Annotated in this window: 41 protein-coding genes and 1 pseudogene (1 of these 42 running past the window's edge); 22 read left to right on the top strand and 20 right to left on the bottom strand. The window is 46.6% G+C overall.

Annotation, left to right across the window (positions count from 1 at the left end; all coding sequences use genetic code 11):
• Positions 1-19 precede the first annotated feature (19 nt).
• Positions 20-6,556, top strand: coding sequence for an LPD38 domain-containing protein (locus tag ACO6V1_RS03460; protein WP_422465819.1), 6,537 nt, complete (start codon positions 20-22; stop codon positions 6,554-6,556).
• Positions 6,557-7,039: 483 nt separating this feature from the next.
• Here ACO6V1_RS03460 and ACO6V1_RS03465 read toward each other — a convergent pair whose 3' ends face one another.
• The 3 genes from ACO6V1_RS03465 to ACO6V1_RS03475 all read right to left on the bottom strand — a co-directional run bounded on the left by ACO6V1_RS03465 (position 7,040) and on the right by ACO6V1_RS03475 (position 9,621).
• Positions 7,040-7,207, bottom strand: coding sequence for a hypothetical protein (locus ACO6V1_RS03465; RefSeq protein ID WP_422449549.1), 168 nt, complete (start codon positions 7,205-7,207; stop codon positions 7,040-7,042).
• A gap of 90 nt (positions 7,208-7,297) precedes the next feature.
• Positions 7,298-7,984, bottom strand: a complete 687-nt coding sequence (locus ACO6V1_RS03470; protein ID WP_422449548.1) for a helix-turn-helix domain-containing protein — start codon at positions 7,982-7,984, stop codon at positions 7,298-7,300.
• Positions 7,985-8,778: 794 nt separating this feature from the next.
• The gene (locus ACO6V1_RS03475) at positions 8,779-9,621 is read right to left on the bottom strand and encodes an endonuclease/exonuclease/phosphatase family protein (RefSeq protein ID WP_422449547.1); all 843 of its coding nucleotides are present in this window, start codon (positions 9,619-9,621) and stop codon (positions 8,779-8,781) included.
• 234 nt (positions 9,622-9,855) lie between these two features.
• Here ACO6V1_RS03475 and ACO6V1_RS03480 point away from each other — a divergent pair, with 234 nt between their 5' ends.
• The 4 genes from ACO6V1_RS03480 (at position 9,856) to ACO6V1_RS03495 (ending at position 13,594) form a co-directional block, all read left to right on the top strand.
• A complete protein-coding gene (locus tag ACO6V1_RS03480) occupies positions 9,856-11,046 on the top strand; it encodes an ISAs1 family transposase (RefSeq protein ID WP_422465821.1) in 1,191 nt (396 codons plus the stop codon).
• A 466-nt stretch (positions 11,047-11,512) separates the two neighbouring features.
• Positions 11,513-12,103 carry a hypothetical protein gene (locus tag ACO6V1_RS03485; RefSeq protein WP_422449545.1) on the top strand — a complete coding sequence of 197 codons (591 nt, stop codon included), beginning with the start codon at positions 11,513-11,515 and terminating at the stop codon, positions 12,101-12,103.
• Positions 12,104-12,126: 23 nt separating this feature from the next.
• Positions 12,127-12,903 carry a DarT ssDNA thymidine ADP-ribosyltransferase family protein gene (locus ACO6V1_RS03490; protein ID WP_422449544.1) on the top strand — a complete coding sequence of 259 codons (777 nt, stop codon included), beginning with the start codon at positions 12,127-12,129 and terminating at the stop codon, positions 12,901-12,903.
• Positions 12,896-13,594 carry a DarT1-associated NADAR antitoxin family protein gene (locus ACO6V1_RS03495; RefSeq protein WP_422449543.1) on the top strand — a complete coding sequence of 233 codons (699 nt, stop codon included), beginning with the start codon at positions 12,896-12,898 and terminating at the stop codon, positions 13,592-13,594. The genes ACO6V1_RS03490 and ACO6V1_RS03495 overlap by 8 nt, the downstream gene beginning before the upstream one ends.
• 220 nt (positions 13,595-13,814) lie before the next feature.
• Here ACO6V1_RS03495 and ACO6V1_RS03500 read toward each other — a convergent pair.
• The 3 genes and pseudogenes from ACO6V1_RS03500 to ACO6V1_RS03510 all read right to left on the bottom strand — a co-directional run.
• A pseudogene (locus tag ACO6V1_RS03500) lies at positions 13,815-14,135 on the bottom strand (DUF4277 domain-containing protein); the annotation flags it as partial.
• Positions 14,136-14,364: 229 nt separating this feature from the next.
• Positions 14,365-14,943: a hypothetical protein gene (locus tag ACO6V1_RS03505; protein WP_422449542.1), complete on the bottom strand. Its 579-nt coding sequence runs from the start codon at positions 14,941-14,943 to the stop codon at positions 14,365-14,367.
• A 13-nt stretch (positions 14,944-14,956) separates the two neighbouring features.
• Positions 14,957-18,322 (bottom strand): RecQ family ATP-dependent DNA helicase, encoded by a 3,366-nt coding sequence (locus ACO6V1_RS03510; protein ID WP_422449541.1) that lies wholly within the window; start codon positions 18,320-18,322, stop codon positions 14,957-14,959.
• 819 nt (positions 18,323-19,141) lie between these two features.
• Here ACO6V1_RS03510 and ACO6V1_RS03515 point away from each other — a divergent pair.
• The 6 genes from ACO6V1_RS03515 to ACO6V1_RS03540 all read left to right on the top strand — a co-directional run bounded on the left by ACO6V1_RS03515 (position 19,142) and on the right by ACO6V1_RS03540 (position 24,867).
• Entirely contained in the window at positions 19,142-20,497 is a 1,356-nt protein-coding gene (locus ACO6V1_RS03515) for a hypothetical protein (RefSeq protein WP_422465823.1), read from the top strand.
• A gap of 4 nt (positions 20,498-20,501) precedes the next feature.
• A complete protein-coding gene (locus ACO6V1_RS03520) occupies positions 20,502-21,284 on the top strand; it encodes a hypothetical protein (protein WP_422465825.1) in 783 nt (260 codons plus the stop codon).
• Between the two features lie 2 nt (positions 21,285-21,286).
• On the top strand, positions 21,287-22,687 hold the full coding sequence (locus tag ACO6V1_RS03525; RefSeq protein WP_422449538.1) for a hypothetical protein: 1,401 nt from the start codon (positions 21,287-21,289) through the stop codon (positions 22,685-22,687).
• Positions 22,668-23,666, top strand: a complete 999-nt coding sequence (locus ACO6V1_RS03530; RefSeq protein ID WP_422449537.1) for a hypothetical protein — start codon at positions 22,668-22,670, stop codon at positions 23,664-23,666. The genes ACO6V1_RS03525 and ACO6V1_RS03530 overlap by 20 nt, the downstream gene beginning before the upstream one ends.
• The gene (locus ACO6V1_RS03535) at positions 23,663-23,914 is read left to right on the top strand and encodes a hypothetical protein (RefSeq protein WP_422449536.1); all 252 of its coding nucleotides are present in this window, start codon (positions 23,663-23,665) and stop codon (positions 23,912-23,914) included. The genes ACO6V1_RS03530 and ACO6V1_RS03535 overlap by 4 nt, the downstream gene beginning before the upstream one ends.
• A gap of 167 nt (positions 23,915-24,081) precedes the next feature.
• The gene (locus ACO6V1_RS03540; protein WP_422449535.1) at positions 24,082-24,867 is read left to right on the top strand and encodes an NUMOD4 domain-containing protein; all 786 of its coding nucleotides are present in this window, start codon (positions 24,082-24,084) and stop codon (positions 24,865-24,867) included.
• Between the two features lie 36 nt (positions 24,868-24,903).
• Here the strand turns inward: ACO6V1_RS03540 and ACO6V1_RS03545 are convergent, their stop codons facing one another.
• The 9 genes from ACO6V1_RS03545 to ACO6V1_RS03585 form a co-directional block, all read right to left on the bottom strand.
• A complete protein-coding gene (locus ACO6V1_RS03545; protein ID WP_422449534.1) occupies positions 24,904-25,992 on the bottom strand; it encodes a tetratricopeptide repeat protein in 1,089 nt (362 codons plus the stop codon).
• Positions 25,983-26,735, bottom strand: a complete 753-nt coding sequence (locus ACO6V1_RS03550) for a hypothetical protein (RefSeq protein ID WP_422449533.1) — start codon at positions 26,733-26,735, stop codon at positions 25,983-25,985. Before ACO6V1_RS03550 ends, ACO6V1_RS03545 begins: the two co-directional genes overlap by 10 nt.
• A gap of 178 nt (positions 26,736-26,913) precedes the next feature.
• The gene (gene drmC, locus ACO6V1_RS03555) at positions 26,914-27,693 is read right to left on the bottom strand and encodes a DISARM system phospholipase D-like protein DrmC (protein WP_422449532.1); all 780 of its coding nucleotides are present in this window, start codon (positions 27,691-27,693) and stop codon (positions 26,914-26,916) included.
• A gap of 12 nt (positions 27,694-27,705) precedes the next feature.
• Positions 27,706-29,580: a DrmB family protein gene (gene drmB, locus ACO6V1_RS03560; RefSeq protein WP_422465827.1), complete on the bottom strand. Its 1,875-nt coding sequence runs from the start codon at positions 29,578-29,580 to the stop codon at positions 27,706-27,708.
• A complete protein-coding gene (gene drmA / locus ACO6V1_RS03565; RefSeq protein ID WP_422449530.1) occupies positions 29,549-33,532 on the bottom strand; it encodes a DISARM system helicase DrmA in 3,984 nt (1,327 codons plus the stop codon). Before drmA ends, drmB begins: the two co-directional genes overlap by 32 nt.
• Positions 33,529-33,927 carry a hypothetical protein gene (locus tag ACO6V1_RS03570; protein WP_422449529.1) on the bottom strand — a complete coding sequence of 133 codons (399 nt, stop codon included), beginning with the start codon at positions 33,925-33,927 and terminating at the stop codon, positions 33,529-33,531. Before ACO6V1_RS03570 ends, drmA begins: the two co-directional genes overlap by 4 nt.
• An 11-nt stretch (positions 33,928-33,938) precedes the next feature.
• Complete coding sequence (locus tag ACO6V1_RS03575; RefSeq protein WP_422449528.1) at positions 33,939-38,270, bottom strand: Eco57I restriction-modification methylase domain-containing protein; 4,332 nt, start codon at positions 38,268-38,270, stop codon at positions 33,939-33,941.
• A 19-nt stretch (positions 38,271-38,289) separates the two neighbouring features.
• Complete coding sequence (gene drmD / locus ACO6V1_RS03580; RefSeq protein WP_422449527.1) at positions 38,290-41,433, bottom strand: DISARM system SNF2-like helicase DrmD; 3,144 nt, start codon at positions 41,431-41,433, stop codon at positions 38,290-38,292.
• Positions 41,434-41,670: 237 nt separating this feature from the next.
• The gene (locus ACO6V1_RS03585; protein ID WP_422449525.1) at positions 41,671-42,723 is read right to left on the bottom strand and encodes a DNA cytosine methyltransferase; all 1,053 of its coding nucleotides are present in this window, start codon (positions 42,721-42,723) and stop codon (positions 41,671-41,673) included.
• Positions 42,724-42,925: 202 nt separating this feature from the next.
• On the opposite strand from ACO6V1_RS03585, the gene ACO6V1_RS03590 reads away from it, so the two are divergent.
• A complete protein-coding gene (locus ACO6V1_RS03590) occupies positions 42,926-43,396 on the top strand; it encodes a hypothetical protein (protein WP_422449523.1) in 471 nt (156 codons plus the stop codon).
• A 577-nt stretch (positions 43,397-43,973) separates the two neighbouring features.
• Here ACO6V1_RS03590 and ACO6V1_RS03595 read toward each other — a convergent pair.
• The gene (locus ACO6V1_RS03595) at positions 43,974-45,059 is read right to left on the bottom strand and encodes a transposase (RefSeq protein WP_422465829.1); all 1,086 of its coding nucleotides are present in this window, start codon (positions 45,057-45,059) and stop codon (positions 43,974-43,976) included.
• 1,272 nt (positions 45,060-46,331) lie between these two features.
• Here ACO6V1_RS03595 and sctJ point away from each other — a divergent pair.
• The 8 genes from sctJ (at position 46,332) to frdD (ending at position 53,527) form a co-directional block, all read left to right on the top strand.
• Complete coding sequence (gene sctJ / locus ACO6V1_RS03600) at positions 46,332-47,123, top strand: type III secretion system inner membrane ring lipoprotein SctJ (RefSeq protein ID WP_101745963.1); 792 nt, start codon at positions 46,332-46,334, stop codon at positions 47,121-47,123.
• Between the two features lie 97 nt (positions 47,124-47,220).
• The gene (locus ACO6V1_RS03605) at positions 47,221-47,913 is read left to right on the top strand and encodes a SctK family type III secretion system sorting platform protein (protein ID WP_422449519.1); all 693 of its coding nucleotides are present in this window, start codon (positions 47,221-47,223) and stop codon (positions 47,911-47,913) included.
• Complete coding sequence (locus ACO6V1_RS03610; protein WP_209199951.1) at positions 47,892-48,551, top strand: HrpE/YscL family type III secretion apparatus protein; 660 nt, start codon at positions 47,892-47,894, stop codon at positions 48,549-48,551. The genes ACO6V1_RS03605 and ACO6V1_RS03610 overlap by 22 nt, the downstream gene beginning before the upstream one ends.
• A gap of 181 nt (positions 48,552-48,732) precedes the next feature.
• Positions 48,733-49,929: an amino acid permease gene (locus ACO6V1_RS03615; protein ID WP_422465832.1), complete on the top strand. Its 1,197-nt coding sequence runs from the start codon at positions 48,733-48,735 to the stop codon at positions 49,927-49,929.
• A gap of 277 nt (positions 49,930-50,206) precedes the next feature.
• A complete protein-coding gene (gene frdA, locus ACO6V1_RS03620) occupies positions 50,207-52,006 on the top strand; it encodes a fumarate reductase (quinol) flavoprotein subunit (protein ID WP_422465834.1) in 1,800 nt (599 codons plus the stop codon).
• 9 nt (positions 52,007-52,015) lie between these two features.
• Positions 52,016-52,765 (top strand): succinate dehydrogenase/fumarate reductase iron-sulfur subunit, encoded by a 750-nt coding sequence (locus tag ACO6V1_RS03625; protein WP_422449513.1) that lies wholly within the window; start codon positions 52,016-52,018, stop codon positions 52,763-52,765.
• Complete coding sequence (locus ACO6V1_RS03630) at positions 52,765-53,154, top strand: fumarate reductase subunit C (RefSeq protein WP_101745957.1); 390 nt, start codon at positions 52,765-52,767, stop codon at positions 53,152-53,154. Before ACO6V1_RS03625 ends, ACO6V1_RS03630 begins: the two co-directional genes overlap by 1 nt.
• Before the next feature lie 19 nt (positions 53,155-53,173).
• The gene (gene frdD / locus ACO6V1_RS03635; RefSeq protein WP_422449511.1) at positions 53,174-53,527 is read left to right on the top strand and encodes a fumarate reductase subunit FrdD; all 354 of its coding nucleotides are present in this window, start codon (positions 53,174-53,176) and stop codon (positions 53,525-53,527) included.
• 61 nt (positions 53,528-53,588) lie between these two features.
• On the opposite strand, the gene ACO6V1_RS03640 is transcribed toward frdD, so the two are convergent.
• Together ACO6V1_RS03640 and ACO6V1_RS03645 are read right to left on the bottom strand one after the other, a co-directional pair.
• On the bottom strand, positions 53,589-53,897 hold the full coding sequence (locus tag ACO6V1_RS03640; RefSeq protein ID WP_422449509.1) for a hypothetical protein: 309 nt from the start codon (positions 53,895-53,897) through the stop codon (positions 53,589-53,591).
• Positions 53,894-54,313 carry a hypothetical protein gene (locus tag ACO6V1_RS03645; protein WP_422465836.1) on the bottom strand — a complete coding sequence of 140 codons (420 nt, stop codon included), beginning with the start codon at positions 54,311-54,313 and terminating at the stop codon, positions 53,894-53,896. The genes ACO6V1_RS03640 and ACO6V1_RS03645 overlap by 4 nt, the downstream gene beginning before the upstream one ends.
• Positions 54,314-54,443: 130 nt before the next feature.
• Here ACO6V1_RS03645 and ACO6V1_RS03650 point away from each other — a divergent pair, with 130 nt between their 5' ends.
• Both ACO6V1_RS03650 and ACO6V1_RS03655 read left to right on the top strand, forming a co-directional pair.
• On the top strand, positions 54,444-55,139 hold the full coding sequence (locus ACO6V1_RS03650) for an SDR family oxidoreductase (RefSeq protein ID WP_422465838.1): 696 nt from the start codon (positions 54,444-54,446) through the stop codon (positions 55,137-55,139).
• Between the two features lie 23 nt (positions 55,140-55,162).
• A complete protein-coding gene (locus tag ACO6V1_RS03655) occupies positions 55,163-55,822 on the top strand; it encodes a hypothetical protein (RefSeq protein ID WP_422465840.1) in 660 nt (219 codons plus the stop codon).
• Here ACO6V1_RS03655 and ACO6V1_RS03660 read toward each other — a convergent pair.
• Both ACO6V1_RS03660 and ACO6V1_RS03665 read right to left on the bottom strand, forming a co-directional pair.
• The gene (locus tag ACO6V1_RS03660) at positions 55,817-56,140 is read right to left on the bottom strand and encodes an Hpt domain-containing protein (RefSeq protein WP_269673297.1); all 324 of its coding nucleotides are present in this window, start codon (positions 56,138-56,140) and stop codon (positions 55,817-55,819) included. The two genes, ACO6V1_RS03655 and ACO6V1_RS03660, sit on opposite strands and share 6 nt — an antisense overlap.
• 168 nt (positions 56,141-56,308) lie before the next feature.
• Positions 56,309-57,671: the 3' portion of a DUF1631 family protein gene (locus ACO6V1_RS03665; protein ID WP_422465842.1), read on the bottom strand. It continues 554 nt past the right edge of the window; the window shows 1,363 of its 1,917 coding nt (coding positions 555-1,917); its start codon lies beyond the right edge, outside the window; the stop codon is at positions 56,309-56,311.

Here is a 57,671-nt window from a genome sequence, read left to right on the forward strand (position 1 = left end):
AACCCCCAGTACCTCCGATGTGCATATTACCCACAGCCTGAACGATGTGCTGGACGGCAGTGGCGTAGTGAATATGGGTCATGCTGTGGTGGGTATCACCGGCCACGCCAGGATTATGGATGCCGATGGTTCGGAGCAGACAGGAGCGGTGGCACCTAAGCGCATGGCTCGCAATAAAGCATTCCCCATTACCGAACGGCGACTGCGCTTTAACCGGCCTCACATCAACTTCAGCTCACCGCAAACGGTGCGCCCCTTTCTGGATACGATCAGTGGCAATGCGGTGGTGTTGCTGGACAGCAAATATAATGTCACCGGCGTCCTGCCATTGTCTGACAGCGACCTGAAGACCCTGCGACACCCCACAGATAACCCGGCGGCTGCCCGGATTATGACGGCACTGGACAGCACCAACAGTTCGTCGGTCATCCTGAAAAGCAGTGGTTCGCCACTGGCCATGAAAGGCACCCGGAACCTGATCAACTTTTTCAACCGGGGCGACCGGATTAATGTGCTGGATCACTTTACCGGCAAGGATGGTGATTACCAGTCAGCCGCTGAACAAGGCTTCCCCAACCTGAGCGAGGGAGGCTCTTTTTATGCCCTGCGCAAAGACACCAATGCCAAAGGCATTCAGTCCGGTCCCCTGCGGCTGAAGCTGAAGCCGCTGGAGCAGAAACTCAATCAGGCCATTCATGTATTGCAGTCTGAAACCGAACTGCCCTCACACCTTTACCGGAAAGTCATCAGCGACAAGGCACAAGGCCGGGTGCGGGGCCTGTTTGACCCGGACACGGGCGACACTTACCTGATCGCTGCCAACCTGGACAATGTGGGCGAGGCGACCCGTACCGTCCTCCATGAACTGGTGGGCCATAAAGGCGTCCGTGGGTTGCTGGGCAAGCGGCTGGATACCGTGCTCGATGAAATCCACCGGGATATGAGCGACCGGCTGAAGCAGGCGCTGGCCAAACGCTACGCCCGGCAGATGGAAGGCAAGAGCGAGGCAGAAGCCAACCGGATCGTTGCCGAGGAATACCTGGCACACCTGGCGGAGAAAGACCCGAAGAGCGGCCTGTTGACCAAAGTGGTCAGCATGATCCGCAATGCCCTGCGCCGGTTGTTCCCCAATATCAAGTGGACCGATGCCGATGCGGTGGAGTTGCTCAGTGCTGCCCGTGGGCATCTGAAGCGCAATGGCAGCTTTAACCCCAACGGTCCGAAAGGCAATCGCTATAACGACGCTGGCCGTGCGCCCACCTTTTACTCTGCCGTGGAGCGCAGTGCCGCCGCCGTGAAGTCGGACAAGCTGCCTGCCCAGAGTTGGCTGAATGCCATCAAGAAAGGCAACAACGTGCAGGACGAGGAAATCCAGTGGATGGGGCTGGACTTGTGGCTGGCCCAGAAAAATAAAGAGCAAAAAGGCCAAAAGCTGAGCAAATCAGAGGTGTTGGATTTTATCCGGCAGAATGAGGTGCGGATCACCGAAGACCTGAACGTGGATGGCTTCGATGAACAGGAGCTGGACGACCGGGTTTATGAAAAGCAGCAGATGTTTATCCGTGAACGCATTGGTGATTATGAGCATGGTTATTCACTGGATGAACTGGCTGATGCCCTGGAAGAGGCGCGGGAAGATTTGCGGGAATCCGAGTATGACTTTCACTATGACGAGCTGAAACAGCGGTATGAAGATGAAGAGTTGGATGACCATGAAGTTGAAGCCCTGCTGGACGACGATGGCGATCTGAATGAGTCAGCTCTGCATGAAGAAGCCCAATGGCGAGCTAATAACAGCGTCGATAATATGGGCGACAAAGAACTGGTACGTGATCATGTCAGCTATTCCGATAAGGAAGACGCCGCACTGGAAGCCTGGGAGAACGACTACGAGTCTGATTATCGCAGTGATATGGAAGCAGAATTGCGGGATGAGTCCAATGTCCAGTACCGGCAATACGCCATGCAGGGTGGCGAAGATTATTCCGAGCTGATCCTGTTCCTTGATAACAACAAGACTGTATTTCCTGCTGATCATCCGAACCATAAGAACCGGAGCCCCATCACCGAAGAAGAAGCGGGCGATCTGAGCCAGGGCGTGTTGCCCCACGATTTGAAGGTGAATGATTCGGAGTGGGGAACGGAGTTCAGACATTACACCCTTTACCGTGTCGATGCTGATGGTAACAGAACCATTATCACCACTGGCCATGCCTCGGCAGCCTCGGCCATTGCTGCTGCGGTCAGCCAACACCATTCATTCGCTCGATGGGAACAGGAGGCTTACACCGATAGCCATTGGGGAGATGCTGAAAATGCACTGGCTCATGTTCGCTTCCAGACCTTTAATGAAAACGTCCATGGTCGTAATGAACGGATTCTGTTTATTGATGAAGTCCAGAGTGACTGGCATCAGCAGGGACGGGAAAGAGGCTACCAGACACCAGAAGCCATAAAAGCCAATGAGGAATGGATAAGAAAAACTGATGCCCTGAGAAAAGAAAAACGGGAAAAGACCAATGAAGAACAGACTGTAGACACTGAAATCTATATGACCAAAGACCAGTTAAACCTGCTGAATGAGCAAATGGCCAACGAAGAAGGCTGGAACGACTGGGGCGACGAAGAACGCAAGGAAAAGTTGCAACCACAGATTGACCAGATAAGGGGTGAACTCAAGGAACTTACCAGGCGCAAGGAGGCGTTGCTGGATCGACTAAGGCAGATAGAAACCGAACTGGAATCACTCTACAGCCATAACTCTGCCATGAATACCTATCGCATGAAGCCCGACGCTCCCCTGAAGGAAAACTGGCCCAACCTGGTGATGAAAAGGATGATTCGCCATGCCGCTGAAGAAGGCTTTGACCGGATTGCCTGGAGCAGCGCGGCACAACAGGTGGAACGGTATCCAAGCCTTGGTCAGGTGGTGGATTCACTGAAGGTAACGCCGGTATTCACCAGCTCAGGCCGCTTGACCGATTTCACCATGGTGATCAAGCAGAGAAACGGTAACCAGCGGCATGAGCGCATCGCCGAAGAAAGGCTGGAAGACTATGTGGGCAACCGGGTGGGCACAAAAGTCAGGGAGGAGTCCGAGAATATCAGACAATCGTTGTACCGCAAGGCAGGCAGCTATGAAGCGCAGCCTCACGAAGGGATGAGCTTATATAACCTGATTGATGAGAACGGAGAAGTGTACCGGGATAGTGGCGGTAGCATCAGGGTCTTTAAAAACCCGGAAGAAGCCCTGAAGGGTATTAAAGAGCTGACCTTTCAGGATCACGAAGAGTCATTCACTCTGGATAATCTGGACGAGGTAATCGGCGACAGCGGTGCCAGGGGTATGAAGGAGTTCTACGACAAGCGCCTTGCCAACTACATGAAAAAGTACACCAAGAAGTGGGGGGCGATACTGGAACCTGTGGAAATTATCTTCAGTGGGTCGCAGTCCCCTTACGATACCAAGCCTGATAAGGTTTGGTCCGTGACCGTCACCGACAAGATGAAAGACTCGGTGCTGAAGGACGGCCAGTCACTGTTTGCGCTGAAGGATAGGCAACAGAACAAGAAGCCCAAGACTAACAGCAGAACCGACAACCCCCGGGGATGGGGGAAATCCCACCAAGCGCCGGGAGCGCGACTGGGAGCCCGGAAAGAGAAGCCCAAGCCGGACAGAAAAATTGGCGCTCCCCGCTACGCCCTGCAAGACCTGCCGGACGATGTGCAGTCCGTCATCAAAGACATCCACGGAGGCATTAATCCCAAAGGCAAGCTGGATCGGCTGAAGGAAAAGTGGGATTCCCGCACCCTTGTAGAACATATCAAGCGATGGCAGATAGAAGCCAATCAGGGAATGTGGAACCGTTTTGCCATTGTTGAGCACAATGAAAAACAGCTTAATGACGGCAAGTTACTGGATGCGGCCTTGTCCGCCAGCAAGGCTGCGCACCTGAGTCGGAACTCACAAAGCGTAACGGAGGCGGTGCTGTATAAAGGCACACCAATGCTGAAAGACGGCAGTGTGGTAATAAAGCCCGACAGTCAGGGGATTGTGGAAGTATTTACTCCGGTTGCCGAACGGGGTGAACTGGAAACCCAGGAGGTTTGGGCAGGCAGTATCCGGGCGCAGCGGATCATCGACGAAGACAAGGCAGCCAGGGCAAAAGGCAATCAGCTGCTGGCTCAGGGGCAGGCCCTGAAAGAGACTCTGGATGCCATCGCACCGGATGAGTATCAGGGGGGGCGGACTGCCTGGAACCGTGATCGCAAGCAGATGCAAAAAGACCTGAAGTTGGGCAAGGAGCTGAGCCAGCAGAATCGGGAGAACCTGTACGACGAGCAGAAAATCAAAACCATGCAGAACTGGGTAGACACCCAGCCGCAACTGAAAACCCGGTTCAATAAAGTAAAAGACAGCTATCAGGCCCACAACAAAGACCTGTTGAACTTTATGGAAGATGCAGGTCTCCTGAATAAGGACGTTCGCAAGCTGTTTGAAACCGATGACTACCTGCCTTTCCACCGGGTACATGACCTGGAAGCGAAGGAGCAGAGTGGGGGCCGACTCAAAAAAGGATTATCCGGTCAGAAATCCGGCATTCAGAAACTGACCGGCGGAGTGGAAAAGATTGCTCCCCTTGAAGCGATGGTGCGCAATACCCGGTCGATGATAGATGCCGCTTTCAAGAACATTGCCCAGCAACGAATTGTAGAGGACGGGGTACGCCTGGGCGCACTGGAGAAGGTGGACGCCGTGTTCACCATGACCGATGAGGAAGTGCTTGGGCGTCTGCGGGAAATGGAGTTGGATACCAACCTGACACCGAACCAGATGCGTCGCTGGAAAGCCCTGTTGAGTACCTATGTGGAACCGGGCAATGGCGTGGTCAGCGTATCGGTTAACGGCAAGCTGGAATATTATCAGACTAAAGACCCACTGTTGTATGCCTCCATTCAGGATTTGGGCGCACCGGCCCATACCGCCTTTGAGAAGCTGATCGGGTTGCCCCGCAAGGTACTGACTGCAGGGGTGACATCACTGCCGGACTTCTGGTTGCGCAACCTGATTAAGGATACCTTGTCCACTGCTGTGCATATTGCCCCGGAAGTGAACGGCAAGACGCTGCAACTGAATCCGCTGGCGGGTGCAGTCAGGGGCTTCCGTAAGTCATTGAAGAATGATGAAACCCGCTGGGTGTCGGTGATGGGTGGCGGCACCAGCGGCAGCGGCTATTACAGCGTCGACTCCGATAATATCCGCAAAAAAATGTCGCCGGAGGAACGTAACCGGATCCTTAATGGTCCGGGACAGTTGTGGGAGTTCTGGAAAAGGCTCGGTTCCCGCTTTGAAAACACCAACCGGTTTCACGTTTATGAGAAGACCATTGAGGCAGGCGGCTCCCCGGCCGAGGCTGCTTATCAATCCCTGGACGTATTGAACTTTACCCGTAGTGGGCAGTGGCCGTTGATCCGGTTTATGGTGAATTCCGTTCCGTTTTTTAACTCTTTGATCCAGGGGGTGAACCGATTGTGGCGGGGCATCAAGCCCGGGGATGATTGGTCGTTATCGGCTTTTTCCGGTCCGGTGATCTTCCGTGGGATGCTGTACGGGCTGGCGTCCTGGGCATTGTTGAGTCTTTATAAAGACGACGAGCGCTATAAGAAACTGACCAACGATCAAAAATTAGGCTATCACCACTTCTGGATAGGCGAGGGTGATGAAGGTCACTTCCAGATACCCAAGCCCTTTGAAGTAGGGGCTATCTTTGCCACCCTGCCAGAGATCATTACCCAGAGCCTTGATGGCAGCGAGGATAGGAAGTGGACCAAGGATATGCTGCATAGGCTGGTGATGAATATCTTTAACCTGGATCCTATTCCGCAGATCATCAAACCGATATGGGAAGTCTCCGAAAACCGGGACCGTTTCCGTGACCGGCCCATTATCCCCATGCACTTGCAGAACCTGAAGCCGGAAGCCCAGTATGACCCATACACCAGTGACACCCTGAAAGAACTGGTGCAGTTACTACCGGAAGGCGCACCGGACTGGATGCGTTCCCCCAAGAAACTGGAGCACCTGCTCAAAGGCTATTTCGGCTCATTGGGGGGGTATGTTTTGATGGCAACCGATGCCCTGACCCATGCAGTCACCGATGCTGCAGAGAAGCCGACTCGCAACAAACATGAGTACCCGGTGCTGGGTTCGTTTATCCGTGATGGTGTGAGCAGCAATAACCGTTACACCATTGAACTGCACGATATGACGGTGGATGTGATGGAGATTGCCAACACTATCAAGCGGTACAAGGAGTCCGGTGAGGACAAACAGGCCAAAGACCTGGAGCAGACAGCCGCTGGCAAACTGAAGAACAAGGCCGGCCTGAACAAGGCTAGCCGGGAGATCAGTAAGCTGCGCAAGGAAATACGGCGGGTGATGGAAGATCGGCTAATGGACCGTCAAACCAAACGAGAACGGATAGACAGCCTGAACTGGAAGATCAACCAGCTCAGTGCCAGTACTGTAAAGAAATATCAGCAGCCGTTCCGATAATCAAGGATGAGGCGATACGGTGTCACAGAGATGTGAACCGAAGGAAGCTTTGAAAAACCAAGCAGGGCGCACAGGAATTCCTAACGACTTTGGTCGTTCTCTACGTCCCTCGCTGTAAGCGGGTTTTTTGTTTTGATGAGTTACTCACTACTGATTAAAAAATGATCAGGCTGCTTTTGTCCCGCTTTTTCCCTTGTTTTATTGACTCTCCCACGGGTTGTGCACCGAGTTATCCACGGAATTAGTGGATGATTAAAGTTATTGATTAAATGGTCGACGGCTCAGCCACTGAAATATGCTTTCATGCTTTGAAATTTACTTTGCTGAGTGCAGCACACAGGGGGGCCTTCTACCTCTGGTCGTCTGTTAAATTGGGAAATGGCTGGCCTTTCTCCAGCTATTTCCGGTTTTCGAATCAGGCGATGGTGGATACGGCAGCAGTAGCCTGACAGCCCCTCTTTCGAGAAACGCCACCCTGAACCTTCAGGGTTTCGGCAGAACTTTCTCATCAAAATGATGAATCAGGTAGTTAAGCACATAATCCCGGTTCTTTGGTTTTAACCGGTCCAGCCTGTGAAGTGTATCGTTAATAATACTCTGCATTTGTTGTTGTTCTTTTTGTTCTTCTTCTACTGATATGTCTACGTCCATCTTGTATTAATCCTTGTGGTTTAAAACTCACTTCAATACAGATTAATCAGACGCTACCTCTAAAAACGCTCTGAACAGCATTTTCTGACTTCAGTTAATCCTGCCTGATGGCAGTTCCTCTACAACCTCCCTGTCTGGTTGGATAATGGTTTGGTCGTTCTGCTTCCATAACTTGTGGTCTTCAATGACGTTGACCAGTACGGCGACCCCACAACAGTGCAACATCGTGATCAGATCTGCTTTGGAGGTGGCACCGAATTTTTTCTTTACATCCTCTATATAGCCTTTGATCGTTCTTTCCGATTTACTCAGTTGTGTGGCAATGTCCCTGATAGGCTGCCCCCGTAATACACACCTCAATGCCATTAGCCAATTCCAGTTCAGCCGGTCATTTATCTCAGGGACATAAACTGATTGCTGTTTACTGAACTCGTTGAGCATGGGTGATTCCAGTGACTCTGTGAGGATCATTGAGCCGGACACCCCCCCAAGGGCACTCTGGTTTTTTACCGCAATAACCTCCTTCCAGTTGAACGCGGTTTTTATCCACTCTCTGCTCTTGGAAAATGGATTGCCACTGATCACTTTCCAGTCTGAACGGTTACAGGTATTGCCTGAAAACTTCCAGACTAACTGATCGTCTGTTTTGCCAATGCAATTTTCAGGAGAATCCTCTCCCGCAGCTTCAGCAAATACCTCATCTACAGACGTATATTTTCCATGCCGATTCTTGTCGAATTGTGCCCTTCCTGGTTGTGGAATAATAAGGTCGCTCATGATGACTACTCATAGGACTGTGAATTTTTATCCTTCCAGAGTGAAATTTAAAAATCTACAAAAGTTTAAATGTTTTCAATATGTTGAACCTAAATGCAATTATATTTGCACATAAGTGCAGTACTCTTTACACCTAAGTGAAAATTTTTGAAACAGGCAAAAATAACAAGTGATGAACTTGGGGCTTTAGGTGACCCTTGACCGTGATATCGAGAATTTGTCGATGGAATTCAGGGGCAGGATTCCCAGTATTCCCGAACACCTTCGTGGAGTATTGCCGACTGTATCGTGACTGGTGCCTGCAGCAGGATCCTGATTTGTATCTATCTGCTCATCGCTCCGCTAGTGTAATACTTCGCGTGGATCGACAATCAGTGTTTGGTATTATTGTCACCAGGATGTTCAGCTATCGACGTGAGCGAACGGAAGAAGATGCGTGGAATTTGGCACGCACAGTGCGGGATAGATTGCCGGATTAGTTTTTTGTCTCTTTAAGGCCGGTGAATTTTCGATTCCTGGTGTCTTTTTTAATAGTGGCAAATACCCGCGATATTGGGTAAAGCTTGGGTCGCTGAAGGGAGCCTATTTAACGTGAGTTCAATGCTCAGAAAGCCTCATATTGATGTAACAGCACTGACAGAAGGTTTGCCTATGGCTTTCTGAGCATCGAACTCACGTTGATTACCAAGCATCTTGGAGACCACAGCAGCGGGTCAGCGATCAGGAAAAAACTGGGGCCTTTCTGACTACAAGAATCATGACCTAATGATCCCAGTTTGAAAGTTCCAGTTTGTTTATTGCAAGCTGTAAATAACCGCCTTGTGGTCAGAATATTTCTCAGGCATGTCCAAGTTGGTGAGTTCACCCCCGGACAGCGATTTACTGACCAGAATATGGTCGATCAGATTGCATTTTCCACGATATATATAGCTGCAATCATTCTGGTCTGCCGGGTTGATAAGGTCGTCGCCTTTGAGATTAAGCAGGGTCTGTGAACCGGGGTAGTCGTTCATATCACCCATCAGTACAGTATGGCTGACTGGATAATTGTTACTTATGCTTTCCATACCGGACTTGACTGCCAGGGCCTGGGCATGACGTTTAGCTTCGTTGGAGGAGCGTGTTTTGCTGATCAGATGGACAGTGGTGAACAGGTAGAGTTCTTTTGTCACCTGATGGCGAGCTACTGCTGAAAGTACCTTACTTGGCCTGACTTTTTTTGAGCCGATCATGGCGTAATGTTCCGGATGGGTGGTTTCAGTATTCGGAACGGGTTTAAAGACTGATGTGTTCAGGAGCAGGGCTACATCCTGACCTGTGAATGTGTCGCGGCTCTTAAGGCAGACGCTCTGCCATACGGGGCCAATGGTTGTGGCCATTTCTTTGGCTACATTGCAGTTTTCAATTTCTGCCAGGGCTACGGCTTCTGCATTGTTGGTTTTGATAAGGCTGGCGTAGAACTCCAGCTCCTCCCGGTATTCCTGGCAGGTGGGGGCCGGGCGGGTTTCTCCGATGATTCTGCCTTCGTGAGGGGCTTTGCAGTCCCAGAGCCATTCAGTGTTTATTTCCATGAGGGTCAGGGCGGGCGTACTGAATGAAAAGAACAGTAACGTGATGGGGGAGAGCTTTTTGAGCATGGTGTTCCTGATTAGGGTGTTGACCGGTTTTTCATATACAAACATTTACCGATGAAGACAGCAACGGTTAAAGCTGAATTAAAAGTGGTATGAAAGGGGAAAGAAAACTTGTTATTTTGACGGAGAGAGGGAGTGCTGGTGGCTGTTATTAACAGGGCGAAAGCTTCAGATGTACTAACGTACATAAATAATTCTGCCATGATACATTCTGCTTAATGCAGAGGTATGGTCCAAATGAACAGTTACGCCCCGATAATTGACAGGCTCCACCAACTGGCTGAACCGCGTGATAAGGTACATGTCGTCTATCCCCTCCAGGAGGTCTTATTTATCGTCTATGCCAGTATTCTGAGCGGGTATACTGAGTGGCAGAGCATGGCATCTTTTGCTCATTACAACAAAGCTTGGTTTCGACAATTCTTTCCTTACAAATACGGGTTCCCATCGCACCATACCATAGAGAAAGTATGCATGATGGTTGACTCAGTGGCGTTTATGCAGCTATTTATTGACTGGATGTGCGATACAGTAACCGCGATCAATGCTCGTAAAGTCGGCCCTCCACCTGAAAAAAACGACAATGTTGTTGCCATTGACGGTAAGGCACTTCGTGGGTCACGCCCTGCCAAGGGTAAGAAAATGGTTCACATAGTCAGTGCCTACTGCTCCGAGCTAAATCTCATACTGGGTATAACATCGGTTGATAAAAAATCTAATGAGATTACCGCCATTCCGGAGATTCTGGATATGCTGGTACTGGAAGGCGCTCTGATCACCATGGACGCCATGGGCTGCCAAGTCGCCATATGCAAAAAGATTGTTGAAAAAAAAGCAGATTACCTGATCTGTGTAAAGAACAACCAGCCAACTCTGCACAATCGTATTGATACAGTTTTTGAACAGTATATTGAGGAAAATCCTACAGACCCGGATCCAGATGATGAGGAAAATCCGTTTTTCGCAGAAACAATAGAGAAGAGTCGCAATCGTCAAGAGCACAGGCGCAGCTGGGTATTTAACAATATCAAAAGTCTCGTTGATCCCGGAAATGAATGGCCTGGCCTGGAACACTGCGCGATTATTCAGCGTGATAGACTCATTGACTCCAGGCAATCAACAGAGCTGAATTTCTATATTACCTCCCGGGAAATGACAGCCAAAAGCGTACTGGCAGCGGCTCGGAACCATTGGAGTACAGAGAATAAGCAACATTGGGAATTGGATGTCAGTTTCAGCGAAGACGCCTCTAAAATTCACGAACGAACAGCCACAAAAAATATTGCTACGTTAAGACGATGCTGCTACAACGCCCATAAACAGAGCACCCATTTTGAAAAAGAGAGCATGCGCCGTCGTGCTGAGCTGGCAGGGCTTGATGAAGATTACCGAACAGAGTTAATACTTGAACAGTTTTCCCCTGGATAACAGAAAATAAATCCACCATTTCAATTGGTGACTTAGAGGACAAACTCATAGTCCAGGTTTGTAACACCTCTGGAGAAGTTTGGCGTGCCTGATTCTTTACTTTTTTATCACCAGATATTGAAAATACTGAAAGGCATAGTAATAAATTGAATATAAGAAATTTCTGCCCAAAGGAACAAGTTTAATTAGCGTTAAATAATAGTACTTTAGTACGCCTGAAGCTTTCGCCCTGCTGTTATTAAGGACTTACGGTGGTGTGGACGAAGATCTTGATGATGAGAGTGGCTAAGTTTGATGTACCTCCTCTTCTATTTGAAGGATAGGCTGTAGGCCTGAGGCTTTGGAAGAAAATCGGTTTTCTAAGCTGGCTGTGTCGCAGTAAGGCAGTATATTTTCCGACAGCCTTCTAAATGTGGTGCTATGATGTGAGATTGACTTAAAAAACAAAAATTATAAACCAAAGAAAATGCACAGATCACGATTAATTATTGGCACATTCTTCATTATTGGTAGCTTTCTGCTCGCGCTGGGGGCAACGTATTTATTCGGGTACTTTTTTAACCATGATCGCTATTGGCAGGGGACAGTTCACCGGGTAAATGTCAACCAGGCCGCTCTTGTTCATTCTATTGCATCGAACACGGATGTTAAGGATCAGTTGTTACCTGTAGACCAGGGCCAGCTAGATCAAATGTTTCATCCTATCAACGGGTTGCTTTTGGTTGAGGTGTCTCTGGATGGCAAAGTGCTCTGGTCGAATGCCAGCTCAAGGTATATTCGTGGAGAGGTGCTGAGGTCTCTTGATCTGGGAGAGGAACATACATTGTCATTATCTTCCTATGTCCCACCAACGTGGAATTATTTATTTTTCCGTTGGATTACTCAGCCAGTTCGTTGGTTTGAAGTGTCGTTCAACCCCATAACGATGCCTTTTTTATGGTTTTGGTCATTATTGTTTCTTTGTTTTTGTACGGGAGGGTTATTGATAAAAAGCAGTTACCTTGAAAATGACGCGCTTAGGATTCTTAAGCGGATTGAGGGAAAAACAACTATATGAAACGTCTCCCATTTCATAGGATTATGAAAAAGGTTTTGCTCGAGGCTTTTTCAAACAAATCCCTGCATCCTGACCAATTAGCTCAGAAGATTCTGCAATCAAGCCGTCGTCCCTGTGAAAAAAAAGAAAAGCCTCACTTGGAGCATTTCTTACAACAGAGAGGAATCTCAAGTTTGCTGCATTTCACGGCTTTGGAGAATGTCCCATCGATTTGTCGTTTTGGTTTGATTCCCCGAGAACTCCTCCAAGAAGAGTCAATCATGATGTATCTGAATGCCCAGTTTTCTGATGACTTTCGCTATGAAAATAAGGAAGAATATAACTGTTTGTCGGTTTCTTTTCCAAATTACAAAATGTTTTATAGAAAACAGCAAGATAACCGTAATCAGCATTGGGCTGTTATCGAGTTTGATGCTGATGTTATTACTCGATTATGGGCTGAGTTTTGCCCTACCAATGCTGCGGGTCGGATACCGGTACATTCAGGGGTTAGAGGGCTTAAATGGCAGTTTCTCTCAGACGATGTTCGGGCCGAGTTGGGGCTGAGAGATGAATTGACGACAGACCCACAGGCAGAAGTACTCTGTGATAGTGTCATTGATCCTCGGTATATCCGAACGGTCAACGTACGGTATGATCAGGATGTTGCCTGGCTTGCAAGCCATCAGGTTCATGCCACAGTCAATGAGAATTTTTTTGGGCCGCGTTATGATCACAGATTCTGGACACGCAAGAGTATCAACGACTTTATAGACTTTAAGTATCTGGACTCGACATACAGTGGTGAACACTATGGCTGAACGGCCTGTATTTATACCTCAGTTCGAGGGGGATTTGTTGGTCCGGACCTGCATGGTTTCCTTTGTGTGGTCTCCTGGACTTGCCGTGGTGCAAAAACAGAAATCCATCCAGTCACTACATGAAGAGGCTGGTAAACAGTTCAACATCAATACTGTTTTGGAAATTTCTACAAAATCAGAAGATAACTTGGGTGTAGATCTCAGTGCCTTTAGTTTGAAATATACCCCTGCGGGAAAAGAGGATGGTTTTTTTCTGGAGTCGATTTTTCAGGCATCAAAGGTGTTTGAGAATGGTGGACCCTACACTGATATTCGATTAATGGCTCCATCTCAAGCTAAGCGAGATAACCGGTTAACAGAATCAGGTCAGTTGGTTGCTTTCAGGTCTGCTGGAGTGGACTGGCCATTAATTCCCAAAACGGCATTTTATGATTGGCTTTACCTTAATGTTATCCATACGAAACCAGGATATGGTGAGCGGTTAAAAGATTATGGAGGGTTTACTGATATTGAGTTCAATCCCAAAAAATCGGTTAACTGTCAAGCGCATTCAGCGGCATTGTATGTGTCCCTTGAAAGTCGAGGTTTGCTCAATGAAGCATTGTCCTCTCGTGATGACTTTATTAAGGTACTTCAGCGATTTTCACAGGGTGAAACGCAGAAAAGCTCAGGTAATAGGGCATTGTTTTGATTTCATTCTATTGATACCCTCAATATCGAAGCTGGAAGCTGGGGCAGTTCATTCTTTTTGAACATAGGCAAGACTCATGACGCAAGACAGGTCTTGATCTTTGGCGTTGATTTCAAGGTTCAAGACATAACGTAAGAATTCCTGATTGCCTAGCTGAAAATTCAAACGTCTAATGACTTTCAAAAGGAAAGACCTGACCCCACCAGTGTGACCCCACCAGTGTGACCCCACCAGTGCAACGACTGTCGAGCGCGCGGCCAAGTATTTTGTTGTTTAAGTGCTCTGCCTGGATGCCTTCCCCAATGAGGCGATCAATCGGCTTGTCCTCAAAGAACTCAGGGATCAGGTAGAGGGTCTGCCCTGTAAAGTCCAGCCCATTGATGATCATTGCGACCACCGCCTGTCCAATGGTGACATTGCGTGCATCAGAGTCATTGGTTATGCGTGTATCGAAATATTCGGCTATCTTTAGCTCCCGGCACATGGCGGCAACCAAGCTTGGATGATTAAGGATCTTAAACTGGTATTGAACTGGCGGCATATCGGTGTCCCTGAAGATCTGATCAGTCCTTTGACATCAGATTTCAGGAAAATATCAATCGGGGTGGTGAAAGGCAGATATAAGCTTCACTTCATGTGAAGCTCATAGTATCAGTGGAATTGATTTCTCCACCCGATGTTATTTCGAGTGGGATTTGTACTCATGTGTTTTATTAGGTCTTACTTAAATCAGGTCTATATATTTGCTATTGGGCATTGGTCTTAGAACTTCAAAATATGCCTTTTGCTGAAATGATGCAGTTCACCACCAGTAATACTACTGAAATGATTAACCAGCGTTTACTATTGGCTGATTGATTTTGTAGGTTTTTATGGCTGTCTGCAAGTTGACTTAAGGCTGACAGAGTTTGTGTTAATGACTGATTTTGTGTTGCTAATGCGTTTTGGGTAGCACCTGCATCGCGGTGAATTTGTGCAGTAATCTCTTTATTCTGCTTTTGAATTTCATTTATCAATGGTTGTTGTGCTCGCCCTACAGTACTGTCTAGCTCACTGTTTAGTGCATTAATCTTGTCAGTCAGCTGTGTACCTAGTATTTGGAATGTTTTTTGATTGTCGCTCAATACCGTAACAGCTGGCTCGATATGGCTTAACACTTCTACCTGAGTCGCTTCTGTCGCCTTCTGACTATCTGATAAATGCTGTCTCGCTTTTTTGAATTCATCTGATAACTCTTTCAGCTGGTTGGCCACGGTGTCGAGGTAATCGACTGCCGCGCTGATTTTCGTAATCTTTTGACTACCAGCTTCGAGTTCAGCAAGTATCTGTTCAGCACGAGAAAGGTCCATGGTTAGCTAATCCTTACACACTTAAATCAATGCGGTTCAGTCGGTGGGTAAAGTTTTTTAAGTAAGTTAAGGCCGAGTGCTCATCCTTCAACGCCTCGTGGATGGCAATAAATTCTTTAGGATCATTGACCTGACCACATACAACTTCACTTAATTGGTTGCGCTGAACCGAGGTCAGTTGATCGGTTATCAGGGCAAATCGGCTCAGACTTGTTTCCCATAGGGATTCATGATGTTTGGTTTGTTCCAAGAAACGCTTTAAACGAGGAGCGCCGTCGGCATCGTCAAACTGGTTCAACAATAGGCGCAGTAGACCACTCAATAAATCCAGACCTGGACTGTTATGGTAACTTTCCAAAAAGCGTGACAGCGATCCTTGTAGTGTTTGTGCTTCTTTGGCACTGATGAGCTTGGTTTGATGATGGTTGATTTTTTTGATCAACTCAATCGCTTGTAGACTTTGTTCTAAGCTGCTTTCTGCGAGAGCCTGAAGTTTATGAGTTCGGCCATCGACTCGGAAGTAGGCCTCGAGCTTAATTTTAAACGCCTCTGCTCCCTCGAGTTCGAAGTCATTGCAGGCATCGTATAACGATTTCAATGACTGGCGTCGATTAAAGACAAAATGCTGGTGGTTCCAATGAAGTAAGAAGCGAATCAGCGGCAGTGTCGCATCCTCGTGTTGATCCAACAGGGCTTTGAGCTCGGCATTAACACTGCGAGTATCTTCATATCGACGTATATAGGCTTCAATGACCTCTGCAACCTGGTGGTCGGGAACCGGTGTGAAATCAACCAAGAAGTGACCCCGGAAATAATCTTCAATAACCCAGTCTTCGACTAAACCTGCTTGGTGTAAACGATACAACGCTTTTTCGGTGGCGGGTTTGGTGGCACCGACCTCCTTGGCTTGGATAAGAGTGTTAAGGTGGCCTCGCTGTCTCAGGGCCATTAACACTCGACCGCAGAGTGCCAGTTCCTTCTCAACCTGTTCCGTTCCATTGGTGATGAACCACATTTGAGAGGCGAAATCGCCTTTCCGGTTGAATCCAAGGTCATCCACCCACTTTTTCACGTCTTCGATGGGGGTGTTTTGCTCAAGAATGTAGCTGGGAATGTCTCCAGTGGGCTCTTCCGAAAGAAGCACATAACATTCAGCGGCTTGTTTATCGCGGCCAGCACGTCCCGCTTCTTGGTAGAGGGATTCCATGGAGCTGGGAATTCCATAGTGAACAGTGAAGCGCACATTGGGCTTGTTCACGCCCATACCAAAGGCTTTGGTAGCTATCAATAACGGCGTTTCGTTACGTTTAAAGTGATCTTGCACTTTACGCTTTTGTTTCTCGTATTCTGCTACGGTACCTGACCAGTTCTTAGGCATGGAGCCGGTAAAGTATTGAGTACCCGGCACCAGGCGTTGTAGCTCATTGGCCAAGCTTAAACAGCCATTTTTCCCACTCGCATAGGGCGCAAAAATAATGCCGGCAGCTTCATTGCTGGCCCAGCCTTTTTCCCGCATTTGCGTTATCAGGTCCTGTAAGGCTTTCTTTTTTTGATTGTGATCGGCAATCACGTGGAAGCTAAGTTCTTTTCGAGTGAACTCCATTAAATAGCAGACGTTGTCATCATCAATATCAAACTCCAGCTGGATATCCTTCAAAACCCGCAGCGATGCAGTAGCCGTTAGGCATAGTGGAGGAACATTGGGCACGCACCGTTCAATAGTTTTCGCCAAGGTCAGATAGGACGTGCGGAAATCATGACCCCACTCTGACAAACAGTGCACTTCGTCCACCACAATGGCAGAAATCAATTGATTCGTAGCCAGTGCATGTAAGGTTTCCCGGAACGGCGTTTGTTGAAAACGTTCCGGGGATACGAATAGGAACTGCAAATGACCTTGGCGCAAAGCTTCTAGCGTCAATTGTCGCTCCTCGGTTGTTTGGTCGCTGGACAGGTAATGCACCCGACCGTAGCAGCCTAGCTGATTGAGTTCTTCAGCCTGGTCACGCATTAATGAACGAATCGGACAAACGACAATACAGCAACCTTGCTGAAGGAAGGCGTTGAATTGATAACACAATGACTTACCACCCCCTGTGGGCAGTAGGCCGATGGTCGGCTCGGCTTGTAGCGCGTTGGTGATGACGGAGAGTTGACCAGGATTAAAGTTGTCGTAACGATACAGTTTATTCAGCAGCTGCAATAACGGCGCTTTATGGTCCTGTACTCCCCCTAACTGTATTGGGTACTTGTAGTGGGGCCCTGGGGCTAGCGTATAGTGATCCAAGCGCTTTTTGCGACGACTGTCCAATGTAACAAATTGCACATAGTCTGTACGGATAAAAATCGTGTCGTTACGGGCTGGATAGGCGTCAACCCAGCGATCGTTAACGCGATGGTCAATAAAGATCAAGTCTTTACCAGAAGGTTCTTCTGAGGTGATGAGATGCCAACGAGGGGACTTGAACGTCAAGCCTTGCAACTCAATGATCGGTTGCAGCCATTCAATGAGATCTTGTAAGGCGAGGTCTGTCCATTGTCTAACATCAGGACAGTCCGAGAGAATAACCAACCGCCAGAGTGGTGACTTCAGTGATAAAGCACCACGACAGAGGAGTTCTAATACCAATAGCTGGAAGCGAATAATAGCCGTGAGAATGACTCTGGGGTCTGATGTATTCTGACCTTGCTGAGCAAACACTTGTTGATACAGAGCAAAGGTAGACTGATGCTGGGTAATGATGGTGTGGATGGCTTGGATAAATCGCTGATAGTTGGCATTTTCTGCTTCAAGATCACGAACCGCAATGCGTAGGGTTTGTATCCCTCTGTCTACTAACAGTTTATTCCGGGCTTGATCTTTGTAGAGTTGAGCCGTTCGCTGATGCTGACTGCCATCAATTTCTAGGACCAATTTGGCTTGGGGTAGATAAAAATCGACCGCTTCCTCTCCTGCATAAGGTGATTTGCCTTGGGATACGGGCACAATGGTCTGCAGAGGGCACTCTGGTTGAATCAGTCGTGTCAGGTAACTGTGCTCACCCAAGGCGGCTGGCAGTTGCTGTTCGAAGAACCGCTGAGCTGGATTGTTGGCACACGCACCTCTAATGGTGTGTGACCATTGTGGAGGGGTTGAGCTGATCAAACATTGAGGGTGGGCGGCTTTCAAGTGGTGTGGTTCCAGTGCCAGTCCATCGATGAGTCGTTGCGATGCCTGAGTTGGGGTTCCCCTGAGCAACAGTTTTCGAACTAGGGCAAAGGCGTGCAGCTGTTGGGAGTCCACTGCTTGGGCAGGGGGCAGATTTTGAAAGGTAAAATTGTGCTCACCCTGCACATAGCCAGCCGTGAGGTGTATTCGGTTTTTGGGCACAGTATTCATGACGGACAGTCCTTGTGGATGCCTGAAGACTAACAAATATAATAACGAAACGATCGGTCGGGGAACAATCCATAATCATAAAACAACTGGCATAGCTGTTGCTGCAGTTGGGTCAGAGCGGTGACTTCCGTATTGCTGAGCACCAATTGATAGTAACTGCCTTTCACCAGCCCAGAAGCTGGGGTCTTTCCTTTTTGAACATAGGCAAGATTCATGGCACAAGACAGGTCTTGATCTTTGGCGTTGATTTCAAGGTTCAAGACTTAACGTAAGAATTCCTGATGGCCCAGCTGAAAATTCAAACGTCTAATGACTTTCAAAAGGAAAGACCTGATCCCAGTTTTTATGACCCCAGTTTTTGCAAACACCGACCAATACATAACTTGAACTGAGCCTGGTGTATGGATGGATAAAGATTAGATTGGTCTTGAATCCCCTGTTAAGCCGTTTAACCAGAACGATGTTAAAGTTGACAGCAGAGCTTATTAGATAAGGAACCATATAAGCGAACTTGAGAGACAACTCCACATGTAGCGGGTGGAGATCAATGGGGAGCAGAGTTGGCTTTATATTGCCATACAAATAACCATCAACAATCACTCGATCATGTTCAGGCACCAACCATAGTACATCCTGCCAGACTAAATATTGCACATACGTACACTAGTCTATTATTACCCGTGTGAATCATAGAATGTTAAAGAAATGGAAGATATAAATAAGCCTATCAATGAGAGGTGTCATCAAAATGGCACTCAGGCATTCCATTTTACTAAAATCAAAATAGTGACACATATTTAAATATATGGTGAGCAGTCAATGGGATTTTTTAATCGAAAGGATAAGGATCAGCTACTAGATGAGACTGATGCTAAACAAAAGGTGATTATACAAGTAAGAAACTTTCAGGATCCGGTTTACAGTACTGGAATTGAAAGTGAGGGAAGGACAATAGTGCTGGAGCATGATCAGAAGCAAAGATCAAAACTCCACGAATTATCTAAAGAGGCAAGGGGGAAAATTAACTCCCAAAAGATAACCCAGGTTCGGAATAAGATTCATCAAAAAGCTAATTATGAAATAGAAACACCATCTGAGATTGAAGAGCTTAAGCAAGATTATAAAACAGCGAAAGATCAGTACAGGGCTATTCATCAGGATTGGCAGGACTTCAGACGAATACACAATCTTAGTCGGCATGCACATTATCCAGAAAATCATTTTAATTCAGCAATACCATTAGTGCTTGTCATGCTGATTTTTGAAACTCTGACAAATAGTTTTTTCTTTTCTCTGGCTAGTGAATATGGCCTTGCCGGGGGAGCATTGGTTGCCCTGTTGCTCTCTTCATGCAATATTCTCATTAGTTTCTTTACTAGCATGTCATCAAGATATTTGAATCACTACAGCCTCTGGATCAAAGCATTGGCATATATGCTGGTTATCATATTCATAAGTACCGCAGCTGCATTGGCATTATTTGTAGGGCATTATCGAACGGCATTAGAAAAAGCACCCGAAACAGCACATTTAGATGCCGTACAGAGCTTTATTGAAAGTGCATTAAATTTAGAAACAGTTAGTAGTTGGATATTGGCAATCATTAGTTTTTCTGTTTTTTTGGTTACTTGGTATAAGTTTTTTAAATCCGATGATGCTTACCCTGGTTATGGTGAAATCACACGAAAAATGCACTTAATGAAGGAAAATATAAATGAGGTTAGCGGGGATGCTCATCAAGCTTTAGCTGTGACAAAAGAAAAGTTAGAGAATGAATTTGAGATTGAAATTGAAGAAATTAAGAAAGTGTATAACCGAGTTGTCGATGCAGAGCATGCTTTGCATCTACTATCAAGTGAGTTTGCATGTTTTATAGCCCTACAGAAAAGTGAGTATGAAAATTTCTGTCTCGAAACAAGGTCGTTGTTTTCATATCAATACTCGCAGGCTAACAACAGAAATGCAGAGTTTTCTGACCCAGTTCAGGAAGTTACTTTGCAAGAAGAAAGTATTAATGAGTCTTCCAATAGAGAGGCGTTTAGAGATTTTAATTTGATTAAGGAAGATTATGATCAATATATGAAAAGTATTCTTCCAGAGTTAAGGGAGAGTTATTTTTCGAAAATTGATATTTTCATTAAGGGACTGAGAGATAGTTTTGATGGGCAGATCTAGGTCAATGCGAAATCGTCAGGCAAATATGTTATCCATCAAAATAGCAGTGGCAGCAGCTATTTTGTTGGTAATTATAGGTTCTGCAGTTTACTGGATGCTTTCTAAACCCAAGTTTGATAAAAATACATTCTGTCAAAATGATAAGGTGAAAAGTGCAACTGTTGTGATTATTGATCGGACGGGGGAGTTCAGTAAAAGCCATATAAGAGCCATCAAGGATGTTATGAACTCTGAAATCGAAATGTTAAAAGAAGGTGATATGATTTCACTCTATTCTATTGACTCTAGAACATATAATGGATTGTCTGAAACTCTATTCGAGAAGTGTAAGCCTAAATCTGGGCAGAGTGTAAATAAATTGATCGAAAATGAGAGGATGATAAAAAATGATTTTAATAAAAAGTTTCAAGAGCCTATTGATCATGTGTTATCAAATGTAATAAATGACAAAGATTCAAGCTCATCACCAATAATTGAAAGTTTGTTTGATATTGTTAGTAGTGGTCAATTAAAATCTGGCGTGAACATCAATAGGATAGTTTTATTGTCAGACCTGCTTCAACATAGCAAGTTAATCACAGTTTACAAGGGTAAACTAAAAGCAATTGATGATGATCAAAATCTTAAAAGGATAGTTCCTGATTTACGGGGAGTGGATGTGAAAGTTTTCTGGATTCTCAGAGATAATAGAGAAGGTGAGCTTCAATCCGATTATTTATTATCCTGGTGGGAGAAGTTGTTTGAAGCATCCCATGTTTCTAATATCTCAGTGCAAAAGGTTAGATAAAGATGGATGTAGATAAAAGAAATCATGGTGATAGCTTGTCAATACCAAAGAATAACAATATAAGTGTAAAAGGGCTAAGAAAGGCATTTAGCATAAGTGCGATAATGGGTGTTATATTAGTCTTTTCAGTTGCCTTTTTTGGTATTGGTCAGATTTATTCTATGTTTCTTTCTGCATGCATTATCGGCTTTTACTGGCTTATATATTCTCAAGGAAACTCTCCTCGAAAATTGCGTGATATATTCTCCGATAGTGTTTATTATTTGGGGTTCCTGCTAACGGTCCTTACCTTAATAGCAAGCATGAGTGCTTTTGGTTTTTCAGAACAAGAGCTTTCAGCAAATAATGTGTTGAGTCAGTTTGGAATGGCCATGGTAACAACCCTTATGGGACTTTTTATCAGAGTGTATTACAAACAATTCGATGTATCCCTGCATAAAGTTGAAGACGAGGCTCAAGAAACTCTTGAGAATAGTATTGAAACAGTTGTCATTAAAATGAAGATAGTGACTGAAAATCTTACTGTGTTTTCTAATACTATATCTGACAAAATCAGTGAGATGGATAACGGCTGCAAGGATGTTGCGAAAATATTTGATGAAACTGCTCAGATAATCAGGGAGAGCTCTTTGGAAAACCTTGAGTCTCTTTCAGAAGGGTGCAGCACCAAGATCAATGAATCCTTGGAAAAGATAGATCAGCACTCCAGACAATCCCTGCATGAGCTTGCAGCTACAGCCAATGAGTTCACCAATATTCACAGAGACTTTGCCACGGATGGTATATCCAGTTTAAAACAGGGAATAGCTGAAGGGTTTAGTGCTACAAAAGACTCACTAACAGAAACAGTAGCTGATTTCAGAGCTCAGGCGAAAAGAATAAACTCTAGTATTGGCACAGTTCATAATAAATTTAATGCATTAGATAGTTGTGTCTCAAGTACGATCACTACTCTGGATACTTTCAAAGAAAATACTTCACCTGCTTTAAGTAAGTTGAATCAAGACGCAACTCAAACAATTGAATTGTATAATGGTTTAACGCAGAATCTTAATGTAATAGGTGGGAAGGTCAGGGAGCAATTAGCTTCCATTCAGGAAGCTGATAAAGTAACTTCTCAATCTTTGGCTAAGACAATAAAAGAATATGAAGGGTTATGTAAAAGACTTCGTGATGCTCTTCAACTAAAAGGTCTGAAAGAGCTTTCAGAAGAAGATGCTTTTTTGATAGGTGCGCTCGAAGAAAGGCGGGCTGCTTTGGAAAATCTAAATGGTGCATTTAATGCCACAAGTGAAGAGCTAATACAATCTGCAAAACGGTTTAGCGATAATATGTTAAAAACCTCTAAAGGTATAGTTGATACCCTCGGGGACAAGGACGACGATGCAACAAGAACGTTCTGATGTATTCAGTATTTCCATGATAGAGTTACTACTAATTATCATGTTTTCTTTGCTGATTGTTATGGTTTTATTGAACAGTAATCTTCAAAAGAAGCAGGCTGTACTGGATGATCTCAGAGGAAAAATTCATTCTGTCGATGATGATTTGCATAAAGTTCATGAAAAATTGGGGTTAGAACATCGAGAATATGAACAACCCTTAGATTTAAATGAGGCTGTGGCACAGCTACAACAGTTTGCAGAAGAACTTAATACATCCTTTTCTACTCCTGAAGCCGATAATATTCTGGCGAGGATGAAGATTGATGATGTATGGACATCACTAACAAGGCTCACAGATAATAATTTTGATATGATTGATTTGATAAAAAAGCTTGAAGAAATCAAGTCTGAGGTTAAGGAATTAAAAAAGGATAACCAAAATAAAATTAAGATGATTGAAGATCAACAAGTTAGAGAAGATCAGCTAAATAATGAATTGGCAGTACTTCAAGAAATTAATGAGCATAAAGATGATGTAAAGGCGCTTATAGAGGAATACAGGGAGAGAGAAGAGGGCTTTAAAGAAGAGATAGCGAGAACCAGGGAAAAGAATAATTCTTTAAAAAATCAAGTGAAATACCTGGCAGGTACGGGGCTAGTCCATCCTCCCTGCTGGTCTGATCCAGAGACCGGTAAAATAGAGTACACATTTAAGGTGGTTGTTACAGATAATGATGTTTATATCAAAAATATATTTCCTGAGTATAGGAATAAAGAATATTTATCAATAACTAATCATAAGGATTATGATGATGTGTCCATGAGTTTTGATAGGTTCAGAAGAGAAATGCAGGTATTCTTGAAGCATGCAAAAGCGCAGACGCCAGAGTGTAGGTATTTCTCTATTATTCAGGATAAAACTTCGGCTAATTCAAAGAGTGAGTGGAAGAGGGGATTGAAATCTGTTGAATCATCTTTTTATAAATTGGAAATATGATGTTAGAAGAAATTGAACAGGCTATTAGAAAGCAGAATTATGTTGTTTTAAAAAGTCTCAATAAGAGGATGGGCTATCCTCTTAGCGATCATTCGATTGAAGATTATGTTGATAAAGGTCGTAGTTTTGAAGAGGTAGCGCAGGAAATAAAGGGTTTTAGTGAACCTGAAGAAAAAAAGGGCAGTAAGCAGGTATTTCAAAATACGAAAAAGTGGATTAAGGATTTTGTGTATAAATTATGGGTGTGAGTTGAGTTTATCCTGAGCACTTTATCTGCTATGGCAAAGCTAGCTTCCATGAATGTGTTGCAAGCTCTGGAGTGAGCTAGAAGATATTGGATATACAGTGAACTTTTCGTTAAGGCATCCAAGCCTTATACTCTGAACCCTGATTTTTCACATGTAATGGTTATTTTTTGCATTTTACAAGATCTGACTGGCTACCCGTTAAAGGGCTGGAATCCCGCTATGAAATATCGAATACCGGCGATGTCCGTAGCCTTGCCACCGGCAAACTGCTGGCCAAAAGAGTCATAGGGAATCATGAGTCCGTATTGCTTTATGATGGCTGCAAACATAAAGGCTATACCATCGCCAAACTGTTGCAGTCGCACTTTGGCATTCAGCGGAAAGTGATTTCGCAGGTCGCTGATCTTGAGGGAGAGGAGTGGCGGGAAATTCCTGACTTTGCAGGCCTTTACTGGATATCCAACAAGGGTCGTATAAAAAGCAGGAATGCTGGCGTGCGGGATAAAGAGATGCTGGTCAAGTTAACAGACCATCCCAAGGGTGGTTATTCAGTATCACTGCATAAGAACAATAAAAAATATACCTATTCTCTCCATCGCCTGCTTGGAGAAGTGTTTATACCGAACCCCTTGAACAAACCCATGGTCATCCATCTCAACGGCAACAAAAAAGATCCCCGTCTGGAAAACCTTGCCTGGGTCAATAACTCCGAAAGCCAGAAAAATGCTGTGGCCCTTGGCCTTAAAGAGCATCTTATCGGAGAAGATAATGCCTGCAGTGTGGCAGTGCTGCAGTTGAGTAGCAAAACAGGGAAAGTGCTGAAACGCTGGGGATGTATCGCCGATGTGGAGAGAGAGCTGGGTATCTGGCATTCCAATATTGCCAAAGTATGCCGGGGAAAGAGGGCATCGGCGGGTGGGTATGGCTGGCAGTATGAAGAAGATGTATTTTGAACTTCACACTGCCTGGGCTGAACCGCACAGAAATAGTTAAGATCCGGATTTATACGTCTGCTCAGCCATCTTGTACTCATCGGCCAGATCAATGCCCATTTCAGAGCCATCACTGCCCAGCACTTTTCGACAGCCAACGTACATCATGCATACCAGGTGAAAACCGGAATAGTGCTGGCCAGGCATCGCCTTCAGCCTATATTTCTGCTCTGAGCTATCCGTGTCAAAACCAGACTGGCCTTTCATGGCAACCTCAATGAACAGGTTTCTCGCCTGTTCTTCAGGGAGGCTGTCGTAAGCTTTCATGGCATCGGTTATGTACATAACCGCATCCATTCTCAAGCCGCCCGCTTCCTCTTTGATTTGCGCGTTCTTTTCTGTGGATAATGCCGTCTTGCTCTCTTTTGCCTGCTGAGCTTGAGGAGAACCGGGAGCGATGGTTAAAACGATATTGAATTGAGCGATGGCTTCATCGCGCCGACCGGCTTTCCGCAGTGCTTCACCATAGCCCAGCTGTGTGATTGGGTCTTGTGGGCACATGGGGGCAAGGTTTTCATAGATGCCCAGTGCCTCATCATTTCTGTCTTCTGCAGAATAAAGACTGGCGACATTACGTAAAGCAAACTGATTAGCAGGCTCTATTTCCAGTGCATACTCAAACGCGTTAATCGCTTTGGCCACGGTGCGCTGTCGGGCATAGGCAACACCCAGGGCAACATAGACATTGGCTCCTGCAGAGTTTCCCTGCACCTCAATTAAGTGCTGCAACCGCTCAATGGCTTTATCCAGCTGGTTAAGGTCAGACAGCGCCATGGCGGAATTGTAAAGTGCACTGCCATTATCCGGGTCTTGCCTTAACAGCTCATCACAAAGCTCAATGCCATACTGCAAATTGCCGGCATTCAGGGCTTTGAGAATATTCGCATCATTGGCCTGTGGAGAGATAACCACTTTTTCCAAATCCGCCCGGACTTCCACATGGTGGCCAAGGTCCCGATACCTGGCTTTCAGGTGATCCACCACGGCAAAGCGGAAATCGATGCCTTCCAGGTCTTGCTGATCCGCAGGCAGTTGGGAGCGGTCAAACTGCGCCAGGGAAATTACCACATCACGATTCAGATCCACTGGTGCAACTCCGTCATCTTAATTTTGCTGGCTGTTATTTCTACCAGCTCCAGATCATCAAGCCCATCATACTCACCGAGCAGTAACGGCCCAGCAATTTCTTTGGCGGGCTCAAGCAGCCCAAGGGACTCAAACGGAACCATCAGCGGTTTGTTTTTGATGAGGCTGGCCAGGCCAAAACTCTCTGTGGCTGCCAGCAGGCGATTCCAGCGTACCAATTGTGCCGGGAAAATGGTCTCTTTCAGCGATTGCAGGTTGTTATTGATGGTTATCTTGATCGCTTCCTGCTGCTGGTCACAAAGCTCACTCTGGTACTTCTGCAGCTCATGGTGCACGGCCACCGTGGGCAGGGCAGAGCGCAGTTGCACGATCAGGTTACCAGCGATACTGTGCGCGATATCCGGCAACTGGCCTGCAGGAATCTGCTCGACATTCTTTAATTGCTCACTGATGATGTCAACCGCTCCAGGTGCCAGTCCAACATCTTTCAGGGGCGACTGTATCTGGTACCGACGGAGAATAAAGCGCAGCTGAACGGAAGCCAGGGCATGACGAAGAGCGTGATATTTCGAATTAACCTTAACTACATGTGCAGGCTGCCCGGGGGTGCGGGCTGTGATTTGAGTCGACAGCATATCCCCAAGGGACGAATCCATAACGATCAGTGCCGGTTTGCCAGACACCTTCTCAAGCTGCTGGGCAAGGAGTTTGACACTTGGGTAGGTGTCTAAGTCAAATTGCATGGATGTGCCTAAAGGTCAGGATTAATGTTTGGGGTTGAGTTCTATCACATGGGGCAGGAAAGTGACAGTAGAACGATAGATATATAACCTGAGCTGAGCCAGTTGCAAACAACTGTTGAACAGCCTGCGTCGAAACGAAATATATGCAGGCCAACGAATCTACCCTTAATGTCTCCCCCTAAGATGACACATTAATTACCTTTACTATGTTGGTCAAAATCAATGCATCAAGGTGGTTTTTTAAGTTTCCAGGTACCCTTCCTCCCGTGATTAATGCACCCATTTCCATATTGTGCTCAAGGGCATACCCCGTTAGGTTAGCACTTGTAATAAACGCTAAAGAATCATCAGCAACAGCACACTTTGCATGCACAGACCCAATGCCGCCATCAGGTCGATTCTCTTCAGGCCAATAATAAACAGAGGCCAATGGGAGTCTATTGGCAATATTCTCTCCTGGGTCATAATCCAAACTGCCACCTCTTTCTTTTGAAGACTCAGTCAGTATAGAGAGCTTAACTCCCCGGTTGATAGCTGCCTCCAAAGCAGTGGCTGTTGCCTTTATATCCGTAATAACAAAAGACACGATAAAAAGGGAATGCTGAGCCTTATCAATAACCTCATGTAAAACAGCTGAAGTCTGCCTCACAGGAACAATGGTTGTGTCCGGTCCAGTCCAGACAAGCTCAACGCTTCCATTCGAGTTCCCTGAATGAGCACTGGAACAGGCACCAAGAATCATACCGGCCAGTTCATATTTGGAAATGCATGACTCATCCCACTCCTGTAGCGTACACAAAAGCTTCCCCCTTGAAAGGCTGCTTGCTTTCCAACTGTTTGCAAACGCAGTCTGGTTGATGGGTGGCTCGGCATCCTTAATCAACATGGCAAGTTGACGCAACTTGTCAGGATGCGTCGACTTGACCAAATTGTTGACTGCTTCCAGCAGCTTTTCCAAGACAATATCCCTCTATCCAAAAAATGCAGCATCCGCACAATCAAGAGTCGCAACCACAAGGGATCGATCCAGATAGCGGTTACCTTTCTCACAGGAAGTTTCCGAAACAAAACCACAGGCATGGCAACACGCAGCATGTAAAGAGCGATCCTTTTCCGGATTATGTTCAGAACAGAGTGGGTCAGAAGAACAGATCCTTGCTCGATAGAGCGCACTCTCCAGAAGCCGTCCCAGATTTTCTGGTTTGCCTAAATCCACCAGTCCCCCAAGTGTTCCATCAGAATCAGCTGCTGCGGTATAAATCAAAATGCCAGCCTGCTGTTGATGACCTTCCGTATCGGCGTAAATCCGCTCTCTAATACTAGCTGCATTGTAACCACACTCCAAGGCCATTTCCCTGATCAGCAGGTGAGCCAAAGTGTGTAACATCGCATAACGAATACCAGGATAAGTCTCATCCGGATTGAGATTACGGGCATTTCGCCACCCTCTATGGCCAGCTATCAGCTTTTTATCAATTTCCTGTACTGCAGGCTCTTTTTCCCATTTCTGTAACTGCTCTTCATCAAAGCGAATGAAGATACCTTCACCATGAACCTCTGTAGCAGGAACCCACTCCGGCGCAGAACGACACAGCTTGGCAACTTCTGGCCTTTCATCCGGATCGGAAGAGTGCTCAGGAGCCTCGACACGGGTAAACCCAAGCAAGGCGTTTACTTCCCGCAATCTTTCTAATAGTAAAACAGCAGAAATTTGCTTTGTATAGGCGGTTGGGGGGGAGGTAGGGGTACTCAAGAAATGAGGCCAATCTTTAGGTGGATTGGGGTTTGTTAATACATCCCACTCGGGGCCTTTAATATCTGACTCTGATACAGATCCCTGCGCTTTCCCCGAAGTAATTTCCTGTAGAGCAGCCCAAATTTCCGCATTAGAATATTTTTCAATTCCAATTAAACTGCCAGTTTTCTTCAGCGTTTTTACAATGAAGCCAATCTCAGCCTCTGACTCTACATCGTCAAAATAGTTCATCCCATCCTGAAGCAACTGAATGATAGGGTCTCGGGTCACCGGAATGGCAAGAGCAGACAGAGTGACTGGAAACCAGCTATTAGTCGCTCCTAACAAAACCGCTCTGGCATCCTCTGCGCAGTCATCCTCAAAAATATTCAGGTGCGCATGGCGACCTCTGCACTTTGGCAGGTTTTCTTTACCGGCCTGTCCAAATGCATGAGCCAGCGATCTAGACTTGCCACACTCATCACATTTCACCCATAGATTTTCTGTCTGTAGTGATGCTCCACTTTCAAAAAACCGGAGAGTCCCTTTGCATGAGCTGATACCAGCATGAACAAAATAGTGCCAGGGAAAGTCATCCAAATGCCCATCTCTGCAAGCTAAAAGAAAACGAGCGGGAACGGCATCAGCATCTGTTGGCTTTGCTTCGCCCTTTGAGCCAGAGCAGCTCTTATGAACAAAGCGAGTCAGTTCTGGACGATACCGGTTCTCCTTACACTCAAAAAGCCCACGGTCATACGGCGACAAAAGGCCGCATTTAACACATCTCAGCCAGCGGGGGAAGGGAAGAACAGGAACACCAATATTAGCTTCAGCCGAGTATGCATCCACTTGCTCATTTTTTTGGAATGGTGGCATCCGCAGACTTTCAACCTGAGCACCCAGCTCTTTCCTGACAGCAGCAAGAAGTCTCGCTTCCACAATAGGAGGGCATCGATCTTTATCCCAAAGGTGTATTCCCAGAGTCAGCACTGAAAGACTTGGCAAGTCTATTAGCGCACCGGGTCCATAGGTCCATAAGAGCTGGCTGGGCCTGACATCCCCCACCGGAGTTTTTTCATTAATCATCACTCTCTCCTGAGTCTGCCCCATTATCTTTATCAACAGAAGGAGACCAGTCAGGACCTTCAGCCATAGTCTTGGTATTCATAATTAATCGAACCCCGGGTTCAACTTCCCGCATAGACATTGGAACTGTTTTCCACTCCCAGCTTTTAATTCCCGGGCGCTGCAACAAAGCTACGGTGGTGTCTTTTTGCTTCCCTTTTTTCTCATAAGACAAAATTCGACCGCCTTCATTAGCCTCCTTACTCCACTTATCAGCTCGATCTTTAAGCATGATCTCAGCTAAATCCCGGGTGTCTGTACTGTCTGTCACATGCCAGGCTCTACCCTTTAACCGTTCTATAGAAGTAGTCATTTCCGGCTGATGCGCTTTCTCCAGAGCCTTAGCACCAGTGTTCGGATTGAAAGGAAGATGTTCCAGTCGAATCATACTCAACATTGTGCCGGTTAAACCCCGGTCCAATGCCCTTGGCGAGAACGGAGTTACAGACTGAGCTTCCACATGCTTATAGAATGTTGCGTGGTAATGTTCGAAAGTTTCGTAATGAGAAAGATCCCTGGGTCTGGCCCAGGTTAATACAGTACAAACCAGGCCTGGCGATGCTCGACCGACACGACTGGTTGCCTGAATATATTCGGCTGTTCCTTTCGGCTGCCCATTAACAGCCATCAATCCGAGGCGATTTACGTCGACCCCGACCGACAACATATTGGTTGCCAAAACAATATCAACGGCCCTGTCTTCACCTTTAACCCAATTGCTGACATAGCGCCCCGTTGAAAGGTCCAACTCGGCTCTGAACTTTATTTCCAATTGATCCAGCTTTTTAGGAATATCTTTCCCTGAAACCCGGGATGTAAGCTCATCAGTATTATTGACACTCCGCTGCTCTAAGCCGGGCCTGGCTACCTGACTCATTTGCACTCGGTAAGAACGCGTTCTTACATCATCTTCTGCTAACCGCTTCATGCCCCCCAATTCCCTGAGGGAATTGAAATAACCAACTGTTGTCATGTACGGATCAGCCAGTTGACCAAAGCGGTTAAAGAGCGCCTGTGAAGCCGCCAACAGCGATGTGTATATTCGAATCAACATCGCCGGTCTTGAGCTACCCGGTGAACAAATCCCTACATAACGCCTTCCCGGGTTAGTTTTTAAGGGTCTCTGAACAGAGAAAAAGTTATCTTCAACTTCAAGTCCATGGGGAGGGAAAACAGAAACCTGCCTCATAAATACATTTCGCACCTGCTCTTCAGCTTTGCGGACGGTTGCCGTTGAAGCGATCACTTTTGGACGTATCGTTTTATTATCAATGCTCCATGAGCACAGCTCATCCACAGCGGTTTCATAAAGACCAACCATGGTTCCCAGCGGCCCACTGATCAAATGAAACTCATCCTGAATGATCAAGTCCGGTGGACGTACCGGATCAATGTTTTTCACAGTGACAGCAGAAAGGCCGTTTTTACTATCAGCCCGATGGTTACCATTACAAGGGGAGTCCGGCCAGATAAAGCCGTGTCTTGGGCACTCCTGGCTAACTTTCCCAAAGAGCGTTCTTACCTCTCCCCGCCATGCCATCATGGCAAACTTATCAACCGTCGCAATCATCATTGTGGGAGGACGGTGATAAATTTCTTCATCAACCACCAGCACCGGGATACCCGGTTGGACTTCTTGTGATGACTTACCTTTAGAGAAGTCACAACGCCCAAGTTTGTCACCACAATATATGGTGGTTCTATTGGCCGCCTTGTTGACTTCAATATCACGACCAGCAGCCACTTCTGAGCCACACCATGGGCAGCTGGTTAATTGAGCCGGAGAGGATGCAACAAGTTTGTTATCCCGAAAATTTTGAATGGCATTATGGCTATCTGCCGTCGTATTCGGGGTAACTTTCTTACCTACCCAAAGACCAATAGTAAAAGGTGTTTTTCCCAGAGAAGCATCACCATCCTTTACTGCTTTTCTTCGCAGCACCTCCATGGCACAAATCAAAGTGGTTGCCCTTTGAAACTGTTGAAGAGTCAGCAGTCGCAAGGTGTAGCGCATAATGACAGACAGCCCCCGGCTACCATCAAAACCACCCAAATCGCCCTGATATCTCCGTATCGCCATGGTAAAAGCAGCAACGCCTAAATACGCCTCGGTTTTACCACCACCGGTAGGGAACCACAGGAGGTCTGCATAAGCTTCAACAGGCTTCGTACGATCACTATGTGTCGGGTCAGCGAGTGAAGGGATTGAAAGAAGAATGAACGCCAGCTGGAATGACCTCCATGAACGGTTCTTTCTTTCATTGAAGAACTCGACAGACTCCTTACTGCCTCTTCTGCGTTCAAGAGCATAAATACCATGGACACGCTGTCTGGCCATGGCTTCATTGGCAAATCGGAATGCTTTCAGAGCCATCTCATTTTCGGCCAATACATCAATACCGGCTATCAGACGCTCTTTAATATCTTCGCAACGATCCAGAGCCAAGTTGGCCTGTTCATCATAACCAGTTACATCAACGCCAATCCGATCACGCTGCTCACTAATCCAGGATGAATAATCATCCGTTAGCATCGTCAGTGCTGAAACCAGCGTTTCTTTTTCCATAGTTGCCAGTTCTGACATGTCCAGATAGCCATTGGCTATCATCTGCCGTAAAACAGGCCGGTCATTTTCATTCCGTCCTGGTGTGTCAGTAACAGGCACCTCACTTTGAGGCAATACCACGGTTTTGATGGAAACCGCTTTTTCCAGACGCTCTTCCCGAACCTCTGCATGCACTGAAACACCATGACCCACTGCAAACTCCACCTGCTTGCGATAGATCATCTCAAGCGCTTCACGTTCCGGATCTTCCCCATGGCTATCCAGCACTGGTCTTCGTCTGAAGATCGCATCGCCAGAACCATGAGCAGCCTGCACCGATAACTCTGGCTGAAATACCCAGGCTGAATCCCGATTCTGATCAGGTTCGTCCTGAGTATTAACCATAAACAGGGTAACCAGTCTGTCGCCCTTATGGTTTGGTGGACGGATAGAACCCTGAATAACAATAGAAGGGTTCTCTTTATCAATGGACTTCGCAGAAAGCAGACCATCCTTCAGTGGTAGCACAAGTTTGTCACCACAGGGAATCCGCTTCCATACCCGTGCAGGCTGGCCTGTTTTACGATCTTCAACTGTTTCACTCTCAGTTCGTTCATAGCGCCCCCACTGAGCCTCTATTTCCAACTCTTTGACATCACCATCCACACAGAAGGTCATACCAAAGCTGGAAGGCACCAGACTGTGGTTATTGGATGTATCTATTTCTTCTGCAGGTTCAGCATCACCATCCACAGAGCTGCTGGCTTTTCCAAACTCTGCACCTGGATCATCGTAACCGGTATGAGCCTCCAGATCGTCAGGTACTTCGTCACTGGCTTCCGCTTCCAGTTCTAGTCCTTCCACACCAATTTTACTGATTGCCTGAGGCGCAAACTTACCCACCAGATAGCGATCCCGCACACTCATTTCAGCGATTTCTTCGTGAGGACCACAGGCAGGGCCCAGCAGGTCATCCATTACTGCCAGTTGCAAAAGCTCTCGAACATAAGCCTGATTCTGAATCAGTGGGATATCTGCTGTCGTGACACCTGAAAGCTTTGGAAGCCCCTCTGCAAACTGTGTCCAGCCCAAGCGACCAATTCTTCCTGAAGGAAGTGCCCATCCTGCTAGAGAGATATCAGGCTTTCCATCAATCTCAAGCAGACGATCAAAGTAAAAGGATGTGCATTTTAAATCGGAACGAATACGGTAGACCCGGCCAACTTTCAGGGCCTTGCCTGCACTATCAACTACGGCTATGTAGTCATCTTCCTGGACAGCCTGATACTTCTGCCGTTCACCGGATAGCGTTAATAAATAGCTGCTGAAATTGGCTGTCTGGGTGTGGGTACTGCTATCAAGAGCAATCCAGGCATTTTTTTTGGGTATCATCTTTCGCCATCCTCTCCACAGCCATGAACGTCAAAATTTCTCACAGTTTTTGAAGAATCCATCTGATCTGCAAGCTCATCAGGAACTGTCTCATCAACCATTAGCATGGGGTAAATCATCTTTAGAGAACTTGTAATCTCATCCCCCAATTTCAATTTCATCTGTTTTACCCAACCTTCAAAACCAATGTGTCCTTGCAGCAATAGCTCCTTGCCAAGCATCAGACCTTCTGCAAACAGCAGCCCTTCAGGGGTAGGGACGATGTCTCCACCATTATGAATATGGTCGAGTAATTCCTTTAACTCTTGCCCAAGAGCCTGTTCCTCTTCAGTCAGATGAATCGGACGCCTCTCCCGTTTTTTCAGTCGACGCTTCTTCCTACCCTGTTCAGACACGGCTCTCCCCCTTACAATTTGGCTCGATAACGTAGCTTATCACCTGAACCCAACTGCTCAACATCACCATCAGCCAGCAACTCTTTGATAGCCGAGTCCCACTCTTTTGGATCAGCACCGCAGCTGTTGAGGATGACATCTCTGGAGTACGCCTTTCCTTCGTTGTTTTCTAACCAGGCACAGATCTGGTGAATAGCTGTGGAGCCCCACTGGTTTCCCGCAGCCTTTTTGGGTGGCTCTGGATCCGGTTGAAACAACCCCATCTGTGGTGCAGCTTCCTCGGATTTTTTGGCTACTTTGGGTTTGACCGTTTTTTTAGCTGAGATCTTTTTACCTTTGGCTGGAACTGTGTTGGCTAGTGAGCCCTGTTCATACATTTCTTTATTCAACTGAGCCATGCGGGCAAGAATACTGGTTCGGCTCCATTCACATATAGCAAATCGAATATTATCGCCTGCTGGTAAGTAATGTCTCTCATGGAATCCATGCTTAAGGTCAATATCAGTCCATCCATAAAGATCAAGAACCTTCTGATCTATGCATACTAATGTGCGTCTAAAGTCAGAAATGTCCTGATCATTACAATTTCCAGAGTGAACTAGATTATTAAATTTGGTTAAACCAATACCTCTAAGCTCCATTGAAGCCTGCCTTTGCTGGTGCAGCCTCTCTCCTAGAACATTAAGGGAAGATACTATCTGATCTCTGTCAGGAAGTGGCAAGGTTTCAAAGGCATCGCTTGGAGAAAAATTGAGATCCATCTTCAATCTTGATGAATGCTTCCAAATCCATTCATTGATCAACGTGGAGTTCAAGAAACCAAGCCAACCATATTCTGAAAAAGAAAAAACAACTATTTTTTCATTAAAAACGTATAGATTTGGTACGAGAGAGGGTGAAAAGTACTTACCAACCCGAGCATTACAAATAACATTCTCGTTACGAGGGCTTGGAAACCAGCCCTTTGGGTGTTTAATAAAAGAATCACCTCGGCCAATCTTGTGGTAAAGTTCACCACGTGGTCTAAGAAAAAGCCACCACTTGTCTCTGGCCGTCTTGTCTTTTTTTGCCTGCCGCTCTTCTTTTACATGTGCAACCAATCTATCATAAGCCCATGAGTAGCCCTTAGCTTTTTCTATAGGCCAGTCCCAAAAATTAATTATCCATCGACCAGCTTCCTGATTAACATGTTCATTCAAATCTTTACCTGTTAAGTAAGGAAAAATTATCCTCTCATTGTCCATATTTTTACTTATTTGCTCTCTTGCGGTCACTTCATCCATAGTGAAACCAAGCCCTAACACGTATGAACCTATGTATGAGAGTTCTTTATTTGAGTTAAGCTGAGCAGGACTCCAATCACTCTCAGCAGTCAGGTAAGAAGAAATATGCTGACATATGGCACCTAATAGTGAGCGCGCGCCTAGCCAATTGCGCTTAGATATATGTACACGGCTTGTTATCACTGCAGCCTTTCCTGGCCAAGGCTGATTCGGATGCGCTGAGTAAATAGAAGCTCCATCTTGTACCAGCATATCCAGGCCGACTTGCCTAGTATCTCCCTCAGCAATTGTATTTACAGCTATAAGCCCTAAACAACCTTTAGTATTAAGAGACGCATACGATTTTAGAAAGAAATAGGCAGACATATCTGCACTACCTGTGACCCCATGAGCAATAGCGTTCACGATAAAATTTCTATAGTTGCTGCCCATAGAACCGGAAATCTTTTGTCCACCTACAAAAGGAGGATTGCCAATAATGGCATCAAAACCATGGCGACCTACAAATACCTCAGGAAACTCCAAATGCCAGTGGAATGGCTTACGCTGAGGCTTTCCAGATGGTAGGTCGGTAGCCAAACCACGCTCTGCCATCTTTTCGAGCTGTTTTAATTGCTGCTTATCACCATTAAGCACTTCACCCGCATAAATTGAGAGAATCGTAGTGTCCGGGGTTTTTCCGCCATGTTTCAGTGTTTCACCGATTAAGGCATCCGCGACCAGCTCTGGCAGCCTTAATTTTTCTTTGGCCTGAGCATCCAGATGCGCCATCACCTCAACATCTTTGATGTCTCGAATGGGCCGTAAGCGTAGGGTTTTCCTCAATTCAATCGCTTCATGAACAGCCTGCTCAATCTTCTGAGCAAACAACTGCCGTTGACCATTAGCCGTGTCCATATTGAGGTGGAGCAATTGATCCAGATTCTGTATGCCCAGCAAGCTATCGCCATGTCGCAGGTTGTGATCCAGAAAACCAAATGGACGACCCTTAGCCAGCGTAATTAGCCAGATGGAGAGCTTTGCCAGTTCAACTGCCAGCGGGTTCATATCGACACCGTAAAGGCAGCGTTCAGCAATTAGCCTGCGGGCAGTTAGCAGCCTTTCCTCTGCTTGTGCTGAAAGTGGCTCTTTTTTGCCCAGTGTATCCAATACTTCACCTTCAGAAGAAATAGCTCTACCTGATTTCTCAGCCAGGTCCCAGGCTTCAACCAAACGCTCGGATAACCAACGGCAGACTTGTACCAGAAAAGCACCAGAGCCCATGGCAAGGTCACAAATTTTTAGATCCAGCAGTTCTGCAGCGGGTTTAAGCACCCAGTCTTGCCGCTCTTTACCCTCGGCTGGCCCAATATAAGCCACAGGCTCCAGTGTTTCTTTGACAATGGCTTCTGTCAAAGACTTCGGCGTATAGTGGGAACCGGTTTCTCTGCGGTCAGCCCCCATGGCTACCATATAGGCACCTTTGGGGTAGACCAGCGGATATCCCCAGCGGTCTGTTTGAAGCAAATGAAAAACAGTAAGCAGTCTGTCTCTTAACTGCTCATCGCCATTACAGGCAGTCAGCAGCTTGTCTGAAGAGGTTTCATCAACAGTTTTAGCCAGATCATTACGAACACGGCTGGCAGAGCTGCCTGTTCGCTCCTGCAATAGAGTTTCAAATCTTTTTTGCCCATCTAGACGTGCTGACTCTAACTCTCCCAACGTTATCCAAGGTTTTTTAGCACTTCTGGTTGCATCCAGTTCAAGGGTAACATCAGTCGCTTTTTTTACTGTTCTTTCAAGAAGACCTTCATAAACATAACCGATCTGTTCAACATCCAATGCCCGGTATGACAGTGATCGCCCCTGAAACAGCTGTATGGAGTCCAGCAACAGCAGAACGGTTCGGTTATCAATAGGTAATGGCTTTGCAGGATCGGTTTTCCAATAGGAGCCTTTTGCCCTTCCTTCCAGAAAAGGAAAACGATCAGGGTCAAATAATGAGCCACCTAATGCAGGCATTCGCATACCTTCATGCTCAACACCACCATAAACCGCCCTGAAAATAGCCAGTAATCGAGACCAGCCATCCAAGCGTCGCTCAAGTACCTCATCGGAGACTTCTCTTAGCTGCATTCGCAAAGTGGATACTGCGTAGTGCGCTTCAAATCGCTCATCCCCCAGCAGAAGCAACTCACGTTCTTCAGCACACAACAAAAAGACTAGCCGCATCATAACGGTCAACCCTGCTTCATAAAGTTCAGCGGGTTGAACATCTCTCAGTAATTCACGGTTTCTGTCCTGATCGGCCCGATCCAGCGACTGAACCAGCACCTCTACTGCCCGACGGACCTGCTCACCCAAGGCGTCAGTGACTTCATCCTGATGCTTGAGGGACTCATCCAGTAGTGCAGGCAACTTTTCTGAATCATCAACAAAGAAGCGCCTTATGCCAAGCAATGAAATAAATGCCCGAAGAGTCACCGGTTCCTGTTGCCAGATTCGGCCATACCAGCTGGCAAATGTGGTGACCGCACCCACTGGAGCATCTATCAGCATCCATTGCTCACCATTGGTTACTAAAGCAAGGCGGACACCTGTTGCACGACATAGCTGAACCATTCTTTCAGTGGCAGATGCCGTCCAACCATCACCTTTAGAAGGTGCTTGCAGGTCATAACCCGGAGCATAAGTTTGAACCAGCAGCATGCACTGATTGGTTTGGTCATCAACTAAGCCAAAATCCGGCCTTAGTGTGATGCCATATTCCGGTAAGATATGCCTAAGCTCGGTTGGCAGGTTATCGCCAGCTACCAGTGAATTTTCGTCTTCGTCGAACCATTCAAGAATGTCTCCCAGAACCAGGTTGATCCATTCCTGGTGAATCTTTGCGAGATCAACATCGTCATTTTCCTGGGCTTCGAGCCATTCCTCATAGGCTTGATTGAGCTTTTTCTTCTTGGCTGGCTCAAGCTTATCAAGGTCCTGGGGAAAGGCTTTCTTTAAAACGGGTACTGCCAGAAACGGCCCGGAGATATCCAGCAGAGAGAGCCACTCGGCATGTTGATTGAAGTCACTCATGGTTTTATCTCGCTACTGTTTATCTCGAAAGCATGGATTCTGGCACCATAAAAATAATGGCGACAGGAAATGTTCTGTGGGTAAGGTCAGCAAATCGTTGCTCTATGGCAGCGACTTCCAGAGCCTTTTCTTCAGGAATTTTGGCCAAACGGGCTTCTAGCGCGGCATTATCTTTCCGTAGCTGCGTTTTCTCATCTTCAGAGAACAACGAAAACTGCTCAGGATCGTCATCTTTTTTCAGCTCAGCTTTAATGGCGCGTTCCAGCTCATCCAGCACTGCCGTAATATTTTTTATTTCTCTTTTCTTCAGATTTGTGATAGTACCCTCTAACCCCTTCAAGCGCTCACGGGATCGAGCTTCATAAGCTTGAATGATAGAGCCTTCATTCTTTTTAAAGCGCTCTTTCAGGGCAGACAGGACTGAATCCAGAACTGGAGCGGGCCTGGCATTTGTGTTCCAGGTATCAATAACACCCACACCACGTTCTCTTGCGAATCGCCCATCTTTGATATAACCACCTGAGAAGGTGAGTTCCTCATGTAATCTGTGATGGTTACCTCCAGTCACGACAAGTCTGGATACCACCATAACGGCTGGCGAATTTAACTGATCATCCGGGATTGAGCGAACAGCTACTCGGTGCAGCTTTTTAACATCCTCATGCGCCCATACCTCAGCCCGGAGCAAACGCAATGACATTTGTACCAGCCGATGATTCAAGTGAACCAGCACAACATCATCCCGACCTTTGGCTACGGCGTGATCAAATGTAATGGGGCGAATAGATCCCGTATGAGGGTGACGAAGCCCCTCCCAGCATTTGGCCCATGACCCTGATAGCTGAGGCATTTTATAGACACTGCCTTCAGGTGTATTTGGTAGAGTGGCAGGAGTTAAAGCTGATTTATCCGCCAGTGCTAAGGCCGTCTTCACGGTTTCTGCGATGCGCTCCGGTTTCATATGGAATTCGTTCTGAGTTTCCACGATTTTTGCATGCAGGTTGGCAATCTTTTCTTTAAGCTGACGCTCCGACTTGATCAGCTTTTGACTCTGCTCAGCCTTTTTTTCTACCACCCGGGTATCCAGATCCTGCCGCTTGCCGAGCATAGCCTCTTCAATTTGCTGCTCAATCACCGGCCCCACACTGCCTAACATCTGCCGCATTGCATCAATCTTTCTGACTGCTCGCATCAGAAACTCAGACTGCCCCTCTAGTTTGTTGACGTTGATGTTACGGTTCACATTATCTTTATCGAACTGGCTATCTACCGGATGCCAGATATGAACTTCAGAATGACGCTGGCCATGTCGATCTATCCGGCCATTGCGTTGCTCCATAACATTGGGGTTCCAGGGGATCTCAACATGGACCAGATAGCGACAGTGGTTTTGTAAGTCGATACCTTCCGATGCAGCATCCGTTGCCAGGAGGATTCTTACAGGGGATACATCAGGATCAGCCTGAAAAGCTGCTTTGATTTTCTCTCTCTCATCATGATCCATGCTGCCATGGATGATATTTAACCGATCACCACCAAGATCACGGCTACTGAGCAGCTGGTGCAGCCATTGATGGGTCGTGCGATATTCTGTGAAAAGAATGACTCGTTCATTATTCCACTCACCATCTGTTTTTAGATGAGAATCAACCCAATCCAGAATAGCATTAGCTTTGGCGTCCACCCGGTTGCGCATATCTTGCGCCCAATGACGCATTTCAGACACCAAAAGCTTCTGTTCAGCTGTCAGTGGTAAGGCTCGTTTACCAACCTCTTCTACAACTTCTTCCTGGGCAGCTTCATATTCTTCATCGTCAGCAAAATCCTCCTGTGCTTTCTGGATTCGTTTTTTCAAGATACGCTCATCCAGTGTATTTCGCTCGGTGCGATCGGTTTTACCTTCAATGGTCTGTATGTGCTTTTCCAGAGTGGAAGCAAAGGCAGCAGGGGAGGAGAACAGGCGCTTTTTCAGCAGTTTATGAATAAACTCAGTTCCACTGATTGAGCCATTTTCTCTGGCAGCTTTCGCACGGCTATCGCAATACGCCTTAAGCGTGGCGTGAATGTCCCTTTCACTACTGGAATAGGCTACTTCGAGTGTATGCAGCTTTCTGACGGGGTAAACCCTGTTTCCATCAGCATCTACGATGTCTGTTTTTAACCGCCGGACCATAACCTGAGCTAACTGCTCTTCATCCGGTTCAATGGTGCGGGCGAACCTTTGATTATCCAGTAGCTCTAAAAGAGAGGTGAAGGATTCTGTATAGCCATTGTGCGGAGTTGCACTGAGAAAAAGCCGGTGCTGAAAGTGAGGTGCAATGGATCGGATGTAACGAGTTCTTTGACTCTCCATTGCGTAATGAGTTGAGCTTGCAGGCGCTATGTGGTGAGCCTCATCAACTACAAGAATGTCGAATTTCCTAGGGTATTCTGCATGAGGAGGCAGAATATCTTTCATTGTTCTCAGGCCTTCTCCTGACTTGGCCCAATGCATGGAGGTTATCAGTCTGGGGAAAGACGTCCATGGGTTAGCATGAATTCCAAGCTTCCGGCGGATGTCTCTGACATAGTTACTGTCGACAATTTTAAATTCCAAACCGAACTTTTCCTGCATTTCCACTCGCCACTTTTCCTGGAGAGAGGCAGGACAAACCACCAGAACCGTTCGTGCTCGATGTCGCAGCAACAGTTCCTGAATAACCAGGCCCGCTTCAATGGTTTTACCCAATCCTACATCGTCAGCTATCAGCAGGTTGGCTCGCGCCATTTCAATGGCCCTGACTAATGGATCAAGTTGAAAATCCTCAATACTGACTCCGCTTCTGAAAGGTGCCTGAAGAAAATGACGGTCGGCATTGGTTGCTGCCCCCCAACGAACCGCATCCAGGAAAGCTTCCAATTTTGCAGAATCGTCAAAGCCGGTGATTTCTGGTAAGCCGGCCCTTTCAATAATGTGAGCCCCTGGCTCAATCTCCCAAATGACCTCTAGCTCCTCGCCAACTGCATCCTCCTCAATAGAACTCAGAGAAACCATATGCTGCTTATCTCCGGGGAAGTCATGAGCTTCCGATGCATTGACATCTGCCACAATCCATTGTCGTCTACGGACTTCTACAAGCTGACCAGGCTCAGGCGTGGCATAGATATCGGTTTGATCTGTCATGGGTTTTCCAAGGAATTGGCTGAACGAAGGAAGATCAGATAAAAGAGATAAATGCGGGAAATAGGCAGAGTTAGCTCTTGGTCATACTGCGCTCTTAAAAATCCAACAGCACTTTTCCCACAAGGTAAAATACTAAAAAATATTCATCTGTCGTCTATATAGAACTTATTCTGCCATTTTTTTGCGGTCACGAACAATGTTGAGTATTGAGTTTAACAAAACTGCGAAGGTCGTTTACTAAATCTGATTGTTGATATGGCGAACATGCTCAATAAGTGTTTTACCTATAGCTTGCCCAAGCTTGACGGGGACAGCATTACCGATAAGTCGTCCAACGACCTTAATATAAACGGGGCTATCAGGGTGTACAAACTCATAGTCAGGAGGAAAACTTTGAAATATCGCTGCCTCACGTAAGGATATTGCTCTGTCTTGTGCTGGGTGCCCAAATCTACCATTCCCAAATCCAAAGCACTGAGTTGTCATAGTAGGAGCAGGCTCCTCCCAACTCATACGACCGTACACGCTTGAGTACGTTTTACCTTTTTCGCTCTGGTGACAGGTTGCAACAAGCTCAGGATCCCAATCTCTCCAAGATCCACCAGGCTTCGATTGACGAATTCTTTTCAGGTTAAGGTCTGATAAACGAGAGCAAATATGAAGACGATCATGCGGGTGCTGTTCTCCAGCCTTAAGCGGAGGCAGACCACCTATTGTATCTTTGACTGTTACAAAGGAGGATTCACTATGTGTAGGTTCTGGAACTTTAATCTCACCCAGCTTGGATGCCACCAGCACTAAACGCAGGCGTGACTGCGCCAGGCCATAATGCCTGCAATCCAGCACCCTGAAGTCAATAAAGTAACCAAGCTTTTTAAGTGCACTCACAAAGTCATCAAAGACACTGTGTTTGACGACTTCAGGGACGTTTTCCATTGTTATCAACTCTGGCTTGAGTGCTTCAACCAGTTCAGAAAAATGATAAAGCAATCCCCATTTTCCATCTTTGGAGGAATCCTTGCCCTGGCTGTATTTTGAAAATGGCTGGCAGGGGGCACAACCCGCCAATAGACGAATTTTGTTATTTCGATACAATGAGCGTAATTCGTCGGCGTGCAAGTCCTCAATTTTTGCCCCTATAAACTGGGTTTTATTGTTTTTCTCATAGGGATAGTGGCAGGCAGGATCACAGTCCACTCCTCCACGAACATTAACACCTGCATCAAGTAGCCCCCTGGTTAAGCCGCCAACCCCGCAGAAAAGGTCTATTGCATCTATTTCGTGCACCATCCGCGCATCCATGAGTTCATAAATTGGGCATTATACCCTGAGATAAAGTCAACATCGAGACTGGGAAATACGAAATTTCATAGCGCTCCGGCAAGGTATTGACAGAACAGGGTTCATGTCCTCATGATCCGCCATTCTCTACCGATCAATTTAGAATTATTGCTTTTTTGACCTCTAAAAACTGAAGGATATCAACAACCAGATGCAAGCCGAACTCGTTCTCAATTTATGGGCCATATATGATGCAAACTCAGGTTTTGTATACGCTCTTTCCGGCAAAGCATACTATCTTGGTGGAACAGACGAAGAAAAGTTAATCATTCTTCAAAAGCTGTCTGTGAATGATTACATCACCGCAAAACGTTATGAGCTACCAGACAGGTTTTCTGTGAAATACTCTGACGGCACGGTTCAACGTAAAGTAGCTAACCTCAATATCGTTGCTGATCCGAATGCACAGCTTTTTGAAGACATATTCAAAAACATTGAAGTCGACTTACCTGATATAAATACATTTCATGCGCTTGGATGTACTCCTGCTAAGCAAAAAGTACCGACCAATCCCCTGTGTGTAACCACAATACTTTATGAAGATGAATTTGGAAATATAAGGCCTATTATCAGCCAAGAGGATAGAGAGTGGCTTTTAAGACAGAAAGCTGCCCATAGGTAACTATCTGAAACTGGGAATTTTGTAGGATACACTATCTGCTGTAATGTCTGGTTTGGAGTTCTTGAGTGGGAACACTAATGTGATATTTGACAGGCTTGTATATCTGAAGTAGAGATCACACCCAGAAAGTGAGTAACTTACTGTGTCAGTCGTTATCAATATGCCAGCATTCGGTATCCTATAACTCTATACTCTTGGATGCGCTGATTACGTTCTGGAACTGTAATCAGCAATCTACGAAAGCGCCATCAAAAATCAGCTTCTATATATTTTTCCATCCGGCGCTTGTCAAAAATAAACTCTTCAAAGTCTTATACGGAGTCAGTCTCAAAAACAACATCAACAAACTCTTGATAATCGTCTTCTGACGCAGTTGTCATCTCCATCATGGTATAACGCAATTCCCCTTCAATCTCACGATCTTCTGGTGCTCAGCTACTCCCGATGAATGCACGTCAGCTGCCATAAGCAGAAACTGACATATTCATAATTTCTGAAAATACAGGAGAGCCATCAGCTTTCGCTGCTAAGAAAAATAACTATCATCACCCTGAAAAATTCTGGCTATCTTGCCAAATCATGATGTATCAAAAGCTATCTTTTGTGCTTTAGCACCACAGGCAATGGCTTTAAACAAACTGTCCCAGCTATCAATCATTAACGTGAGAAAAAAGCTGGTAATTTTCCTCCATAATCGCTTTCGTGTAGGCTTCTTTGACTTATTTAAAGCCTGCTGAAATTTTGGACAAGAAAATTCCTGAATCTGATCAACCAGGAATGCGAGAAAAGTAAGGTAGGCGAAATTCGTAGCCAGATGTTTTTCACCATGACCGTAATTGTGTTCAAGTTGATAGCCTTGATTTTTCAGGGTATTAAACGTTTCATTTTCAATGCGCCATCTACAACGACCTCCTCGCATCACGGATTCAACGGTATCATCGGTTAATTCAAGGTCAGTTACCCAGCACCAGACATGTTGGATCCCTTTTTTGTCGATTTCAATGTAATCCAGAGCATTAAACCGCTCTGTTTCATCCTGAAGATTGAGGGGAACGTTATTGGCGTAGCGGAATTTATGAGTCGTGTTATTTTTCTCATCAACGATTTTGTGGTGGTGAACCTGGCCTTCGTCATAAAGGGCATTCATGGCCTCAATAAGCGACACATGGTTACCATCTTTGGCCACGATGATATAGTGCCAGCCATACTCTCTGATCAGAGCAATGGTAGGGTTATCCGCATATAGACCATCCAGAAGAATCAACAGTTTCAGGCGTGGATGGTCATGTTTTGCCTGCGCCAGAAAACGTCTTATTGCTGCTTTTTCACAATTATTTTTTGTGGAACCATCCTGTCGGAAAATTGCTTCCGGTGCTAAAGGAATGACGGTTTTTCTGGATGGGTGGACAATACAGCTGCCCATAATATTGTGGTAAAAGGTTTCATTTTTTTTGCCCTCGTTTTTAATGCAGCAGTCATCACAGCGGCAGGTTCCCGAATAAAAGAGACCCGTGCCATCAATAGGAAGCAGATAAAGACCTTTCAACTTGCCACATTGGAATGCATAAGCTTGCAGAGCACCATTGCGCTGAACGACAGAAAACAATTCTTTAAACGGTGCCTTCAACCCGAGTGGATTAACCGGGTCAACAACCTCTCTCATTCTGGTATCGGAGGGAACTTTGCCATCTTTTACGTGATAGAGCTTTTCAAGATTATGACAGCAAATTTAATCAAGCCGCTCTTCATCGAGTCCTAATAGTGAATCGAACTTTTGATGCATCATCGCAAAAGCAGATTTCAGAAAATTAGGAAAGGGTATCACGCATTTATTTGGACGATGATCTGGAATGTTGTCGAAACATTCTGATACCTTTTTTATCAAGTTAAGAAGAACTGAATTGCCTGACATTTTTCTGAACAGCAGTGCCCATGACTGACTCGACGACAATGATTAAGTAACATGCAATTTTAGGCGAAGAATTGTGCGGGCATGATTTTTTTACCTCTTCTGTATCTCCCGTGGGTGTAGTGCTTCAGGATTTATCGGGAATTGCTGTTTCATATTGGAACGGATGGTTTTACCCGCCTGCGGCGTGCTTTATCCTCAGATGTGGCGATGGCATTTGGCAGTGAGCTGATCCCTATCTCCCGGGAGTGATGACAGGACTTTTACCGCTGGTGGAGATAAAGCAGTGATTGCCTCTGGCATCCGGAGAGGTTGTGACCAGCTGAAGCAGAATAGTCAAAATGGGGGAAGATAAAGCCGGTCCCACCGTGATAATGTAAAGCGGCGTCTATTACCCAAGCGGCAAAGTGGGGCAAATAACAACCGCAGTCAGAGCTGAGAGCAAATCCGTTGGTATACCAGGCTGGTCTATGATCCTTTGTTGATGGGGAACGAAGTTGGGTGAGTTTTGCTGTATCAAAAACAAGAGACTTGGTGATCTGGCCGACTGGCCTCCGTAAGGGGCCTCGAATTCAGGGTAGAGGTAGAAAGTTGAAGCCAAGCTTGGTTATCCGCAATAGGTTAGGGGGCACTCAGGAAAAAAAACCATATTATTACGAGGGCGAAAGGGGTTTTCAGAAGTTATGCCGATAATAATATAGAGAGTGAAGTTATTGCTGATTTGTGTACCGTGAATTGTGTACCATTTTTAGACAAAGAGTAGATGGTTGTCTATCAGGCTATCTAGTCAGCTGATTTTATTGGATTATTCGTATGGCTTTGAAAGGTTCAATATGCTGGCACACTGATACGTAACCAGTAATTTTTTCTTTTCTGTAAGCTGAAGGAAAATAAGGTGATTTTTCTTCAGCTATCGTCATTGCCCCTCTCTTTTAAAACTATACTCGGTAAATCATAATTTTTCTTCGCAACTGGCCGTTAAATGTATGAGTAATTATATTTTAACGTGCATAAGGTTGGCTCGTCATGAAACAGGGGTTTGTCCAGAGCTTTAAGGTTACATTACTGTGTCTCATCGGTGTTTTATTGCTGGGGTGTAAGGTCGAGCTTTATTCAGGGCTTGATGAAAAAGAAGGTAATGAAATGCTTGCCATCCTTCTTGATAATGACATTCCCACTGAGAAGCTGGTGGATAAAGACAAAATTGTCACCATCATGGTGGAAAGCGGTAATGTTGCAAGATCTATCAAGATTTTGAGCAGTCTTGGTTTTCCGAAAGAAAAATACTCGTCGATCGGTGATATTTTTCCTAAAGATGGTTTGATTTCTTCCCCGACAGAAGAGCGGGCCCGTTATACCTATTCCATGTCACAGGAGCTTTCGTCCACACTGTCGATGATTGATGGTGTCGTGACTGCTCGTGTTCATGTGGTATTGCCCCAGGAGCAGGATAGCCTGACGGATGTCAACTACCCCTCATCAGCTTCAGTGTTTATCAAGTATACCCCTGAGCTGGAACTGGCGGGCCTGGTGCCGAAAGTAAAAACTCTGGTGGCAAACAGTATTGAGGGGCTTTCCCTGGAGAAGATCGCTGTTTCCCTGTTCCCGGCAACCCGCCTGAACTCTGGCAACTTTGACAGCCCATCAACAGAGACGGTGCTGTTTGTCGATGTTACTCCAGGTTCTGCAGGGGTTATTCGCATCGTTGTCTATGCTTTGATTCTCCTGCTGTTATTGGCCCTGGGAGCCGGTGGCTATTTCTTCTGGATGATGGAACAGAAGAAAAAGTCGAAGAAAAAAAAGGGTGATCGTAAATAGCGGATGATTTGCTCAAGACCACAATTATTTGTGGGACAGTGCATGCGCCGTTCAATGGTGACTCATCGGAGTGTATGGGGTTGGAGTGAAATGACCAATGAACAGTAACAATGTTTTTCAGGAACATAATGGCACAAGCCTGTTCAATCATATGGTTGAGTTTAACTTCTTTCCTGTTCGTTATGTGCATGCTAGCTGGCTTAAATCGGATAAACATTTCAAGTTACTGAAATCGCTTCAGACCAGTGTGCCTGCACAATTTAGTCTGTCAAACTACCTGCTGAGCAAGTTTGGCATCGCCAAGCAGTTTGATTATGACTTTGATCGCCCGGATAAAAGGATAGTATTTGCCAGTGCCGAAGAAATTGAACAGTTGGCTTTGTACATCGGGCTGATTCTCAACGAAGCCACTGTCCGGTCAGTGATTCGTCGTGATGAGCGTAAGGCGCTGGAGAAATGCCTGGGTGAAGAGGCCTACCGCTTTACCGTGAAAAAAGCGCAGTTTATCAGCCGTGCTTCAGAAAAAAATGGTCCCGGTGTACTCATTGACTGGAAACACCTGGATCGATTTAAAGCATTTCTGGAACTGAATGGCCGACAGGTTATTGCCACGGCGTTTTCTGATTTACCCGGAGCCTTTCGGCAACGGTTGATATTAAAAATGCCCAGCAGCTGGAAAAAGACCTTGAGTTCACCAGGTGCCGGGGGACTGGACAAAGCCCAGTGTGTGAAGTTACTGGTAAAAACTCATAAAGAGGTGAATCGACAGTGGCGGCACCTGTTATCCTGAATAATGTCCAGCTGGAGCTGGATCCAACCTGCAAAGTGCTCAAGGCAGACGACTATGTTGTTTATCTTGAAGCCCAGGAAATTATTAAGGCAGCCCGGGAGCAGGCTGCCGGTATTACTGAGGAAGCCCGCCAGGCCTATGAGCAGGAAAAAAAACGCGGGTATCAGGAAGGTTTGGCGGAAAGTAAGGCTGAACAGACAGATCACATGTTGAAAGTGGTCAGCAGGACGATCAACTATCTCTCAGATATTGAAAATACCCTTGCGAATATCCTGCTTTCCGGGGTGAAAAAAATCATCGGTGAATTCGATCAGGAAGAGCTGGCCATAAGCCTGGTTAAAAATGCCCTGCAACATGTCAGAAATGAGAAACATGTCACCATCCGTGTGCCATCTGCTCAGTACAGTGCTGTTCAGGCGCGCCTGAATACCATTCTGGCGGAGTATAAAGGCGTTGGTTTTATTGATCTTGTGGCTGATCCCCGGCTCTCATCCGGTGATTGTATTATGGAGAGTGAAATCGGCGTTGTTGATGCCAGTGTTGATGTCCAGTTACGGGCATTACAGAAGCGGTTTGACAGTCTCCAATCATTAGCTGCGCGCAGTCGTGAGGCCGACATGGCTGACAAGGCTGAATAGCGAGTGCTCTGCAGATTGTCAGAGTACCCTGGCGGCTGTTGTTGGAAGAAGCCGCTGAGATAAGCAGTATTTACCTCCGTTTGAGGCTTACCTTGTCCAGCAGGACATAATCAGGCAGGTATCTCCATTAAATTCCCCTATCTTTATCACTGAAATTTATATTCAGTAAAGGTACTTGCTTATGTCTGAATCCAGTCGTTCCACCGTAATTGGCAGTGCGTTAATTTTGTCAGGAACGGCCATCGGTGCAGGCATGCTTGCTTTGCCGCTGGTATCAGCCAGTACCGGGTTGATGCCGGTTATGATTATTTTTGCGGTGACGGCATTCTTTGCGGTTATCTCTGCCCTTTATGCCTTTGAGGCCAATGTCGCCATCAAGCCTGGCTGTAATTTGTATACCATGGCCAGTAGAACATTAGGGCGGATAGGGAAGGTGCTCTCTGCCATTGCCCCTCTCGGGCTTTTTTACGCATTGATGTCTGCCTACTTTGCCGGGGGCGGATCGTTACTGGCGCAGTACGCTCAATCAGTGGTTCCCGGAGCTTCCGCTCAACTGTGCGTGATATTCTTTGCCCTGATTGCCGGAGCCTTTGTTTATTACAGCACTCGGGCAGTGGATCTTGTTAACCGTATCTTTTTCACCCTGATGATCGTTACTTTTATTCTTGCCCTGATGTCACTGGCACCTTCGGTGCGTTATGAGAGCATGATACATACGGCGAGGGTTGAGTATCTATCGGTTCTGGCGGCACTGCCGGTGATATTTACTTCGTTCGGTTATCATGGTGGCATTCCCAGCATTATCATTTATCAAAAGAAGCAGCTGCAGCATATTCCCCTTATTTTTCTGTTAGCGACCATGATCCCGCTGGTGGTTTATATCTTGTGGCTGGTGGCGGTGATGGGGGTATTGCCCGAAGGCTTATTACTGCAAATCAGTCAGTCAACCGGGGCAACGGCTCATTTAATTTCAGCATTAAGCAGTGATAAAAATGTACACACTATTCTGTACCTGTTTTCTGATCTGGCGTTATTGACATCCGTGTTGGGCGTTGCCCTTGGGCTGTTTGATTATCTTGCCAACTTATTGCAAAGGGCGGATACCCGCATTCATCGGCTGCAGACCGCCCTGGTGACCTTTATCCCACCGGTTATTATTGCCATTATGTTTCCGGATGGTTTTGTCGCCGCCCTGGGTTATGCGGCGGTTGCCCTGGCCATTCTGGCTATCCTTCTGCCTACGGCAATGGTCTATGTACTAAGAAAGCAACCGGCCTATGAAAACCCGTTTCGGGCACCCGGGGGAACGGTTTTGATGTCAACCTGTTTTGTATTTGGCTGTATCATCATTGTGTCTCAATTTATTTCGAGGCTATAGGTTTTTTTGTGTAAGTTAATAATTAAAAGTGAACCTTTGTTAATTAAACAATAAATCTGCGTGCCTTGTAATTTAAGCGGTTGTTTATAGTGGTTGATCCTGTTGGGTCGTCTTGAAATTACGGGTTTTCCGAAATGTTGATTTATTTTTGTTTTATATCAATGGCTTTAATTTCAGGTTTATATAAACTTCAGTTCTAGATTTTTAACCCTTCTCTTATTATTCATTTTGGCCAGTTCGCTGGCTGTCTCTGTTTGGGACCTTCCCGGAGATGGTGGTGAACGGCGGTAGAGGTTTGCGTATGCAGGTCATAAAGGCTGATGTAGCCATTGTCGGTGCCGGAGGTGCCGGTCTTCGGGCTGCGATTGCCGTTGCCGAAAAAAATCCTGAGCTTAAAGTGGCATTGATTTCCAAAGTCTACCCTATGCGGAGTCATACGGTGGCTGCAGAAGGCGGTTCAGCCGGTGTCATTCAGGATCATGACTCTCTGGAAAACCACTTTGTTGACACGGTGGCCGGTGGTGACTGGCTCTGCGATCAGGATGTGGTGGATTACTTTGTTTCCCACGCCACTGAAGAGATGATCCGCCTGGAGCACTGGGGCTGCCCCTGGAACCGTAAGGATGACGGTGACGTAAACGTTCGTGCTTTTGGTGGTATGAAGATTGAGCGCACCTGGTTTGCTGCGGACAAATCTGGCTTCCACATGCTTCACACATTGTTCCAGACGTCCACCAAGCACCCATCCATTGAACGATACGATGAGTATTTTGCCACTGACCTGATCATGGAAGATGGCCGTGCCCAGGGCGTTGTTGCCATCGAAGTGAAAACCGGCGAACCAAAAGTATTTCTGGCGAAGTCAGTGGTGCTGGCAACAGGCGGCTCTGGCCGTATTTTCCGTTTTAACACCAATGGTGCCATTGTGACCGGTGACGGCCATGCCATGGCCCTGCGTGCTGGCGCACCGCTGCGTGACATGGAGTTTGTCCAGTACCACCCAACCGGTCTGCCAGGCTCCGGTGTATTGATGACAGAAGGTTGTCGTGGTGAAGGCGGTATCCTGTTGAACAAGGATGGTTACCGTTACCTGCAGGATTATGGCCTGGGGCCAGAGACTCCGGTTGGTCAACCAAAGAACAAATACATGGAACTGGGCCCGCGTGACAAGCTGTCCCAGGCCTTCTGGCAAGAGCAGCGCAAGGGCCGCACCATTGAAACGCCACTGGGTGATGCGGTACACCTCGACCTGCGCCACCTTGGCGAACAGAAGCTGATTGAGCGTCTGCCACTGATCTGTTCCCTGGCGAAAAACTACCTGGGAGTGGATCCGGTTCATCAGCCAATTCCGGTTCGTCCTGCGGTTCATTACACCATGGGTGGTGTCAGAGCGGACATCAACTGTGCCACCGATCTGGCCGGTCTGTTCGCTGCCGGTGAATGTGCCAGCGTCGGTATGCACGGTGCTAACCGTCTCGGTTCCAACTCTCTGGCAGAGACCGTTGTCTTCGGTAAGGTTGCCGGTGAAAGTGCGGCGGATTTTGCCAGCCAGAACGTGATGTCTGATGAACGCAAATTGCTGGATCAGGCGAAAGCGCACCTGGCAGCCATCGAAAGTCTGCGTAACGCCAACGGTACTGAGAAAGCATCGCACCTGCGTCACGAAATGGTGAAAACCATGGAGGACAGCTTTGGTATTTACCGGGTGGGTGAAGAGATGCAGGCCGGTCTGGACAAGATCTCCGAACTGCGTGAGCGCTTCAAAAACGTCAAGGTGGAAGACAAGAGCAAGGTCTTCAATACCGAACTGCTGCAGGCCTTTGAGCTGCAAAGCTCCCTGATGGTTGCTGAGTGTATGGCCATTGGTGGTGTTGAGCGTAAAGAGTCCCGTGGTGCGCACCAGCGTATTGACGGCTTCGAAGCCCGTGATGATGTCAACTTCCTGAAACACTCCGTCACCTTCTATAACGGTGATGCCAAGCCTCGTCTGGAATATGAAGACGTGAATGTAACCCGCTTCCAGCCAGAAGAGCGCGTCTATGGCGCGGCGGCTGAGAAAAACGGTGAAGGGAAGTAAGGAGGCCCCATGAGTGATAAAACCATAACCATCGAGATTCTGCGTTATAACCCGGAAACCGATGACAAGCCGACATTTGGCACTTTCACTATTCCTTATGTGGAAGCCTGGTCCATGCTGGATGCCCTTGAGCATATCAAGGATGAACTGGATTCCAGCCTGGCTTACCGCTGGTCCTGCCGTATGGCGGTGTGTGGCAGCTGTGGCATGGTGATCAACGGTACACCAAAGCTCGGCTGCGAAACCTTTCTGCGGGATTACTATCCGAACCCCATTCGGGTTGAGCCACTGGCTAACTTCCCGATTGAAAAGGATCTGGTGATTGACTCAGAAGACTTCATCAAGAAACTGGAGTCAGTGAAACCGTACATCATCAATGCGATGGAGAAGCCGATTGAGGAAGGAGTGAATAAACAGACGCCTCAGCAGCTGGGCCTTTATAAGCAGTTCTCCATGTGCATTAACTGCATGCTCTGCTACTCCGCGTGTCCACAGATGGGCTTGAACCCACTGTTTACCGGTCCTGCGGTGATCGCCCTGGGCCACCGCTATAACCTGGACAGCCGTGATGATGGCTATGAACAGCGTACCGAAGTGATTCAGGGCAAGAATGGTGTCTGGTCCTGTACCTTTGTGGGTTACTGTTCTGAGGTTTGTCCAAAGAATGTTGACCCGGCCGCTGCCATCAACCAGAACAAACTGCAGGGTTCTCAGGATTGGGCGCTCTCTTTCCTGATGCCACGTAAAGGAGACAAGTGATGAGTCGTCGCCCCTATGTGCGTCCCATGAAGCGCACCTGGTATATGGATCATCCCTTCTACCGCCAGTACATGATCCGGGAATCCTCCTGTGTATTTGATGGCCTCTATGCCATCAACCTGTTTGTCGGTCTGATGCAGCTGGTCAAGGGTGAAGCCGCCTGGAATAGCTGGCTTGCCTTCCAGGCCAACCCGTTAATGATTCTGTTTACCGTGGTTACCCTGGGTCTGACTATTTACCATGCCGTCACCTATTTCGATATGACGCCCCGCGTTCTGCCACAGCAGATTCGTAAAATGGTAAAAGACAGTGTGGTTAACAAATTGATGTACGTTGGCCTGGCAGTGGTTTCTGCCATCATTCTGGCTGCGGCCACCATGGGACTTTGACGGGGATAGGAGTGGGAACATGAGTAATAAACGCCATATCGAACCTCTGTTGTGGAGTCTGTTTGGGGCTGGGGGTACCACTATCGCCTTTTTCTTTCCGGCCATTATTTTTGTGGTTGGTCTGGGCGTGCCTCTGGAAATTATTCCGGCAGAAGCGCTCTCTTATGAGCGAATGTCTGCGTTCTTTCTGGAGAGCTGGATTGGCAAGCTGGCACTGATGGTGGCTTTGGTGCCTTCTTACTGGGCCTGTATTCACCGTATTTACCACGGTGCTCACGATCTGGGTTTCCACCCGGGGGTTGGGGTAAAAATGGCCTGTTATGGTGGTACGTTGATTCTCAGCCTGGCAACCATTGCTTTATTGCTGGTCTGATCAGGTTTTATGAGGGGGCTGAGTAAGCCCCTTTTTTTGGCATAAAAAACTAGGAAGCTTGTTAAGAGCGTTGGCTTTTTTCCTGAAGATAATTTTGCTCGATGCGCCGTTGATTGCGTGCCTGAGCGATTTTTTCCGCTAATGTCGGGTCTCTTGTCAGTAACTCTTCCTGCTCGAACATCACTTGATTGATCTGCTCGTGAATTTTCTGGGTGATGCTATTGACCATTTGATTACGATTCGCCGCGGTTAGCGAGTGTGTCTGGATAAAGCTGTCCACCGCCATTCTGATCATGGAACCCAGCGGGCTGTCATGTTCATCGGACTTTTGGAGAATAAGATCGAGACTGCCCAGGTTTTCGAGTGTCATGATGTGAGTCCTGCGGTTAGGTAAGTAGTGGTTCCCTTTGCATAGAGTCTCGCAAAGTGATTGCATATTTGCTGATGAATCTCTTTGGGCAGAGGACTGACTGTTTTTATTGCGGCCAGAACTTTTTCCAGTTGGTCCGTTGTTTTACAAGCAAGAATTGCGGGCAGAACACCGCCCCATTGGCCTTGTTCTGTCAGTGCTTTGATCATTTCCAGATGATCAGGTGATAAAGACTCAACCTGACGTTGGCCAACGGCCAGATTGCTGGTTGCGTTAGCAGTTCTGTCCGATTGGGGAGTCGCCCGGGTTTCACTGACCTCGCGTCCTCTATGACTGGCTTTGTTATTAGCAGGGGAGGGGCCCTCTTGTGCAGGTATATAAGACGTCTGGTTGTCGCCAGTTATTTTTGGAGGCATCTTTTCCATCCCCGGTTTGCCATCATAGAATGTTTTGTAAGTTTTTTGCCTTGTTTACGAGTAAGATAATTTATCGGCGGCTTCAGCTTTATTTCTACCGGAAGCTGCCAGTTTATCCGGGAGAGTCTGCATGCAGAAAATAGTGGTGGTGACCGGCGTTAGCCGGGGGCTGGGTCTGGAACTGTGTCGTCAATATCTTGCGCAGGGTGCCAAGGTTTATGGTTGCTGCCGCTCTCCGGAACAGTCGCAGAAACTGCTGGAGCTGAAACGCAATGCTGGTTATCAGTTTGAGCTGGTTCCCCTGGATATTACCCAGCCCGGAATGATCCATAACCTGCAGTATGTGATTGAAGAGCCCATTGATATCCTGATCAATAATGCCGGAATTTATGGCCCTTTCGGTCTGTCTTATGATGAGGTGACCGTTGATCCATGGATGGAGGTTTTGCGGGTTAATTCGGTGGCCCCGATGATGGTTACGCAGGCACTGGTGGAAAAAGTAGCCCAGAGTCATGAGAAAAAAATCATCATGATGTCTAGTAAAATGGGCAGTATGGGGGACAATCAGAAAGGCGGGAGTTATATCTATCGCTCTGCCAAAGCCGCATTGAATGCGGTGGCTAAAAGTCTGGCTATTGACCTTGCCGGGGAGGGTATCAGTGTCGGTGTATTGCATCCGGGCTGGGTCCAGACGGATATGGGGGGCGTAAATGCTCCGATTGATACGGAAACTTCAATCAGGGGCGTGCGCAAGGTTATTGATCAACTTTCTTTGAAAAACAGTGGCCAGTTCATCAATTATGATGGATCCGTGATTCCCTGGTAAGTTGATTAACCGGTAAAATTTGCATGCAATCTATTGTTCAATCGCTACACTTTTTTGCCCGTTATGGCTTGAGCCTGACGGTTTTGTTTCTATTGTCTGCTATCCCCTCTGAAATCGCAGGCTTTTACCTCCAACAGTCTTTTGCTGGCAATAGCGAGATAAGTGGTGGGTTTGCAGATCTGTTTGCATCAGTGTTGATAGAACCGCTGGCCACGGGGGCAGCGATTTTCTTTATTGAGAGTCGTGATCAGGGCGAGAAGCTAAGCCTTTATGACAGTTTAATAAAGTCGGCGGGTATCTATTTTCCGTTGGCGACCAGTTACCTGATCGTGTTTGTATTAGTCATGCTTGGGTTTAGCCTCTACCTGATACCGGGATTTTATCTGCTGTACAAACTAATGTTTGTGGAGTTTCGGGTTGCCCTTAAGGGTGAGCCTCCAGTGGAGGCTATTCAGGCAAGCTTTAATCAGACGAAGCAGCAGTGGTCCCTGTTATTACTGCCTTTTACTGTATTGCTGTTCACTCTGCTGTTCTCACAATTCCTTATTAGCTATCTATTGACGAGCCCTGAGAATGTACTGTGGTTACAGGTTATTGGTGGTGTTCTGGAAGCGCCCTTTATGGCGTTTGCCGTTGTGGTTGGCTTTCGGCTGTTCAGCTTGACCAGTCAGCGGCCTTTATAGTTTGGGATATAGGGCTTCGATACTGTTAAACGTATGCTGCAGTTCAAGAAAAAGAGGGTCATAACGTTCCGGTTCCACTTGTTGGCCTGACTGCTCCAGGTCTCCGGCAAGTATTGCCAGTTGCTCCGCCCCGACGATTGCAGCACCACCTTTAATCCGGTGGGCAAAGTTGACAATAAGGGGCGTTTGCTGATTGTTGACCGCTGCTTTCAAATTCAGGATGTCTTCCCGGGTGCTCTGAAAAAATGTTGATAACAACTCTTCCAGCAGGACTTCATCACCGTCGGTGATTTGATGTAAATTTTCCAGATTGATCATAAAAACTTCCTGTACAAATTAAAGATAAATTAGTTTTTCGCCATTAAGCGCCAGTGCTTTAGTCAGCAGCCTGTTCCATAACGGATGTCTTTACCGGTGTTGCGATAAACAGGCCTGAAAAGTTCTCACCTTTTTCACTGCTTGCTTTAGTCATCCGTGGCAGCGTCGTTACAAATGTCTTTTGAATCGCTTAAGGACAGCCTGGATAGCCCGGTCGAACACGGGATTCTCTTCCATAATACGGACAGAACCGTCTTTAATTTCCTTTTTGAGTTCGCTTCCAGAGCGCTCCGCAACACGCATCCCCGAGCTGTTGACAAAAATATATCGATGACGGTCTTTACTGAGCCGGGCAAGTTTGCAGCTGAGGCGGTGTGAGTCACCTTCGCCAATAAACTCAACCCACTGGCCCGGGTAAAGTCCATCAATAATGACCGGGGTAAATGCAGGTAAATGCTCCTGAGTATCAGCCACTTCGGTCTGTTCATCCGGAAGCAGCTCAAGCTCCTGAGGGGGATTGGTTGCCTCTGGGGCGGGTTCAGACTGGAGCGAATCTTTCAGACTGAGCCCGGACTGTTCGCAGGAAAGAATTATCTCCTCCGAGTCTTCTTCCGTAAGACTTTCTGTCTTAAAGTCAATGGCATGGTCATCGTCGGAGTCTGTTGCCTGAACCTCTTCTGGTGGTTCGTTGAGTGCAGCAGGATGACTTTTTGCACTCTCAGGCTCTGGTTCCAGAATGATATCCAGATTGGTTTGAAATCCATCAAGACAATCCTGAAATACATCCGGGTTTTCACTGTGGTCAGAGATGATGGTGCGTACAGTATGCTCAATCAGTAGCAGCACATGTTTGCTCAGTTGAGAATCCCGGCAATACAGCATGCCTGCAGACGTTAAGTCATTTAATAAGAGACGGGCCGGGTGCTTTTTATCGGTTAAAAAAGCATCGTTCAGAATCGCCTGTTTTAAAATCGGGATTTGCAATAGGGCTATGGTTTTTTTTACGTCATCAGGCAGGTTGTGATCATCCAGAATGAACTCAAACAACCAGCCGACCATATTGATAAGGTCTTCATGATGGCGTGAGAGTTTTGAATTAACGCCTTGTATTTCCAGGGCATCTACGACCGAGGTGTGCAGGTTTCTTATTGACACGTGCTGCTCAAGAACATCCAGTTGCAGTGAGCTGAGGACACTGGCCAGATCAATAGCCTTGACCCGGTTAGCTTTGGCCTCAGGGATGAGTTCATCTTCCGCAAGCATGTCTTCCAGCCGGGATACCAGCTTCTCAGCAAAACTATCCAGAAACTGAGGGTTTCCCATATCTGAATAGTAACTCTGCTGAGGCGCTGGTTGTGTTTGATCTGTGGGGCGGGATGTAGATAGTGGATGATGGGGTGGGCCGGAGGCCGGGTTTGCTTTCAATCGCTCAACCGGAGATGAATGTTTGGGGCCCAGCCCTTTATGGATCATTAACTGGTCGACTTTAAGCCAGAGCTCATCAGCCGCATTATTAAGATGACTGGCAAAC

Source organism: Endozoicomonas sp. ALC013, assembly GCF_049310205.1.
Classification (GTDB): Bacteria; Pseudomonadota; Gammaproteobacteria; order Pseudomonadales; family Endozoicomonadaceae; genus Endozoicomonas.

Excerpts from the sequence above, each read along its gene's own strand:
- drmB (WP_422465827.1), bottom strand. The coding sequence starts at position 29,580 with ATGGGGCAGACTCAGGAGAGAGTGATGATTAATGAAAAAACTCCGGTG.
- ACO6V1_RS03595 (WP_422465829.1), bottom strand. The coding sequence starts at position 45,059 with ATGAGAGAGGTTGTTGACCCGGTTAATCCACTCGGGTTGAAGGCACCG.
- ACO6V1_RS03480 (WP_422465821.1), top strand. The coding sequence starts at position 9,856 with ATGAACAGTTACGCCCCGATAATTGACAGGCTCCACCAACTGGCTGAA.
- ACO6V1_RS03535 (WP_422449536.1), top strand. The coding sequence starts at position 23,663 with ATGATGTTAGAAGAAATTGAACAGGCTATTAGAAAGCAGAATTATGTT.
- ACO6V1_RS03495 (WP_422449543.1), top strand. The coding sequence starts at position 12,896 with ATGGCTGAACGGCCTGTATTTATACCTCAGTTCGAGGGGGATTTGTTG.
- ACO6V1_RS03465 (WP_422449549.1), bottom strand. The coding sequence starts at position 7,207 with ATGGACGTAGACATATCAGTAGAAGAAGAACAAAAAGAACAACAACAA.
- ACO6V1_RS03605 (WP_422449519.1), top strand. The coding sequence starts at position 47,221 with ATGAACAGTAACAATGTTTTTCAGGAACATAATGGCACAAGCCTGTTC.
- ACO6V1_RS03585 (WP_422449525.1), bottom strand. The coding sequence starts at position 42,723 with ATGGTGCACGAAATAGATGCAATAGACCTTTTCTGCGGGGTTGGCGGC.
- ACO6V1_RS03660 (WP_269673297.1), bottom strand. The coding sequence starts at position 56,140 with ATGATCAATCTGGAAAATTTACATCAAATCACCGACGGTGATGAAGTC.
- ACO6V1_RS03650 (WP_422465838.1), top strand. The coding sequence starts at position 54,444 with ATGCAGAAAATAGTGGTGGTGACCGGCGTTAGCCGGGGGCTGGGTCTG.
- ACO6V1_RS03515 (WP_422465823.1), top strand. The coding sequence starts at position 19,142 with ATGGGATTTTTTAATCGAAAGGATAAGGATCAGCTACTAGATGAGACT.
- ACO6V1_RS03615 (WP_422465832.1), top strand. The coding sequence starts at position 48,733 with ATGTCTGAATCCAGTCGTTCCACCGTAATTGGCAGTGCGTTAATTTTG.
- ACO6V1_RS03505 (WP_422449542.1), bottom strand. The coding sequence starts at position 14,943 with ATGGACCTTTCTCGTGCTGAACAGATACTTGCTGAACTCGAAGCTGGT.
- ACO6V1_RS03625 (WP_422449513.1), top strand. The coding sequence starts at position 52,016 with ATGAGTGATAAAACCATAACCATCGAGATTCTGCGTTATAACCCGGAA.
- ACO6V1_RS03590 (WP_422449523.1), top strand. The coding sequence starts at position 42,926 with ATGCAAGCCGAACTCGTTCTCAATTTATGGGCCATATATGATGCAAAC.
- drmA (WP_422449530.1), bottom strand. The coding sequence starts at position 33,532 with ATGATACCCAAAAAAAATGCCTGGATTGCTCTTGATAGCAGTACCCAC.
- ACO6V1_RS03475 (WP_422449547.1), bottom strand. The coding sequence starts at position 9,621 with ATGCTCAAAAAGCTCTCCCCCATCACGTTACTGTTCTTTTCATTCAGT.
- ACO6V1_RS03490 (WP_422449544.1), top strand. The coding sequence starts at position 12,127 with ATGAAAAAGGTTTTGCTCGAGGCTTTTTCAAACAAATCCCTGCATCCT.
- ACO6V1_RS03470 (WP_422449548.1), bottom strand. The coding sequence starts at position 7,984 with ATGAGCGACCTTATTATTCCACAACCAGGAAGGGCACAATTCGACAAG.
- frdD (WP_422449511.1), top strand. The coding sequence starts at position 53,174 with ATGAGTAATAAACGCCATATCGAACCTCTGTTGTGGAGTCTGTTTGGG.
- ACO6V1_RS03525 (WP_422449538.1), top strand. The coding sequence starts at position 21,287 with ATGGATGTAGATAAAAGAAATCATGGTGATAGCTTGTCAATACCAAAG.
- ACO6V1_RS03520 (WP_422465825.1), top strand. The coding sequence starts at position 20,502 with ATGCGAAATCGTCAGGCAAATATGTTATCCATCAAAATAGCAGTGGCA.
- ACO6V1_RS03485 (WP_422449545.1), top strand. The coding sequence starts at position 11,513 with ATGCACAGATCACGATTAATTATTGGCACATTCTTCATTATTGGTAGC.
- ACO6V1_RS03645 (WP_422465836.1), bottom strand. The coding sequence starts at position 54,313 with ATGCCTCCAAAAATAACTGGCGACAACCAGACGTCTTATATACCTGCA.
- ACO6V1_RS03575 (WP_422449528.1), bottom strand. The coding sequence starts at position 38,270 with ATGAGTGACTTCAATCAACATGCCGAGTGGCTCTCTCTGCTGGATATC.
- sctJ (WP_101745963.1), top strand. The coding sequence starts at position 46,332 with ATGAAACAGGGGTTTGTCCAGAGCTTTAAGGTTACATTACTGTGTCTC.
- ACO6V1_RS03530 (WP_422449537.1), top strand. The coding sequence starts at position 22,668 with ATGCAACAAGAACGTTCTGATGTATTCAGTATTTCCATGATAGAGTTA.
- ACO6V1_RS03640 (WP_422449509.1), bottom strand. The coding sequence starts at position 53,897 with ATGACACTCGAAAACCTGGGCAGTCTCGATCTTATTCTCCAAAAGTCC.
- ACO6V1_RS03655 (WP_422465840.1), top strand. The coding sequence starts at position 55,163 with ATGCAATCTATTGTTCAATCGCTACACTTTTTTGCCCGTTATGGCTTG.
- ACO6V1_RS03550 (WP_422449533.1), bottom strand. The coding sequence starts at position 26,735 with ATGCAATTTGACTTAGACACCTACCCAAGTGTCAAACTCCTTGCCCAG.
- ACO6V1_RS03630 (WP_101745957.1), top strand. The coding sequence starts at position 52,765 with ATGAGTCGTCGCCCCTATGTGCGTCCCATGAAGCGCACCTGGTATATG.
- ACO6V1_RS03510 (WP_422449541.1), bottom strand. The coding sequence starts at position 18,322 with ATGAATACTGTGCCCAAAAACCGAATACACCTCACGGCTGGCTATGTG.
- drmD (WP_422449527.1), bottom strand. The coding sequence starts at position 41,433 with ATGACAGATCAAACCGATATCTATGCCACGCCTGAGCCTGGTCAGCTT.